The organism is Rhizobium sp. CF142, from assembly GCF_000281145.1.
Classification (GTDB): Bacteria; Pseudomonadota; Alphaproteobacteria; order Rhizobiales; family Rhizobiaceae; genus Rhizobium.
In genome coordinates, this window is record NZ_AJWE01000021.1 from 57,672 (window position 1) to 102,786 (window position 45,115).

Genomic DNA, 45,115 nt, shown 5'->3' on the forward strand with positions numbered 1-45,115 from the left:
CAACCTGTTTGCCGATTGTCTTGACCGGGTTCAGCGAGTTTCCGGGATCCTGCGGGATCAGGCTCACAACCGAGCCACGGATCGCGTCAAGGCGCTTTTGCGGCCAGCCGGAAATATCCGTTCCGTTGAGCCGGATCGTGCCGCTGATGATGCGGCCATTGTCAGCGAGCAGACCGATGATGGCCTGGGCCGAAGAGGTTTTCCCAGAGCCGGACTCACCGACCAGCGCGACCACTTCGCCGGCTGCCACGTTGAAATCGATCTCATCGACGGCCACACGGACCTGGTCACCATCTTGATACCCGATCGTCAGCCCCGATACGTCGAGGACAGGCTCCGGTCGGGCGCTGCCGTCGACAGGGTTGGAGAGAGGACGGTTCATCGAGATCCCTTTCCAATGGCTTGGCTGATGCGGTTTACCGATAACACCACGACGACAACGACGATCCCCGGGGCGGCCGTCAGCCACCAGGCGGTGGCGACATAGTTTCGTCCTTCGGCAATCAACAGGCCCCATTCCGGTGTCGGCGGCGGCGCGCCGTAGCCAAGGAAGCCGAGCGTCGACAATTGCAGGATCGCCCAACCGATCTGCAAGGCGGTGTAGGCAATGACGGACGTCAGGGAGTTCGGGAGGATGTGCCGCCGGAGCACTTTCAGGAAGCTTCCACCACTACCGAAGGCCGCCTCGACATAGTCGCTTCGCCTGACCGTGACGACTTCCGACCGAACCAGACGGGCAAAGCTCGCGATCGAAGTCACGCCGACTGCTATCGCAGCGTTTATCGTGCCGAAGCCCAGGAGAATGATGATGCTGAGTGACAACAGGAGCACGGGAACGGAGAGCAGGACATCGACGATCCGCATGACGATGGTTTCAACCCATCCACCCAGGGATCCGGCAAGAAGCCCAAATGTTGTTCCGACAACTAGCCCGATGCCGACTGCGGCAAGTGCACCCGACAACGAATGGACCGACCCGTAGACAAGCCTGGCATAGAGGTCACGACCCAGAGAATCGGTGCCAAGCAGATGGAGCGTACTTGGTGGCTTCAACTGCTGACGTGGAATTCCCTCGATCGGATTGTAGGACGTGAACAGGCCGGGCGCGATGGCCCAAAGCAGAACGATTGCGAGCACTATTGAGGCAAGCAACATGCCTGGTTCGATGGCAAGACGCCGCTTTCGGCTGATCGACCTTGTTTCGCCAAGATCATCCCCGCTCGCCGGTGCCGTCCAGTCGACAGGATCAGGGCTATCGATATTGAAATGACGTTCGGGCGCTTCGACGTGGCTCATCAGGCCTCTCCCAGCTTTGTTCTCAGGCGCGGATCGAAGACCGGATAGAGGAGGTCCACCGCCAGATTGATAGCGACGAAGGCTGCGGCGGAGATAACGACGATCGCCTGCAGGACAGCGACATCCTGGAAATTGACAGCCTGCTCTGCGAGGCTTCCGATGCCATTGCGACCAAATACGGTTTCCGTGATGACCGCTCCGGCAATCAACTCTCCGAACAGGAGGCCTGCCACGGTCATTACGGGAAGCAGGGCGTTTTTGGCCACATGCCGCCACAGGACCCAGACATGTGAAGCCCCCTTGGCGCGGGCGACTGGAACGAACGGGCGCGTGAGCATCTCATCGATGTTGCGCAGAAGGATCTGGGCGAGAGGCGCGGAAATTGGAACGGCGACGGTCAGAACAGGCAGGATCAAGCCCTGCCACGGACCTGGGTTGATGACCGGCACAAGCCGGAAGCGGAACGAAAAAATCTGGATCAGCATGATTCCGAGCCAGAAGGTCGGAACCGAGATGAAGAGAGAAGGGATCGAGTGCGCCAGCGATCGAAGCCATCTCAAGGGCGGCAGGTTTGCAAGTATCGCGATCAAGACTGACAGCAGGATGGCGCCAAGAAGGCCCAGTCCGGCGAGCCAAAGGGTTGGCGGAAGGTTGGTCGCGATTTGATCGCGCACCGCAACGCCAGCCTGCAGTGAATAGCCGAAGTTTCCGGTGAGAAAATTGCCGATGGCATGGAGATATTGCGAAAAGATCGTCCCGTCCGCCGCATAGGCAGCGCGGATGTCGGCAATCTGTTCGGGGCTTAGTCCGTAGTCCGGGTTCTGAAACTTGATCAGGACCGCGTCACCGGGCAAGGCTTGGAGCAGGACGAATGAAACGGTAAAGGCAGCCCATAAAACGAGCAATGCCTGTCCGATCCTCGAGAAAAAATATTTAGCCATGACGATCTCCAAAGCTGGCCCGGCCACACCGGGCCAGCTTGTGCTCCTCAGTGTTCGGCAAGCCAGGTACTGTAGAAGGAGGGTCGACCGACGGCTTCGAAGGCAACGCCGTTGACGTAGGGAGCACCCGCAAAGGCCTGCGGCTCCTCGAAGATCGGGATGGCATAGGCCTGGTCGAGGACGTAGTTCTGGATGTCGGCGGCGATGGCCAGGCGCTTGTCACGATTGGGTTCAGAGGAGAGGCCCTCCAACAGGTGGTTGAGCTTGTCGTCGACGAAGCTCTTCACCTTGTCGCTCTGACCGCCCTTCTGACGCAGAACGTCCCGGTTTTTCGGATAGTAGTTGCTCTTGATCACGTCCGGATCGGCGCGGCCGACCATTGCCGGTGCTACCGGGGTTTTTGCCGGATCGAGATCGTCCAAAGTCTTGCTGCCCGCGTCGCCAGCCAACACGTTCAACGTCACGCCAAGCTTTGCCCATTGCTGGGCGACCAGCTGAAGCGTCGCCTTGTTCTGTGGCTGCGGCAGCGATTCATAGGCGGTCAGGACGAGCTTCTGCCCATCCTTCCCGCGCTGCCCATCAGCGCCGAGCGTCCAACCGGCCTGATCCAAGAGCTTGGCGGCCTGCTCGGGATCGTAATTCAGCTTGGAAGAGAGATCGACATAGCCCTGAGCGGTCGAGGCGATGATCGATTTTGCCTGAGGGTAATGGTCTGAAAACAGCGTCGTTACGATTTCCTGCGCATTGGTTCCGTGAAGAAGGGCTTGGCGAACGTGAAGGTCCGCAACGAGCGGATTGTCAGGCCGGAACACGACGCTGTTGTTCACACCGCGTGTCGGGGCGGCATAGATCTTGTAACCTTGCGCTTCGACCTGCTCCTCGTCATAGGCCTGTACCTGGCGGATAAAGTCAGCTTGACCCGATAGAAGAGCTCCAATTCGCACACTGTCTTCACCAGTGACGATATATTTTATACCGTCGAGATACGCCCTGCCCTGGTGCTCCAGCTTGGCTGGTCCCCAGCTATAGTCGTCACGGGCTTTCAGCGATAATTCCTTGCCCAGGGTTTCGCTTTCGACGACGAACGGTCCGGAACCGATAATCTTGGTCGCATCGCCCAGTTGTTCAAATGGCAAGGAAAGCGTCTTCAGGGAGACCAGGCCGGAGCCAATGACCGATGTACCCTGCAGGAAGCCCGGCGATGGCCGCTTGAAGTAGAACTTCACCGTGTAGGGATCGACGACTTCGCTGTGATCATAATTATTGATCACTTCCGACACCGGAAGCTTGAGACCCTTGTCGCCCAGACCGTAGACGTCATAGTTCTTGGCAACCGCATTGGCGTCGAGCGGCGAACCGTCCGAGAATGTCACGCCCTGCCGGATCTTGAACGTATATTGCGTCGCATCGTCATTGACCGTCCAGGATTCAGCGATCCACGGCTCGATTTCGAGCGTCTTTGGGTTCTGGTAGGTCAGCTTATCCGTGATCTGGTTGAGAATACCGCCGTTCGGATAGAAGCCACCGGCCGGCGAATAGAGATTGGTGTGCGCCTGCTGCTCCAGATAGATCAGCGTCCCGCCCTTGACCGGCTGATCGGCAGAGAACGCGGTCGCAGTAAGTGACATCCATGCGCCCAGGAATGTTGCGGCAGTGAGTCTGGCTTTGATGCCCATTTTGAAAAGCCCCGAAATTGATACGGGGATCAAGCTAACCTTATCATCATTTAGTACATAGAATTTGTATTCTATTTTTAGCCTGAGGTGTGAAACGAACTCCCCGAGGATCGCGCAGCATTGCGCACGCGATTGCCGTGACCGACATCCGATGCGGAAGGGAGCGGCGTGTTCCAGCACACCCATCTCGATCCAGCCGTGATAGCGCCCGCTCGACCGTCAGATCGTCGTCATACTGCGCAGGCAAATCGCGCCCGCATGCGCCTGACCGGGCCATCCAGATCAACGCATCGACGACGCGACGATTGTTTAGAGCGTGACCCTCGCCGCCCCTAGCGCCCTGCGGGCACAAAAGGTCCGATCCGAGACCATTGGTCGGCGCTGACTGTGTCGATATCCATGACACGCCTCCAATGGCCAGTCTTGAATCCGATTTGCTTAAACCGCGAATTCCAAAACGTTAAATCGTCACTACGACCTAGTCCCCGACCCACACTTTTAGCTATATAAAGAGAAGGCGTAGCAATCGGCGCGCCAGCCGAAAGTTGCAATTTCCTGCGCGAAAAAGAGGTTTGAACATTTTTAATCCGTACTATCTAAATTAGATAATGCATACCTAAGTTGTGGCGGCTTTGAGTTGCGGTGATCGTTCTCAAGGAAACTCGACCATGGAGAGCTCAGACATGCGTAAAGTTCGTGCCACGCGCGCGACTCCTGAAGATAGACAGGAACATGCCCCGAGCCCGATCGATCGGCTCTTGTTCTTCGACCACGATTTCAATCCGATCAAAAACTTGCTGGGCGATGAACTGCCCGCTGCGCTTGCACCCGCAATGTCGCTATGGGAGCATTTTCCAGAACTGGACAAATTGGCGACCATGCAGGCACTCCGCTCAATGGGCGAAGGCGTCCAGTCCTTGCGATTGTCGGTCAATGTCAGGAAACCTGGTTCGCAAAGACTAACGATCTTTCAGATCGGAAATATGTACGCAGTTGTTCGATCCGGCGATCGCCTTGACGATGAACGAGCAACCCTATTGCATCTGGCAACCCACGATCCGTTGACGGGCTTGCCAAATCGACGCCAGTTTAGCGAGGATCTCGCTGTGTCGTTGACGGAAATAGCTGCCTCGGGCGAGACCTTGTCTCTGATGCAGCTTGACCTCGACGACTTCAAGCCTGTGAACGACACGTTGGGTCATCCGGCCGGAGACAAGCTTCTTCAACTTGCTGCTAGCCGCATTCAAGAATGCCTTGCAAAAGACGACAGGGCTTATCGCCTCGCGGGTGACGAATTCATGGTCATCTCCATGGGCCCGGGACATCCGGCCAAGGGTCACCAACTGGCGGAAGCCCTCGTTGCGGCATTCCAAAAGCCCTTCACGATCGACGGCATCGCGGTTTTTGTCGGTAGCAGCGTTGGCGTGTCAAGTGCGCCACCGGACGGCGCCAGTCCGGAGCAACTTATGAAGGCGTCTGACGTCGCACTCTACGCCGCGAAGAAGGAAGGTCGCCGTCGCGCAAAATCGTTTGATCCTTCAATGCTTGAATTGCTGGAGCAGCGCGAGCTACTGCGCCGGAGCCTTCGAATAGCCCTGGCAAACCACCAATTCTCAATGGAGTATCAACCGATCGCCGAGGTCGGTTCCATCGTCGGCTTCGAAGCGCTTCTGAGATGGCACCACCCCCTGCTCGGGAGTATTCCTGCAAGCACCTTCATTCCAATGGCCGAAGCAGATGGCTTGATGCCGGAAATAGGCGCATGGGTTTTGGAACAGGCATGTCGGGAAGCGATGACCTGGCCACAGAACTACATCGTCGCAGTCAATGTGTCGGCGGCTGAATTCCTGACAAACGGTCTTACCGATCGGATTTCGCAAACGCTGGATCTTGTGGGATTTCCATCGGATCGCCTGGAGCTTGAAATAACCGAAAGCGTGCTGCTCGAGCGGACTGTCAACAACATCGACACCCTCAATACTCTCAACGTACTGGGCATCAAAATCGCCCTCGACGACTTCGGGACAGAATATTCATCCCTCAGCTATCTGAAAACATTCCCTTTCGACACGATAAAAATCGATCGATATTTTATTACCGATCTCGAAAGCGATTTCAAAAGCCAGGCAATCGTGCGCTGTGTCATTGAGCTTGCACATGGCCTCCACATGCGCGTCACCGCCGAAGGGGTTGAGACGGCACAGCAGGCGAACTGGTTGCGCAAGGCGGGATGCGACAGGCTGCAAGGCTATTTGGTGAGCAGACCGCTCCCGATCGCGACGATTGGGGAATTTATCGATCGTGCGAACACATCCCAAGGCCGCGCCACGCAATTGTGAGTGCGAACGTTACAGGATGTTCTAAAGGATGGCATGCGCCACCCATGTACCAACGGAGGGTGTATTGGAAGAGATAGCAACCAGCATCGATCACCGTGCATTCACCCTCATGCTGTCGCTGGAAATGGATGTCGCATTGGTGAAATCCGAATGGAGATTTTGCGACAGGATTACCGAGTATCTCTCCGACATTCTTGGTCAAGGACACAGCGACCCCGCCCGATACTCGAATTTTCTTTCGGTCGCGGCGAACGAGCTCGTTGAACTTGCTTTCCGCTGGTCGGGTCAATCAGGTTTGATGAGTTTCAGTCTCCATCGAAACGCAACAACAAATCGCCTGACAATTGAACTCCCCTATCAGGACCTGTCCGGTGGTCGTCACACAAGTGCGAGCCTGATCGAGCTCCGGCCTCCCCTCGCGGGTGAGGCAGGAGACGGGAAGGCGTTCACGGCCGATACGACTGCGCTGCTCGGAGATTTGGCGACAATATTCCGCTCAACTATCCGGATTGAGACAGACGGTGTGCAGAGCACGAAGATCGTCGCGGATTTCCCCTTGGCCGAGGACTTTCAATGAGCCACGCTGCATCCTTCACAGTGCGTTTTGATCCGACAAACCAAGAGCTGGTTTTGTCCGGCAAGATACGGCCAAAAGGTGCCGCGGAAATTGCCGATGCCCTGTCGCTGATGCAGCAAAGCCTGGAAAGGTATAGCGGGGTTGTCTACCTCAATGTCAAACGCCTGACGCATATCAACATGACGGCCTTTTCCGCCCTTGCCGATATCCTCATGGAAAGCTGCCGGACGAGACCAGAGCGGAAGATCGTAATTGTGACCTCGAGCGTGATGGCGTGGTCGACTCCGGTTTTTGAAAAGCTGGCCAAACGCTACCCCAACCTGACGGTGGAAGCTTACGACTCGGCCTTTTATCCCGGGCAGAGCTTTGTGGAAGACGAGGCTTTCATTCCCATTCTCCGTACTCAGACTAAAATGACATGGAGGCACGAGAGAGAATTATTGCCTCGTCACGGTCTCCGTAGCGGTCTTGTCGTTGCGGACATCTGCTGCGGGATTGGTGATTTCGCAGCCTTGGTTCAACGGGAATTTAAGCCGTCCCGCCTTGTCGCCCTAGACCACTCGGTGCGCAGCCTGGACTACGCTCGTAGAGTGGCTGCGGACTTCGATTTGAAGGAAATCGAATACACCTATGGCGATGCGTCCCAGATGTTGCTTCGGGACAATCAATTCGACTTTGTGACGTGCCGGCATTCCCTCCAGATTTTCGACCGACCTGAGATGCTGCTGCGGGAGCTCTACCGTATCTGCAAGCCCGGCGGCCGGGTCTATATTACAAACGAGAAAAACTCGCATTGCCTGGGCGAGCCACATGCGGAAACGATCAAGTGGACCTATGAAGAAGTCGCCAAATTGTTCAGGCACTTCGACATGGACGTCGAGATGGGGCCGAAAAGCCGTCACCTGCTCGCCGACGCGGGCTTCGACGCGATCAAGGTCGATACTTTCATGGTAACAAACCTTGACGGCGATCCCCAGGACTTCGCCGACATCATCGAAGCCTGGGAAAACGTCTACGCGGGCCAGATGGCGGTCCGACGGGGGGACACGCCGGAGTTCATTCGCAGGTTCAGGCAGGGATTTAAAGATCACGTTTTCGCGGCCCTTCATCCGAAGGGTTACGCGGGCTGGCCGATCTGGGCGGCGTCCGGCCGAAAGCCGCTATGATGGACAGGATATCTTCGAAAAGACCGATCAAGCTGGGTTCATTCCGCGCAAAGTTCATTTTGGTTGTCGGCGGAGCAGTCCTCTTTGATCTGCTGGTGAGCGGAGGATTGGCACTCTGGAACGTCCAACGGCTGTCACGCGACGCGACGCTGGAGGTCGGGCAAGGCCTCGAGGCAGCAAGCCAGGAATACATCGGAACATATGCCGACTCCACCGCTGCCCAGGTCAGTTTGTTGTTACGGCAGGTTCACAACGATGTTGGTACGCTCGCAGGCGTGCTTCAGGCACAAATCGATGATCCCGAGCGCAATGTAAACGTCGGTGCGGCGATCGCTCGAACCTCTCCCGACAGCGTCCGCCTCGTTTATGACCAGAAGGGGAACTGGTCTCAAAACGCTCCGGGCTCTGTCTCCGTTGTGAGCGTTTGGGGTTACCTGCTGAAGCCTGACCATAGTCCAAGACCTGACGTCGAGGCCGACATCCAGACGAGCTCGGTTCTGGACATCGTCGCGCCGAGTTTGCTGCAACATGGTTCTTCCAAGCTCCAGATGTATTACATTGGCCCGAAGGAAAGGCCGATTTTCAGAACCGCACCGTACACGGATCAGGCTCAGACTTTCGACCGTCTTTATCCCGGTCACAACGATGCAAATTTCTGGGACTTCTTTTTTCCCGGGCTCTACGAGTCTTGGCAGAGCTGGGCCACAAATATGAATTCACGGCCGGTCGCAGAAGATATCACGCAGACAGCGCCATATACCGATGCGATTACCGGGAAGCTCATCGTGAGTTTCTTTCATCCCCTATGGACGGCCGACAGGAGGGACGTCGCCGGCGCGGCTGGCGCGGACATCACGCTCGACCAACTCGCCCAGACCGTTGAGAATGTGAAAGTGGCCCAATCCGGGTTTGGCTTCCTCGCAATGTCTGACGGAAACGTCGTCGCAATCAACCATACAGGCGAAGAGACTCTCGGCCTGCGGTCTGCGAGCGATACGAGCGGAACAGGCGTGACCGGACTGGAGCGGTCGTTGAAGGGAAGCTCCCAGCCCGAAATTGCGAAAATGGCGCTGGACCGCGAACAGGGCATCCAGCACCTGTTGTTGGAACGAGACGGACAAAAGGTCCCCTACATCGTGATCGTGAAGAAGCTGCCTGCGACCAATCTCTGGTCCGGCGGCCCGGTCCGTCAAGAGGCGATGTCCCTCGTACTGGCCGTACCCGAACGGGAAATCGATGCCTCCCTATACGCGGCACAAGCCAAAATTTCCGAAGCCACGAACCGCATCGTGCTCTATCAGATCCTAGCGATCGCGATGTCGCTGGCGATCGTGACCCTCGCCGTGCTTGCCGCCTCAAAGCGAATAACGAGTGGTATCAGTGCCCTCGCAAATGCCGCGAGACGGATCCAGACGAAGGATTACTCGGTACGGGTTGCCATCGCCAGCAAAGACGAAGTTGGCGAGGCAGGAGAAGCGTTCAACAGGATGGCGGAAGAGATCAGCTTCCACACGGAAAATCTCGAGCAACTCGTCGAAGAGCGAACGGCGCAGATCGAAGATGCAAAGGAAGAGATCTCAACGTTGAACGCGCAGCTTCAGCGAGAAAATCGACGACTTGGGACAGAACTGGCCGTCGCCGAGAGAATCCAGTTGATGGTGCTGCCATTGCATCAGGAACTTGACGAACTGCCGGCGCTGGAAATAGCGGCATACATGAGACCTGCCGAGGAGGTCGGTGGCGACTATTACGATGTTTTGAAAAGCGGCAATCGTTTGAAAATCGGCATTGGTGACGTCGCCGGACACGGGCTCGAAAGCGGAGTGTTGATGTTGATGGTTCAGTCGGTCGCCCGCGCATTGCAGGAGGCAGGCAATGTCGATGCGGTCAAATTTCTCACCGACCTGAATAGCGCCCTTTTCAAGAATATCGTGAGAACCAAGATCGACAAGCATCTCACTTTGGCATTCCTTGACTACGACGGCAAAGAAATGATCCTGTCTGGCCAGCACGAAGAGGTGATCGTAATACGGACGAACGGCGAGATCGAACGTATCGATACTATGGATTTGGGAATACCGATCGGACTGCAGGCCGATATTTCCTCGTTCATCAAGACCCGCAAGATAGCGTTCGAGAAGGGCGACCTCATTCTTCTCCACACAGATGGCGTGACGGAAGCCGAGAACGACGCTGGAGAACTGTTTGGCATCGACCGTCTGTGCCTCGAGGCACTTCGCCTCAAGAACGAAAGTGCCGACAAAATCGTCTACGAGATCGTTGCGGCATTGATGCATTTTATTGGGTCACAAAAGATCCATGACGACATCACACTTCTCGCAGTACGGCATAGGTGACGCATGACACCAACGTTATATGGGGTCGAATCTCTGGCAAATGAGAACCTGGATGCGAGCACGCGTCTGACATTGCGCGATGGACCGCTTCAACTCGGGTGGAAACATTCGGGCATGACTTCGGACTTCATCGCAGAAGTAATGGCCCTCCCGTATTCCCACTCAAAGAGAGACTACACGCAAGCGCATCACGACATCGGATATCTCAGCAATGAGCTGATCGAAAACGCCGTCAAATTTCGACAGCCCGGAGAAATCCTCATCGAGGCCGGGATATTGGACGGATGCTTTTTCATGAGGACAACGAACAGCATCGATAGCGCATCGTCATCTCGTCTTCAGCAGCTGCTGCACCGACTTCGGTCGAGGGAACCCGGCGAGCTTCTTCTCGAACGGATCGAAAGCAATGCAATATCGGAAGGGAGCGGATCCGGTTTGGGATTGCTCACCCTTCTAAGCGACTATGATGCAAAAATGGCGTGGGCATTCGAAGAAGCCGACGACGACCATGTCAAACTGACGACGACTGCATTGGTGGCGTTGCCGCCCTCCTCCAAGCTGTGAGCGAAAAATGGAAATCAGCGACGAAAATTTCCGCGTATGGGCAGAAAACACCGAGGTATATTTCGATGGTATATTTCGGCTGGCAGGACCCGACGCCTACGCGCCCATTCATTCGATGGTACTAGGGCTGCTCCATGAAGGACACAAACAAGTAACGTTCAATCTGACGGGTCTCGAGTTCCTCAACTCCTCCGGCATAAACCTGCTTGCCAAACTGACAATCGAGGCCAGGAAAATGGGCGAGCTCCAGCTCGTTGTGAAGGGCACCAACCAATATCCCTGGCAGGCAAAATCGCTTCCGAATCTGAAAAAATTGCATCCGCTGCTTGATTTGCGCCTAGCGTAACGGTTCGCTGCGAAGACAGGGACAAGGCCATCGCGACTTCTGATCACGAGATGCCTAGCACCTCCAGCGCAATGCAGCGGTGGCAACGGGCGAATCCCACAGAGAAAGCTCCTCGTCCGTCAGGAAGGCGAGCGTGATGGAAAGGCCCTGCATGTCGAGCGAAGTGGCATAGGTGCCAACAAGCGAGCGCTCAACCCGCAGGCCGTATTCCGACATGATGCGAAGGGCAGAGTTGTAGGCAAGATAGAGTTCAGCGGGCGGTGTGCCGCCAAGTCCGTTCACCAGGAGCAATGCTTTGTCTGTGCTTCGGCTGATATCGTTGAGGATAGTCTCGCTGAGATACCTGACGATAGTGTCAGCGTCGGAGAACCGCTCTCTCGAATGACCCGGCTCCCCATGAATGCCGACGCCCATTTCCACCTCCTTCGGCCCGAGCGCGAAGGTTGTGCGCTGGGTGTCTGGGACCGCGACACCGGTCAGGGCAACGCCCATCGACCGGATGCGTGAGGAGAGGCTGTCACCAAAGGCTTTTAGTTCCGAAAGGGAGCGACCCTGCTCCGCTGCCGCTCCAAGCAGCCTTTCTGTGATCAGCGTACCGGCAACCCCACGTCGCCCGCGACCGTCGCCGGCCCTCGTCGTTTCGATGTCGTCGCAGGCAAGGACCATTTCTATTCTATGCCGGTCCGACGCCATCTCCGACGCCATTTCGAAGTTCATGACGTCGCCATCATAGTTCTTGACGACGAGCAAACAACCGGCGCCGGTGTCTGCTTCCTCTATCGCGCTGACGATCTGGCTGGGCGTGGGCGATGTGAAGATATATCCGACGCAGGCAGCATCGAGCATGCCGCGACCGATGAAGCCGATATGCATTGGCTCATGGCCGGCCCCACCACCAGAAATGATGGCGACCTTGCCAGGAACCAGCTCACGGCGGCGTATACATTTACGGTCGGCGCCAAACACAACGAGTTCCTGATGGGCGCGCACAAAGCCTTCGATGCTTTCGGCGACCATAGTCTCCGCTGTGTTCATGAATTTCTTCATCAAGCCCCTCCCAAGGCGATGATCATGCCAATCCTTTTGCATGCGCCACAAGGGCTTACTTAATCCGACAACCCCGAAATTGCGGCAATCTTCTGCACCAGATCGGCAATCGCTTCCTCCAGCAGCCGGTTGCGTCTCTCGTCGCCGAAATCGGGCACCATCAGCGAAATGTGCCGCAGTTTCTCCGAGGCGCCAAGTTCCGGCAGCTTGCCTGGATGTGCAGCTTGATAAGCGTTCAGAAAGCGCTCCTGTTCAGCGGCACTGAAATGGCACACCCGGAAGATCGTCGCGAGATGCCGGGCAGGAAGCGGCGTCGTATAAGTCGGGCTTGTTATCTGCGTGACGAAACTCCGATGTTTGCCAAGTTCCGTCGCGAGCCGCTGGCGTGTTCCAGAAGGCCTGTTGTCGATGATTTGCGCCAGAATGGATTTGTAGGCGATAATGGCGTCTTCCGTGTCTTCGCGCGCCATCCTATTCTCCGGCTGCCGTTGTCCCATCTGCCTTCAGGCCGACGATTGCCGATCTTATCGCGGGAAGTTGAGCGGGTGTCACGGAAAAATGCCGTATGCCTGCGGCAAGCAGATCCGCGGTCAGGGACGGATCCCCGGCCATGTCGCCGCAGATGCTGACCGGTTTGCTTCCGGCCAGTCTTATGGCCTGGGTCAGCAGGCGCAGTACGGCCGGCACCGCCTTGGCCTGGTAAAGCGTAAAGTCGGCACCCTCGCGAGGCGAGGCGACGAGATATTGCGCAAGGTCGTTCGTCCCGAACGAAAAGAAGTCAGCGCTTTCGAACTCGTCCAGCATGAGCGCGGCGGCCGGGACCTCTACCATCATTCCGATGGGAGGCATGCGATGCGGCAGACCGCGTCGGGCGAGCGCGTCGGATTCTTCGCGATAGATCTGCCTGATATCATCGACGTCGGATGGAAACATCACCATCGGCAGCATGATGCGAAGGCTGCCGAAGACTGCCGCACGCAAAAGCGCGCGGGCTTGAACACGCGCGATCTCCGGCCGGGCAAGCAGAAGACGGATACCACGTAGCGAGGGTACGTCGGCAAGTCCGGCGAGCGGCTTGTCGCCGCCTATATCCAGCATGCGAATTGTCGTCGACCGGCCACCGGCCCAATCCAGCAGGTGGCGGTAGATTGCGAACTGCTTTTCCTCGTTTGCGGCATCCGCGAGCGACGTCACCGCGAATTCCGAGCGCATCAACCCGATGCCGGCGGTTGTCGCAACATCGATCGCATCGACTTCGTCGGGAGCGTTGACGTTGACGGCCAGCAGGACCTGCGAGCCGTCGGCCGTGTACAAAGTGCCGTTGTCGGCCGTCGATGCCATTCTTGTCGGGCGATGGTCGAGCGGAGCCGGCGTCGCCCTCTGCTTGGCTATCTGAAGCATGATGATACCTGAATCGCCATCAACCCCGATGTGTTGTCCCTTCTCCGTCGCGAAGGGACCGGCGCCGATGACCATCGGGACCGAGCGAGACCGGGCAAGCAGCGCCACATGGCCGACTGCGCTGCCCGCATAAAGAGCGATACCCCCACCGGCCGACCAGTCATGTGCGAGGAATCGACTGGGCTCCATGTCTTTTCCAACATAGATGGAGCCGGCCGGAAAGTCGTCGATCGGCGCCCCGGTCAGGATCGACAGGACGCGATTCTTGACGTCGAGAATGTCGACGGCACGCGCCCGCACTTGGTCTTCCTCGGCGCATTCCAGTTCGCGAATATAGCCATCGAGTGTCCCTACCCAGGCAAACACTATATTTTCGCCCGCATCGATCCGCGCGCCGGCCATTTCCATCAGCGTCGGGTCCTGGAGCACTTCAATCTGAAACTCGATGATTTCGCCACTCTCCAGGTCTGTCCCCGCCGCAAGGTCGCGTAGTTCGCCGATGGCCTTCTTAATGGCATCGCCGAGTTCGGCATGGCCGGAAAGACTTGATGGCGGCGACGCAGCAGCCGCCATCGGCTTTGCGACATAGGCCGGTCCGGTAGCAACGCCTGGCGATGCACCCGTGGCTTTCAGACTAGGCGGTGCGGCCATGCTTCTTTTCCTCATCGAAGTTGCGCTCAACGAGGCCCTTCAATGCGCGAATCGCTTCCTCGGCGAGGATCCCCTCGGCGCGAATCTTGAGCAACGATCCCTTGCGGATCCTGGCACCCATGATCTTGATGATGCTCTTGCCATTCAGCCAGACATCGCTGCCGTTGATCGCGACTTCGATCGAGCAGGGAAACGACTTTGCAAGCCGCGTGAATGTAACCGAGGGCCGAGCATGCAGTCCAACGCCATGCTTGACCTCGACCTCCGTCTGGCAGTTGGCATGCATCTGCTCGCCCTCATGGCCCCCCATGCGCAATCCGCCGCTCATCAGGGTGATAGCTCCTCTGCCGTCGCAATGACTTTGCTCAGCGATGCACCGCCGGAAGCCTCGGCGGCCGCGATAACGGCTCCCTCCACGACGGGTGCATTGCAGATCGATACCTGCTTCGACCGCGGCAGGCCGAGCATCTCAACCGCCATTTCGCTGTTGGTTTCAGCTCCACCAAGATCAACGAAGACGGCAACGCCTGCGTCCGACCAAGCCTCCTCGATGGCTTTGAGAATGCCGCGGGCATCCGTCCCGAGTTCGCCGTGACTGTTGCCGCCCGACCAGGCAAGCGGCACACTGTCGCCAACCATCTGCCGCACCATATCGGCAGTGCCACGCGCAACCAGCGGCGAGTGGGAAACAATCACGATCCCGACGTTAGGCCTCTTCCCATTCATACCGGTCGGTACTCCTCGAGGTAGCGGCAGATCGCATTTGTCAGCAGCGCACAACTTGAGGCGCCCGGATCGACATGGCCGATCGACCGGTCTCCGAGATATGAGGCGCGCCCGCGCATGGCCCTCATCGCAGCCGTCAGCTCGGCAGAAAGTTCGGCCTGTTGTGCGATGTCCGTCAGAGGCAATCGATGTGCGAGCGCGTCCTGAACGGGATAGAGAACATCAAGAAGCGTCTTGTCCCCGGCATGTGAGCGACCACGACGCGCGACGGCGTTGATCGCCTGTTTCAGTGCCGCCGAAAAATCTTTCTCCTCGTCCGAGGCACGGAGCTCGCGGCCCATCTCCATGAGCAGCGTTCCGTAAAGCGGGCCTGCCGCCCCACCGATGTTCATCACGAGCGTCAAGCCAATTTTCTCAAGCGCATCAGGCAAGGGAAGGGCTGAAACGGAGGCATCTTCGGCGCTCACCGCTTCGCAGCCACGTCGCATGTTCGTTCCGTGATCGCCATCACCAATGGCGCGATCAAGCGCACACAGGTGCTCGCTGTTTGCCGCGATCGCTGCACGGCAAGCTTCGATCAATCCCATGAGAAGAACCGGTTCAGCCTGCACCCGAAACCCTCCCGCCTCCAAAGCTCATACGAGCGCTGCCATTACCTCGAATACGCCTGCCACGGCCACGGCACCCGGATCGGGCACGCCTTCCAGATCCCTTTCGCCAACGTAGGAGGCACGACCGGCCTTTGCCTGTCGCATCGCTCTTGTCGACTGAGCACCTGTCGTCGCCGCTCTTGCCGCGGCCGCGACACCTTCCGATGAAAGGGCCGCAAGCGCAGGAGCCAGTGCGTCGACCATAGTGCGGTCGCCCACAACGGCACCTCCATAGAACGTCATCCGATCAAGCCCGGCAAGCAGGGCTGCGGCGATATCGTCCTTTTCGGCCATGGACTTGGATGCGGCCGTGAAGAAGATCGAGAGAAGGACGCCGCTGGAGCCGCCCATGCTCGTGCTCAGGATTTCGCCGATGGAAGCCATCGTCGCGGCAGGATCTTTCAGTGGAAGTGTGTCGATGCGGGCAAGAATGCTGCGGGCTCCGGTCGCGACGGTGGAGCCGGTATCGCCATCACCAACCAGGCCATCCAGGCGGTTGAGCTCGTTTTCGAGGGAAAGCAGATGCTCGCAAAGTGCGGTCAGGAGACGACGATTATCCCTATCGTCGCTGGCGGGTGCCGCATCGCTCTGTCGCGACGCCCGTTGAGGCGCGGGAAGGATAGCGATCTCGTGCCGTTCGGTCGCGGGCGGCCAGGCATGGGGTTCGACGGCGGCCCTCAGGGAGGCTTCACGGTCGGCATCCAGTCGAATGAGCGACAGGGAAAAGCCGTTCATGTTGAGAGCGGTCATCATCGGTGCCGGCCCAATGATCAGCCGAACACGGTTGGCGATCGGTGACGACAGCACAGCGTTGGCGATGACGCCCATTTCAAGCGGCGGCACGGCGCCGAGATTGTTGATCAGCAGCGCATGATCTCCCGCACCATCGAGCTTCGCCGCCAGCCGCTCGGTCATCGTCGCAACCAGATCGGCAATCGGCTGCAGGGAAATACGCTCGACCCCGGGCTCGCCGTGGATACCGAGGCCGAGCTCGCCTTCATTGGCGCCCAGTCGATCCTCGTGCGTTTGGCCGGGCACGCTGCAGGTTGAAAGCGACATGCCGAGCGAAACGATGCTGCCCGCTGCGGCATTCGCTAGTTCCGCCACCGTCTTGAGCTCAGCGCCGGCCTCGGCATGATAGCCGGCGATCTTGTGCACGAACAGCGTACCGGCAACGCCGCGGGGCTGGATGATGCCAGGGATCGCGATATCGTCGGCAACGATGACCATCTCGACATCGAAACCCTCGGCACGGGCCTTTTCGGCGGCGAGACCAAAATTGAGGCGATCGCCCGTATAGTTCTTGACGATCAGCAGGACGCCCTTGGGGCCGGTTACGGCGCGGATCGCCGTCAGCACCGCATCGACACTCGGCGAGGCAAAGATTTCGCCGGATACGGCTGCGGTAAGCATGCCCTTGCCGACAAAGCCTGCATGCGAGGGCTCATGCCCCGCCCCGCCGCCCGAGATAATGGCGACCTTCGACTTGTCCCAATCGGCACGCAGGATCACCTTGATCTCCGGAAACGCGTCGAGACGGGCAAGGCGACCGGCGCCGCTTGTCTGGAGCAGGCCGTCCAGGGCTTCTGTGACAATGGTTTCCCGGCGATTGAAGAAATGTTTCATGGAGACAGACCCGTCTTTTATGCCGTTTCGTTTGCTGCTTATCCAAGGCGCTGGCCGCTGGCGTCGAAATAGAGTGGATCGCGCAGCGTCAGGCTTATTCGATCACCCGGCCGGATTGCGAAATATGGATCGGCAAGCGTGACCAGCTTGTGGTCGCGCACCTTGATGTGAAGGTGGTTCTGGTCCCCCAGATGTTCGATCCAATCGATCTTCGCATCGGCGTTCTGATCGACGATGATATCAAGATGCTCGGTTCGCGCGCCGATCGTCTTCGTTCCCGGCGGCGGATTGGCACCGGGAAGAAGATCGGCCGGCAACAGGTTGATATGCGGCTGGCCAAGGCGCGCGGCGACATGAAGGCTGGCCGGATTGCCATAGATTTCGCGCGGCGTTCCGACTTGCAACAGTCGTCCTTCCGAGACAATGCCGATCCGATCCGCCATGGTCATCGCCTCGACCTGGTCGTGGGTTACATAGAGCAGGGTCGAGCCGAGTTCTTTCTGGATACGCTTCAGTTCCAGGCGCAGTTCTGCGCGCAGTTTCGCATCGAGCGACGAGAGCGGTTCGTCCATCAGATAAATGGCGGGTCGGCGCACGAGCGCCCTGCCGATCGCAACGCGCTGCATTTCGCCGCCCGACAGACGCGTCGAACGGTTCTCCAGCTTATGGTCGATCCTGACCATGCGCGCAATTTCGCGAACACGGCGGTCGATTTCTTCGCTTGGAAGTCGATGCGCCGGGGCTCGCAGCGGAAAGGCAAGGTTGTCGTAGACCGTCATATGCGGATACAACGAGTATTGTTGAAAGACGAAGGCGACATCCCGTTCCGCGGGAGCTTCGCCTGCGACATTGCGGCCGCCGATTTCGATACGCCCAGCGTCGGGGTGCTCCAGTCCCGCAATAAGACGCAACGTGGTCGTCTTGCCAGCACCTGTCGGCCCGAGCAGAACGACGAATTCACCGTCTCGGATCGACAGGTTGAGATCGGCCAGAGCCTGAGTGTCACCGAAACGCTTATTGAGCCCCTTGAGAACGACGTCAGCCATACTGAGCCTCCGAGTAGAGTGCCGAGGCAACAGCGCGGCCCGACTTGCAGTCGAATAGTGCGAGCTTTCCCGGATTGAGTTCAAGGCCAACAGTCTCGCCGATACGGAAATCGCGGTTCGCCGGAACGCGTGCCTTGATCACGCCGCTCGATGTCTCGATTGCCACGACCTGGTTGGTTCCGAGATATTCGCTGCCATAGACGGCTCCTCGCAAGGGTGACGCGTCGCTGAAGCGGATATGTTCGGGCCTGACGCCGAGCGCAAACTCCGCCTCGGCCATATCCTGGTGCACCTCGGGAATGCTGACGTCGACGCCGTTAAGCGATATCGACCGCGCTCCCGCCTTGAGACCCGACGTGAAGCGCATGAAATTCATCGGCGGCGAACCGATGAAATCTGCGACATACATGGTGGCCGGCTTGCTGTAGATTTCCTGCGGCGTGCCGAATTGCTCGATGACGCCATGGTTCATGACCGCGATCTTGTCGGCCATCGCCATCGCCTCATGCTGATCATGCGTCACGTAAACCGTCGTCGCGTGGATGCGGTTATGCAGTTCGCGCAACTCATGGACCATCACCTCGCGGAATTCGGCATCCAGCGTGCCAAGCGGTTCATCCATCAGGAAACACTTCGGACGGCGCACGATCGCGCGGCCGAGAGCCACGCGCTGGCGGTCGCCGCCCGCAAGTCCGGAGACGGACCGGTTCAAGATATGATCGATCTGCAGCAGCCGCGCGGTCTCCTCGACGCGCTGGCGGATCTCGGCCTTCGGCATGCCTTGCGACAGGAGTGGGAAGCCGATGTTCTTGCGCACATTCATATGGGGATAGAGCGCAAAAAGCTGGAAGACGAAGGCGATGTCGCGGGCGCTGGCGCGGTTGAAGGTGACATCCTCCCCATCAAGATAGATCTTGCCGCTGGTCGGCAATTCCAGGCCGGCGATCATACGAAGCGTCGTCGTCTTGCCGCAGCCAGAAGGGCCGAGCAGTGCCAGGAACTCGCCGTCATGAATGACGAAGCTCGAATCCTGCACCGCCACGAAGCCGCCGAACTGCTTACGGAGATTTTCTATTCTGATTTCCGCCATGACTCACTCCGGAAACTTCGAAACGATGATGAACATGGCGGTGCCTGCGAGCAGCGTCACCAACGAATAGGTATAGAGCACGAGAAGGAACGGCTGGAAGAGCATGAGGAAACCGATGGCGATCAAGGCGGTCGCGATGTTCTCCATAGGGCCCCGGCGCAAAAAGAACGGGCGCTTCGGGCGGGATGGGCGTGGGGTCTCGATGAGATGGGTCATTTGCGAACCGCTCCGAAAGTGATGCCGCGCAGGAGCTGCTTGCGCAGCAGAATGGTGAAGACGAGGATCGGGATCAGGAAGATCGTTGTTCCCGCAGCAACGGCAGGCCAGTCCTGGCCGCCTTCACCGATGATGGTCGGTATGAATGGCGGGGCCGTCTGAGCTTCACCCGAGGTCAGCAATGCGACAAAGGCATATTCGTTCCAGGCAAAGATCAGGCAGAAGATCGCAGTGGCGGCGATGCCTGTGGTGGCCTGCGGCAGGACGACCTTCCAGAATGCCTGCAGCCGGGTGTAGCCGTCGATCATCGCAGCCTCTTCATATTCGCGCGGGATCTCGTCGATGAAGCCTTTAAGCAGCCAGACGGCAAGCGAGACGTTGACTGCCGTGTAGAGCAGGATCATGCCCAGCGCCGTGTCGGAGAGGCCAAGCTCGCGGTACATGAGATAGATCGGTATGGCGACCGCGATGGGCGGCATCATGCGCGTCGACAGGATGAAGAACAGAAGGTCGTCGGCGAGCGGTATCCTGAAACGGGAAAAACCGTAGGCGGCAAGCGTTCCCAACGATACGGCCAGGAACGTCGAGCCGAAGGCAATCACCAGAGAATTGGCAAAGCGTGGCAGGAAATTCGAGGGACCGGCAATGACCATGTTTCGCTTGCGGGTCACCTCATCACAGGTGCCGGTCGGCGCAGGCAGGGAGGCGATGTATTCCGGCGTCTGGCGCGTTCTCGTCGTCAGCAGATTGCAGTAGCCTTCCAAGGTCGGCGCAAAGACGATCTTCGGAGGATAGCTGATGGAATCCGGCGGAGATTTGATGCTGGTCAGGAAGATCCAGACGAGCGGGATCATCGTGATCAAGGCGTAGAGGATCACGATAGCGCCGGCGATCCTCTTGCTGGTCGGGCTCGGCTCGACGACCGAATGGGCTGAGGTAACCGAGCTCATCGCTGCTTCACCTTGTTGAGTGCCTTGACGTAGATGTTTGCGAGACCGAACACGGCAACGAAGAGGACGATGGCAAAGGCCGACGCCCGTCCGGTTGCCCAGCTCTCGAAGGCGGCCCGCTTCAAGGTGATGGAGGCAACCTCGGTGGTCGAGCCCGGGCCACCACCTGTCAGCAGTGTCACCATGTCGAACATCTTGAAATTCTCGATGCCGCGAAACAGCACCGCAAGCATGATGAAGGGCAGCGCCATCGGCACGGTGATCGACCAGAATTGCCGCCAGGCGGAGGCGCGGTCCACCTCGGCCGCCTCATAGATATAGTCGGGGATGGAACGCAGGCCTGCCAGGCAGATCAGCATAACGTACGGCGTCCACATCCAGGTGTCGACGATAATGATCGCCCAGGGTGCAAGCGAAACGCTGCCGAGCATCTGGATGTCGGCTGTCGGGATGCCGGTGACCAGGGATACGGCATAGGCGAAGAGACCGATCTGCGGCTCGTAGAGGAAGCGCCAGAAGTTGCCTACGACGGCTGGAGACAGCATCATCGGGATCAGGATCAGCGTCGTCCAGAAGGCGTGGCCGCGAAACTTGCGGTCGATCAGATAGGCGAGCGTAAAGCCGATGACCGTCTGCAGCAGGATCGTCCAGAAGACGAAGTGCGCCGTCGTCTGCATCGCCTGCCAGATGTCGGGGTCGTTGAGCACCCGCTCGTAATTGCCCAATCCAACGTTCAGGACCGGCGCATTCGGACGGTTGGCGCGATAATTTGTGAACGACAGATAGATCGCCCAGATCAGCGGAAAGATGTTGATGGCGAGAAGCAGGATAATGGTGGGCGCGATAAATACCCAGGCGATTGCTCGATCGGATAGTCCGCGGACGCGGCGGGCAAGCGATGTCGGCGTCGCCCTTGCAGTTGCGTCTGCAGCCTTCTCGACCATAGAGGAAGAAGAAATGTTCAAGGTGTCACCTGGTCTTTGCGTATATGAGACACGTGGCGGCCCGGCAGTCTTGGCGATCCGGGCCGCCATTCTGACAAGAAGGTTGTGCGTCCAGCCGGACACTAGATCTTGCCATCGTCCTTGAAGACTTCGGTCCAGTCCTTCACCAAGCCATCAAGCGCCTCTTGCGCGGTACCGTTGCCGGCCACGACATAGTTATGAACGCGCTTCTGCATGTCCTGGAGGAGGGTTGCGTAGCTCGGCTCGGCCCAGAAATCCTTCACGATCGCCATCGAGTCCAGAAACGCCTGGGCATAGGGCTGGCTGGAAGCAAAGTCAGGAGCGTTCACCACCGATTTCAGGCAGGAATAGCCGCCGAGTTGCCACCATTTCGCCTGCACCTCGGGCTGGGCGAACCACTTGATATACTGGAGAGCAGCGTCCTTCTTGTCGGAATAGGAAACGACCGAGATGCCCTGTCCGCCGAGCTGAGCGAAGTGCTTCTTCTCAGCCGGATTAGGGAAGAAACCGATCTTGTCGCCGCCTACCTTCTCGTCCTTGTAGAGGCCAGGCCAGGTGAAGGCGAAATTCATCTGCATCGCCACCTGGCCGGATTTGAAGGCATCGGCCGACTCGACCATATAGACGTTGGAGCTGCCGGGCGGCGTGCAGCAATCATAGAGCGACTTGTAGAATTCCAGACCCTTCACCGCATCGGGAGAATTGACGAAGCCTTCCATTTCATACGGCTTTTCAGGGTTGTCGTACTGGAAACCCCAGTCATACAGCACGTTGGTCACGCCCATCGTGATGCCTTCGGAACCGCGCTCGGTGTAGATCGAAGCGCCGTAGACTGTCTTCCCGTCTATCTCACGCTTCTGGAAAAACTCGGCGATCTGCTTCAGCTCGTCATAGGTCTTGGGCGCGGCAAGATCGCGGCCATATTTTTCCTTGAATTCCTTCTGCAGTTCCGGCCGCTCGAACCAGTCCTTGCGATAGGTCCAGCCGACCACGTCGCCCATGGCAGGCAGCGCCCAGTAGTTCGGCGTATTCTTCGGCCATTCCGAGTAGCCAACCACCGTCGCCGGCACGAAGTCATCCATCTTGATGCCTTCCTTGTCAAAGAAGTCGTTGAGCTTGACGTAATGGCCGTTTTCGGCCGAGCCGCCGATCCACTGGCTGTCGCCGATGATCAGGTCGCAGAGCTTTCCATGAGAGTTCAGTTCATTGAGAAAGCGGTCGGCATAGCTGGTCCACGGCACGAACTCGAACTTCATTTCAGTGCCGGTTTTGGCGGTGAAATCTTTCGAGAGTTCGACAAGCGCGTTGGCCGGGTCCCAGGCCGCCCAGCAGAGTGTCAGTTGATCAGCTTTTGCGAGATTGGGCAGCGCCGACGACATGATGAATGCCGATGCCAGCCCGAGAAGGGCTTTCGATTTCTTTTGCATACGTTCCTCCCAGAACCAAAGCCGGCTCCCCGCCGACATGCAAGTCCACCAATTTCAGAGAATGCCTACATGAACTCCTCAACCCTCATGTTTAGCAATATGTTTAGTGATAGACGTTTTTATAAACATTGCAAGTAACAATCGTCACAGTCCAGTCATCCACCCAGTGATGATGCAGATTGCCGGCACGTCGAACAGTTCAAGACCCTGACGTGCCACGAGGTCAGAACGACGCTCTGGGCAGGAGGAAAGGCGCCCGGTATGATCAATCAATTGAAGGGAGATCGGCTGGTGTCTGCGCAGATGGATCGCGGCGGGGATGTGCAACAAACGCCAGCCGGGCTTTCGGACGTGCTCGGCTTGGGCCTGTCCGTCGTTTTCTGTGGCCTGAACCCTGCACTGTCAGCAGTCCGGGACGGCCATAATTTCTCGTCTCCCAGCAACCGCTTCTGGAGGGTGCTACACCTTTCTGGCTTTACGTCGCGCCTCTTGCGCGCCGACGAAGAGCAGGAGCTGCTCAACTATGGATGCGGCATCACGGCCGCCGTCTCGCGAGCCACGAAGAGCGCCAGCGAATTGCGGCTGGACGATTATAAAAAGGCAGCACCTCTGCTCGAAGCGAAGATAACCAAGTTCGCGCCGGCTAACCTCGCCTTTCTTGGCAAGGCTGCCTTCGCAGCGATTACCGCACGGGCCGACTGCGATTGGGGAAGGCAGAGCGAGCTATTCGCCGGCGCCAACACCTGGGTTCTGCCGAACCCCAGCGGGCTTAACAGAGCTTTTGCCCTCGATCGACTGACAGCGCATTACGGTGACTTGAGAGCCGAAATCTAGCCACGCGTCGGCCAAGTTCCAGCTGCGAGCCTACAGGCGAAGATACAGATCGAAGATGGCGCCGGGCTCGTCGACAATGGAAGGAGAAAGGGAGAGCGCTGCCCCGGTGCCGGGCGCTCCCCTCGGGGCAAGAGAGGCAAGCGCCTAGCTTACCCCATTGAGAACGACCATCTTGTCATCTGCCATCTCCTGCATCGTCCAAGGGATACCGCCGACGCCATAACCGGACTGGCGGCGACCTGCAAACGGCATCCAGTCCGTCCTAAACGCAGTGTGGTCGTTGATGAGAACGGTGGCTGCATCCAGACGCTTCGCCGCCCGGAGTGCAACGGCAATATCAGAGGAAAATACGCTCGACTGAAACGCATAAGGCAGCGAGTTGGCACTCTGAATTGCATCGTCGAGGTTTCGGTAACCGTAGACGCAGGTCAGCGGGCCGAAGACTTCGAGTTGCGACACCTTTGCGTCCGCCGGCGGATTGAGCAGCACCGACGGCAGCAGCGTCGTTTCCGAGAGGCGCCCGCCTCCAAGCTGTTTTGTTCCCGCATCAACTGCTTCCCGGATCCAGTTCGCTACCCGCTCCGTTTCGCGTGGCAGGATCAGTGGCCCCACCTCGGTTTGCTTGTGGGTTGGATCGCCGACCCGAAGAGCCGCGACCTTGGCGCCAAGGTTCTCGGTGAACGGCTCCAGGATATCTTCGTGCACGAATACCCGCTGGACCGACACACAGACCTGGCCTGCATGATAGTAGCCTCCTTTGACGATGGGACTGACGACTGCGGCCACATCTGCACTTCGATCAACGATAACAGGTGCAGCACCCCCATGTTCAAGCGCGCATCTCGTGCCTGGCGGCAGCTTGCTCTTGAGATACCAGCCGACTTTTGCAGATCCGATGAAGCTTAAAAACGCGACGCGGGGATCGGTCGCGAAGGATTCAGCAAGCGCGTTGTCATCGGTGACGAAGGTCTGGCACCAGCGTTCGTCCAAACCGGCTTCCCAAAGCAGCTTCACGATTTCGAGACACGAGATGGGTGTCGTTGCCGCAGGCTTTACGATGACTGGGCATCCGACGGCGATGGCCGGCGCAATTTGATGAACGATGAGGTTGAGAGGATGATTGAATGCCGAGATCGCCGCGACAACACCAATCGGCTCTTTCGTTGTAAACGCCAGGCGGTTCAAGCTCGCGGCAGTCAACCCCATCGGGATTTCCTTGCCGCCGAAGTTGCGGATTTCATCGGCGGCGTTGACCAACCCGTCGATTGCTCGTGTGACTTCGACGATGGCGTCCGCCAGCGGCTTGCCGCCTTCCCGCGCAATCGTCATCGCGAAACGGTCCCTGTTGTCGTGCAGCAGTTCTGACGTCTTTCTCAGGATCGCCATGCGCTGATACGCAGGCAACCACGCCTCGCGATCGGCAAAGGCTTTCGCGGCAGTATCCAGCTTGCGATCAAGTGCGGCGGCGTCATCGGTCGGTAACTCGGTGATGATCGCTCGATCAAACGCCTGATAAACCGTTAAGCTAAGCGACATCTCATGCCTCCAGAATTGCCGGCAGCCGTTCGCGCAGCTCTTTCACCAGCACACGTTCATTTTCCGAATAGTCGACGGGGACATTGACCAGATGCACGCCCCCGTCTTTGAACGCATCCTCGAGAACCTGCTCGAACTGGCCGATATCATCGACCCTCGTGCCTTTGGCACCGTAGGATTGCGCATATTTGACGAAGTCCGGATTGCCGAATGTCATGCCGAAGTCCGGAAATTCGTCGACGGCCTGCTTCCAACGGATCATTCCGTAGGCATCGTCTTCAATCACGAGAACAACAAGGTTCAGTTTCAGCCGGACGGCGGTCTCCAGTTCTTGCGAATTCATCATGAACCCGCCGTCGCCGCAGATCGCCATTACCCGTCGTTGCGGGTAGAGCATTGACGCGACCATTGCCGATGGAAGGCCAGCCCCCATCGTCGCAAGCGCGTTGTCGAGAAGCAGCGTGTTCGCCATTTTGGTGCGATAGTTGCGAGCAAACCATATCTTGTACATGCCATTGTCGAGAGCGAGAATGCCATCATGGGGCATGACCTCACGGATGTCGTGGACAAGCCTCTGCGGCGTAAACCGTTCTTCCGTCGCCCGGTCTGCAATGCGGTCCAGAATTCGCTCCCGCAGGTGAAGAAGCGCCTGCGCGTTCGGCAGCTTGCCTTCCAGGCGATCGGCGAGCGCCTTGAGTGACGGCCCCATATCACCGATGATCTCGGCCTGAGGAAAATAGACCTGCTCGACCGTCGCGGGCTGATATCCGACATGGACGACTTTGGGACCGCCCTTGCCCATGATGAACGGAGGCTTTTCGATCGTGTCATGGCCGATCGTGACGATCAGGTCTGCCTGCTCGATGGCCTCGTGGACGTAGTCACGCTCCGAGAGGGCCGCTGTGCCCATGTAGAGCTCTGTTCCCCCTGGCACCGTCCCCTTCCCCATCTGGGTCGTGAAATAAGGGATGCGCGTTCGAATAACGAACTGGGCGATGTCCGACGTGGATCGAGGACGCGAGGCTGCCGCTCCGAACATGAGCAATGGACGCTTCGCCGATGCAATCAGCGCAGCCGCACGATCGAGCGCAGCATCGCTTGCGGTCGGCAGTTCAAGCTGATGCGGCGCCACCAGGGCGATGTCTTCACACTCCTCTGCAGCGATGTCTTCAGGCAGTTCGAGATGAACTGGACCAGGCCGTTCCTCCTGCGCGATCCTGAACGCCTCCCTCACCAGGGTCGGGATCATCTGCGGCGAAACGATCTGACGCGTGAGCTTGGTCAGCGGCTTCATCGATGCGACGACATCAACGATCTGGAAACGAGCCTGCCGCGATGAAAGAATACCCTTCTGGCCGGTGATCATCACCATGGGCATTGCGCCGAGAAGAGCATAGGCCGCTCCCGTCGACAGGTTCAATGCTCCTGGCCCAAGCGTCGTCAGGCATACGCCAGGCTTACCCGTGAGCCGTCCGTAGGTCGCAGCCATGAACGCAGCTGCCTGCTCGTGTCGCGTGAGCACGAGCTCGATTGAGGATTTGCGGATGGATTCGACGACGTCGAGGTTTTCTTCGCCCGGAATGCCGAAGATACGCTCCACGCCTTCATTCTCAAGCGCCGCGATGAGGAGATCAGAGCCTTTGGTCATGGAAGGTGCCTGTGTGCTTTGACGCCGCGATCAAGGGCGACGCGATGAGAAACTTCAGACGGTGAACATAGGTCGATTTGCGGTCCGAACCAATCGCACCTTAGTGCAGATTTTGCATGCGAGATATGCTCGCAGAACCGCCCTCGGATTTGGAGCAGCCAGCAGATCAAAATCATTGATGGCGCGCGTTGCCTGCATGTGCCGAAGAATGCCGGCGAGGCGCCGGCAAGAGGCTTGGGATTTTTGCGCCCTCCCGTCGCCGTGCGAAACGACAGGCGAACGACGGGCAAACCACGACAGCAGATGCTTGAAATGGGGGTGGCAGGGATTGAGATCGGACTGGGTGGATAGGATGATCAACGGCTTGCCGGTTCAATCGCTGGTGTCTTGTTGGCTCTCACAGACATGCCGACATGCCTCCATCCACGTAAAGTATGTGGCCATTGACATAGCTTGAGGCGTCCGAAGCAAGAAAAATACAGGCGCCTGTCAGTTCCTCCAGTCTGCCCCAGCGGCCGGCCGGCGTGCGTCGCCCGATCCAGCTCGAAAACTCGGCATCGGCAACGAGCGCTGCGTTGAGCGGCGTATCGAAATATCCCGGGGCGATGGCATTGACTGCCAGCCCATGGCGGCCCCAGTCGGTCGCCATGCCTTTGGTGAGATTGCCGAGCGCGCCCTTGCTTGCGGTATAGGGCGCAATTCCCGGCCGGGCGAGCGCGGTCTGGATCGAAGCGATGTTGATGATCTTGCCGCGCCCGCGTGCGATCATGTGGCGTGCGACGGCCTGCCCGACGTTGAAGGCACCGGAGACATTCGTTCGCATCAGCAGTTCGAACATATCGGGCTCGAACTCCTCCAGCGGGGCGCGATGCTGCATGCCGGCATTGTTGACCAGAATATCGATCGGTCCTGTGGATCGCTCGAACGCGTCGATGGCTGCACGCACGGCCCTGGCGTTGGTCGTGTCGAATTGCAGCGTTTGCGGCGGCGTGCCGGCCGCGCTCAGGAGCTCGGCCGCGGTAGCGAGCTTTTCGGCATCACGGCCATTGAGCACGATTTCGGCACCCGCCGCGGCCAGGCCCTGAGCTAGGCTGAAGCCGATGCCTTGGCTGGATCCTGTGATCAGAGCGCATTTGCCGGACAGATCGAAGAGTTCAATACCCTTTTGCACGTCACGCCTCCCTCGCTCATGCTGAACACTGGCTGACCTCATGACAGCGGCTCCATCGCATCGAAATCGGGCAAGACGCCGCTCGCGTAGCCGACCGTCCCGAGCGAACCGATGGCGATCCGGCCGCCCCGGATCGCCAGGAGCGGCCCTTCGTCAACCCACTCGTAGAGATCGGGATGGGCCACGGCAAAACGCAACCTCTCCGCCTGCGGCGCGCCCTGCATGCCGGCGACATAGTGATGACCGTTGCGTTCGACATGGGACAGGCCGAGCAGAGAGACCAGCGCCAGATCCTGCTGCACCGCAAGTCCGGCCTGACAGGTCAGGTCCTCGCCCGAAAGGAACAGTCCCGGCACGGATCCCGTTTTGATGCGGATCGCCTTCACGAGCGAGCGGTAAATGCCCTTGCAGGTTTTCGAGGAGACGCCGGTATAGCCAAGCCGCCGAGCGCGGGCGAAGGCATCGTCGCCATCGTCGCTTTCATCGATCAGGAAGGGCAATTGCGCCGCCAGATTGCCCAGAGGCGTTTCCATCGTGATCGCGCGCGAGAACGGCTGTTCGACGAAAGCAATCGCCGCACGCAGCCTCGCCAGCCGAGGCGTCGCCTCAACCCGCGCCAGCAACGCGCCGAGCTGTTCGGCGGCGCCAAACTGTTCGTTGCCGTCGACCGTCACTCGGTAATCGGGCACGCGGTCCAGCACCGCGGCGATCCGCGTCAGGCGGTCAATATCAGCATCGAGCACGCCTGAAAGCTTGATCTTGAACCAATGGTTACCATAGTGCGCAATCACGGCCTCCAGACTCTGCGGCAGATCGTCGTCGACCGGATGGACTATATCGCCCTCGGTGATCGGGTCGAGTAGCCCGATCGTATGCCGGGCGGAGATCGAGCCGGCGGGGCGAAGACCGGCCAGCGTCGCCGACGCTGCATCCGCATCGATATCGCCGGGCAGCAGATGGCCGCCGATGCCGATGAGATTGCGGCGCACCGCATCAAAGACGGAAATGCTTGCAAGGCGGCAATAGGCATCGAGCGCGGCGCGGGCGATGAGCGAAGGGCCGAAACCGGCGGCCAACGGATTTGCGGGCAGGCGACTGACGGTCTCCATTTCGTTGACGCGGGCGGCGGTAAACAATGTCATCGGGGGAGACGGTTCGAGCGATGCAGCGGCAGCGACGCGGATCGAGGCGCGCAATTGGTCGACATTTTGCGCCGGCGTGAAGGCCGGGTTCTTGTCGAACCATTTCGGCACCATCATTTCCGCGGCGCCGCCGACGGCGCTTCGGCCCTCTTCATCCTCGACGCGGACCCTCAGGAAGGCCTGCGGTGCCCTTTCGAGGGTTGCCGCACCAAAGCGGAATGGCAGGCGCAGGCTGGTATCGCGCTCGAAGGCGTCGATCTCGATGATTTTCATGCGCGGCGCCGTCACGGAACCTCCAGTACTTCTGTCCATGGTCATGCCATCCGGTCGAGCATGGCGCGGGACACTTCGTGATGGAGCGGTTCCCGGCGAAGAAGCCGGCCAATCTCGTCCACCATGGCCTGCCCCTGGCTAAGATGCGCCTCTTCGGTGTGACCCGCAGCATGCGGCGAAATGGTCACGTTGGCTAGTGTGGGGTTACGGAAGGGACTGTCCGGAGGCAACGGCTCGTCGTCAAAGACGTCCAATGCTGCCTCGATACGGCCGGATCGGATCTCAGCCAGCAGAGCCGCCTCGTCAACCAGCTGCGAACGCGCGGTGTTGATGAACAGCGTGCCGGGGCGCAGCAATGCAAGTTCGCGGGTGCCGATCATGCGGCGCGTTTCGGGCAGAACAGGCGCATGCAGGGAAATCACATCGCTCTGAACGAGCATATCATTCAGCTCGGCGCTGATAACGCCGAGCGCAGCGGCCTCGCTGTCATCCAGAAACGGATCGACAACCAGCACGCGGCATCCGAATGGGACCAGCAGCTTCATGACCGCCCTGCCGACATATCCTGCACCGACGATACCGATCGTCCTGCCGCCAAGCAATCTTTGCGGCACGGCTGCGCGAACGTCGAGCCATTCACCGCCGCTGCGCAATCCGTGATGCAGCCGATGAATGCCGCGCATGGCAAGCAGTGCTTCGGCAACCACGAATTCGGCAACCGAGGCGGCAATTTTCGAGGCGGCATGGGTGACGCGAATGCCATCGTCGAACAGACGCGCCGGGACCAGCGTGCGGACGCTGCCTGCCGAATGGGCGACAAGGGCGAGTTGCGGATGGCGTTGACGCGCGGCAGGATCAAAGGCGGGCGTCCCCCACCCGGTGAGGCAGGCAACGGCACCCTGCAACAGGTGGTCGACATCGGTCGCGTCGATTGTGGCGCCGGACGGCCAACGCACCTCGCCAAGGGCGTTCAACTGGGCGATGGCGGCATCGTCCAGCATCATGCGACGGGTCTTTTCTGTCAGCAATACGGCGATAACGGGAGCCTGTTCGCTCATGGTTCTACTCTTTCGCTGCGGCGACCAGGCGCCGGAAATGGGCGAGATCGGCGCGGACCTTGTCGAGCGCCTGTTCCCGGGGAACCCGGTACTGGGAATGCATCGACAGCACACCGGCAAATCCGGTGACGACCAGATGCGGGACGATTTCGTTCCAGGGCACCATGCCTTCGTCGAGCCCCAACCAATCCGAATGCCACGCGCGCTGTCCGTGGGGTCCGTAAGCACCAGGAAACCAACCGCTGTTCTTAACGCCCATACAGCAGAACCACGGATCGAGAAGCTCGAGGGTCAGGCGCCAGTCCTCGCTCCCTTCCCGAATGATCTGATTGGCCGGATCGGCATAGGCACCGATCCTGGCGGGATCGCGCCCCGCCAGCAATTGCACCGCCAGGGCGCCGGAGCTGTGCAGGGTCCCGCCGTGAAGCTGAATGGTTAGCTTGACACCAAACCGTTCGGCAAGGCGCTCGAAGCCCTCAAGGTCGCGCCGTGCCCCATCAAGCTGGACCTTCCAGCGCCGCGACGGGTCGTAGCGCCAGAAGCCAAGCCGGATCTGCCCTATGCCGGCCTCGCCGCAACAACCCAGGAGCCGGGATGCGGCCTCGTCGGGCCGCGTGGAGTCGATGGTCGCCATCGGCGTGCGCACGCCGGCTGAAGCAAGCAGCTTGACGGCATTGGCGATCTCTTCAGGCCTGTCAGGAGAAACGGCGTGGCCGTCGCGAACGAGAAGATCGGCACAGTCGAACCCAAGATCCGCAGTAATCTCCGCCGCCTTCTCGAGCGGCAGCCCCTCCAAGGTCTTGGTGAAATAGGCAATATCCATGGTTCAGGTCCGGGACAGGAAGGCGTTATTCATGAGGGAGAGATACAAAGCTGGCTACGGCGGCCAAATGCATCGCAAGCACGGACCGCATAACGCACGCCTTCAGGCGGGGACATGTGCAGGAATGCCGTCGAGATTAGCGGGACGGAACTCACCTGTTCAAAGGTCTCGCCGTCGGTACTGATCAGGACATCGTAAAAAATGGCCGGCCGGGCATCGCCGGCAGCCCAGAACAGCATGCGTTCCTCGCGACCGCCAAGACCAAGATAGCGTTCGACGACAAGGCCGGTCGGCGCAGCCGGAGGCGTGCCGATGTCGGGAACGACAAGCACCTGGGTCAGTGAAGGCAACGGCAGATCCACGTCGACGCTGATCCGGCCTCCGTCGCATTCGAAAATGCTGATCGGGTGCAGCAAAGCAGGTTCCTGCGCGCGGCGCAGTTCGGCAAACTGCGCTTCCGTCGGCTCGGGCGGGGCGCCGACCGGCTCGAACAGCCCCCGCGGATTGCTTTCATCGCGTTGGGCTTCCCAGACCTCCATCGGATTGGTGAATTCCTCGTCGATGCGCAGGAGGCAAAGCGCATGGCGGCCGGGAACCAGCCCGCTCACCTCGAGACGCACGGCAGTCCGGCCCGAACGGTTGATTGCGTCGACGCTGTGGATGAGGCTAATGGAAGTGCCACCCCCGGCCAGCCGTGTCGGCAGGATCGCCAGGCCATCCGCGTCGGGAGCAAGCGGCGGCTCAGCCGTCACCTTGCAGACGGTATCGCCAAGCGTTGCCAGCAATTCCATGGATGTGAGGCCGGGTTTCTTGATGATGTCAAAGGGAGGCGCACGATCGATATCCGTGACCAACGTGTTCAGATCGGTCTTGTGCTCCCACTGCGCTTTGGTGAAGTTGCGAGGGCCGAAATAGGCAAAAGTCGTGCGCTGGCCCCAACCGCCGATAAAGGCGTGGTCATTGCTGAGGAAAGAGAAATTCGCCGCTTTTGGCGCTATGACGCGCCGGTCGTGCTGTTCGATGATGCGGGCGATGATACCGGCGTAATAGGCCTTGCCATGCCAGCTGTGATAATCGCTCCAGCCGAGCTGCGGATCACATTCATCATTGACGATCGGCAGGCCCGCGAGGCGCGGGTGATGCTCCCTCAGATAGTCGACGACGAGCAATGTGCGGTCGACGATGGCGCCCGTCTTCGGGATCAAGTCCTCCTTGCTGCCGTTGACGCCCTTCTCATGGATCGAGATGAAGTCGAGGCGCGGCGGACCGTTACCGGTCAGGCAGCTCGTGCCGCTGTCGCAATGTGCCATGAGGGCGCGAAAGATCGGTGAGAGCGTGCGTGCGGTGCCGGGTCCGCCCATGGGCAGGGCCGGGTCGATGGCATCGAGCCCCGCAACGCAAGCGTCGTAGTAGTTGGTATAGCCTTTGACCCCATAGGTCCACCAGCCGGAGTCGGCCTCATTCGTCGTTTCAAAGTACCACGTGCGCAATTCGTCCATGCCGTAACGCGCGCCATAACGGTCTGCCGTTGCCGTCACGAGGTCCCGCCAGCGCTTGACCTGATCCATGTCCTCGTAATCGGTGAAGAGACCCGACGGGTTGCCCATCAGCTCGAAGAACGGCTTCAGGCGGTGTTCGATCATCACGTCGAGCGCGCGGTCCAGCAGGGACCAGTCATAACCGGCCCCACCCGCGCCGCCCGTCGCGCTTAGAAGATTGTAGAGATAGTGCACACGCAGGAACTTGATGCCTTCGTTCGGCAGGCCGCCGATATAGGCCAGCATCTGGCGCATTTCAGGCTCGAGCAGCAGCTCGGCAGGCGAAAAGCCGGTGCCGCGCCAGAACCGGTCGAACGGGCGCACGGCTTCACTGGCATCAACGTTTATTCGCGTACGTTCACGCATGGGTCGTCTCTCCTTCAGCGGAAGTTTGGCGGTGAGCGGCATTGCCGGCGCATGAGGCCAGGAGCCGGGTTATTTGAATTTGGCGCGCATCGCATCGATGCCGGGGATGGTTTTGGTCAGATGCTGATGAGCGGGATCGAAGCGCTGGATCAGCCCCCGGCGATGCTTGCCGACAAGGATGGTGAAGATATATCCCCGGTGCCCCGGGGAGGTGACTGTCGGGTGGTAACCTCGGTCAAGCAGAAAGGTGTCGCCGTGGCGGGTCATCAGGATCTTGACCGGACCATCGTCATCATAAGTGATCTGGCTGCCGAAGCCGGTCTCCGGCTGGAAGCGGTAGTGATACAGTTCTTCGTGCCGGGTCTCGACGTCGCCATCTTCCGTATCATGCTTATGGGGGGGATAACCGGACCAGCACCCCTCACCGGCATAGAGTTCACTCACGAGCAGGTTGCCGCAGCGTCCGTTCTGTCTCTGGCCGAGCAGGTGGACGATCCGCCTCTGGCTATGCGTGTCCGACGAGCCGACATTGACCGCGTCGACCTCATCAGGCGTCACGCGAAACGGCGCGTAGCGTGTGTCGCAGAGGCCGCCGGCGATGGCGACTTCCGCCGGACCGCCGTGAGCCGATATCCGGACATTGGCGCCGACGGGCGCGTAAACCGAGTCCGCATCGCCTCCCCAGATATCGGCTCGCCGGCCCACGGCTTCGAACATGATGTCGTCCACCTCGATATCCACCCGGCCAGACAGCACGACGTAGAGGCTTTCGTGCGCAGCCAGCCGGCGAATGTCCTGCTCATTGGAGGCAAGCGAGACGAGATCGAAGTAGATGAGATCGAGCGTCGCGGAAGAGGTATCCACGATGGGACGCTGCTCGGAGCGTGGAATGAATTCAGGCATCAGTTGAACTCCGGAACGGTACGGTCGGCGAAGGGATTAAGCGTCAGGGATTCGGCGTGATGGCAGGCCGCTGCGTGTCCATCGGCCGTGACGGTGCGAAGCGCCGGCACCTCCTGCTTGCAAAGCTCGGTGGCGTAGCGACAGCGCGGATGAAATGCGCAGCCGGGAGGCGGATGCGCGGGATCGGCAACCTCGCCCGCCAGCCGGATGCGCTGGCCATAGCGGCGCAGCCTCGGATCGGCAATCGGCACAGCGGAGAGTAGCGCTTCGGTATAGGGGTGGAGCGGGCGCGAAAAGATCTGCTCCGTCGGAGCCTTTTCGACGACCCGGCCGACATACATGACGGCAATGTTGTCCGAGATGTGCCGGACGACCGACAGATCGTGGGCGACGAAGAGATAGGTCAGACCGAACTGTTCCTGCAGGTCCTGCATGAGGTTGATGGTCTGTGCCTGAACGCTGACATCGAGCGCCGACACAGCTTCATCGGCGATCACCAGGCGAGGATTGGACGCCAGCGCCCGGGCGATGCCGATGCGCTGGCGTTCGCCGCCGGAGAAAGCATGCGGATAGCGGCGCATATATTCGGGCCGCAAGCCGACGCTCCGCATCAGTTCGGCTACCCGGTGCTCAAGTTCTCTGCCCTTGACGATACCGTTGACACTCAGCACCTCGCCGATGATGTCGATGACGGGAAGGCGCGGGTTGAGCGAGGATTGCGGGTCCTGAAACACGATGCGCAGGTCGCGATGGATTTCGTCCAGGGCGGAACCGGACAAGGCCGCAAGATCGACCGTATCGCCGCTGCGGTCGCGATAGCGGATTTCGCCGCCTGTGGGCTGATAGATGCGCAGAACGGTGCGGGCAAGCGTGGACTTGCCACAACCGGATTCCCCGACAATGCCAAGTGTTTCGCCGTCCTCGACACGAAGCGAAACGCCGTCAACCGCCTTGACGTGCCCGACCACATGCCGGAATGCGCCCTTGCGAATGGGGAAATACATCCTGAGATCGTCAAGTTCGAGCAGGGGCGCTCGTGGGGTAACGGAACCGGCCATCATTGTTCTCCCTCGCAAAGCAGGCAGCTGGCGACGTGCCTGTCGCCGATGACGACGGGTTTTGGATCCCTCTGGTTGCAAAGACCTGCCTTCGCCTCCTTGCATCGGGGATGAAAGCTGCAGCCCTCGGGTCTGGCAAAACGCGAGGGCACCATGCCGTCGATGGTCGCGAGCCGTTCGGTGGGCGCGCCGTGCATGCGCGGCACCGATTGCAGCAAGGCCTTGGTGTAGGGATGGGCCGGTGCATGGAAGATCGTATCGACATCGCCCGCCTCCACGATCCGACCGACATACATGACGACCACCTCGTCGGCGATTTCTGCCACCACACCGAGATCATGGGTGACGAACAGCACGGAGAGCCCGAAATCGGCCTGCAGCGAGGCGAGCAGATCGAGGATGTTGGCCTGCGTCGTCACATCGAGCGCCGTCGTCGGCTCGTCAGCGATCAGCAGCTTGGGGCGACAAGCCAGCGCCAAAGCAATGCAGACGCGCTGGCGCATGCCGCCGGAAAACTGGAAGGCATAACCTTCCATGCGTTCGGCCGGCCGGGGGATGCCGACCAGAGCCAGCGTCTCGATCGCATGTTCGCGTGCCTCCTTCTTTCCCATCTTGAGATGCAGGCGGATCACCTCCACCATCTGGTTGCCGATCGTATGAACGGGGGAAAGCGCCGCCATCGGCTCCTGGCTGATCAGCCCGATCTGGGCGCCGCGGATAGCCCGCATGTCGAGGCCGCGCGGATCGAGCGCCGCCAGATCGATGGCCGGTGCTGCAGGATCGGGGCGATAGCGGATCGCGCCTGAGACGATCCGCCCGCCGCGCGGAACCTGATTGAGGATCGAGCGGCCGGTAATGCTCTTGCCTGAACCGGATTCGCCGACGACGCAGACGGTCTTGCCGCGCGGGATGCTAAAGGAGACACCGTCGACCGCCTTGATCGTGCCTGCACCCCCGAAGAAGTGTGTCCTGAGGTCATCGACTTCGATCAGGGGATCGGGACCCTGCCGCTGCCCGCCGGTGGCCGTGAAATTGGGATCAGTATTCATAGGGATCTGCAGCATCGCGTAATCCATCGCCTAGGAAATTGAGGGCCAGCACCGTGACGATCACCGCCAGGCCGGGAAGAAACAGCCAGGGAGCGTTCGACACTGCGAGAATGTTCTGCGCTTCCTGGAGCAACACGCCCCAGCTCACCACCGGCGGGCGCAGGCCGATGCCGAGGAAGGAGAGCGCGGTTTCGGCCAGGATCATTGTCGGGATAGCAAGCGTCACCGAGGCGATGATATGGCTCATGAAGGAAGGCACCATGTGCCGCCAGATGATGCGCATCCGGGAGCAGCCGTCGAGACGGGCGGCGATCACGAAGTCTTCCGTCTTGAGCGACAGAAAGCGCCCGCGCACCACTCGCGCCAGATCAGTCCAGCCGATCAGCGACAGGATGATCGTGATCCAGAGATAGACCAGGAGCGGATCGGCGCTGATCGGAACGGCGGCCGCAAGGCCCATCCACAGCGGGATGGTCGGGATCGAGTTGATGAGTTCGATACAACGTTGGATGACATCGTCCACCCAGCCGCCGTAGAGCCCCGAGATGCCGCCGAGGATAATGCCGAGGATGAGGCTGATGGTGACCCCGATCAGCCCGACGGACATAGAAACGCGGGTGCCATGCACTGTCCGGCTGAAGACATCGCGACCCAGCCGGTCGGCGCCGAACAGGTAGAATGGTTTGCCCATCTCGACCGGGCCGATAAGGTGCCGGTCCAAATTGAACAGTCCCCAGAGCCGATAGGGTTCGCCTTTCACGAAGAAGCCGACAGGAATGACGATGGCCGGATCGGTCTGGTAATTGCGGCTAAGGGCGATCGGGTCGATCTTGACCGAATAGCCGTTGACGTAGAGCGGATGAAATTGACCCGCTGCGTCGTAGCCGGCGAACCTGATTTTTTGGGGCGGCGCATAGGTGTAGCGGGAATCGTAGGTCTGCGATGAAACCGGGGCAAGAACCTCGGCAAACAGGGCGACCAGGTAGATCAGGAGAATGACGACGCCTGCCGCGAGAGCCAGCCGGTGGCGACAGAAGCGCCACCAGATGAGCTTCCACTGGCCGGCGACGGCGTCGGAATTCCGGATCACTTCAGGCGATAGCGCGATGGCTTGATCGGTCATTGGGTTGTTGTCCTTCAGCCGTTGCGAATGCGTGGATCGAGCCAGGCGAGCAGCAGGTCGGAAATCAGCGTGCCGATGAGCGTCAGCATGCTCATCAGCAGGATGAAGGTGCCGGCCAGATACATGTCCTGGGCAAACAGCGCGTTGAGCAGAAGCGGCCCGGTTATCGGCAGGCTGAGGACGATGGAGACCACCACCGAGCCGGAGACGAGGTGAGGCAGCACCCAGCCGACGGTGGAGACGAACGGGTTGAGCGCCACGCGCACCGGGTACTTCAGCAGCAGGTGGATTTCGCTCAAGCCGCGGGCGCGGGCCATGTCGACATAGGGCTTGTTGAGTTCGTCGAGCAGGTTGGCGCGCATGATGCGGATCAGCGCCGCCGTGGCGCCGGTGCCGAGCACCACGACCGGTATCCACATATGCGAGATGAGATCGCCGAGCTTCGCCCAGCTCCAGGCGGCATTGATATAGGTGGGGGAAAATAGCCCGCCGACGCTTTGGCCGAAATACTGCGACGAGACATACATCAGCACGAGGGCCAGCAGGAAGTTCGGAATGGCGAGGCCGAGAAAGCCGAAGAAGGTGGCGAAGTAATCGCCCACCGAATATTGCCGCACCGCCGAATAGATGCCGATCGGAAAGGCCACCGCCCAGACGAAGAGCAGCGTGGTAACCGAGACCACCATCGTGAGGCCCATGCGAGCCCAGATAAGCTCGCTGACCGGCTTGTTCCAATCGAGGGACTGGCCGAAATCGCCGCGCAGCAGGATGCCGCTGATCCATTTCCAGTATTGGACCGCCCAGGGTTGATCGAGGCCATAACGTTCGCGCAGGCCGGCGATGACGCCGGGATCGATCGTTTCGTTCTGGGAGGCAAGACGCGCCGTCATCGCAGTCAGGAAATCGCCGGGCGGCAGTTGAATGATGATGAAGGTCACGACCGAGATCGCGAACATCATCGGGATCATGTAAAGCAGACGTCTGATGATGAAGCCGGCCATGTTCAAGCTCCCTCAATCGGCGATCGCCGATCGGTTTGAATGATTGGGACTGGTCTGGTGTTGGTGGGATGGCGCCCGCAGACGCCATCTCTGCCGGTCGTGTGCCGTTACTTCTGGTAGTAGAAGGTCTCCGGCTTGGCCGGTCCCGGCGTCATGTAGAACGATGTGCTCGGAATGATCTTGGGCACGTTGCGCATATTGGTCTTGACGATGCCGACGCGGTCCGGCTCCAGGTTCGTGCCGATGACGTAGAATTCGTCACGGGTAATCGCCAGCAGTTCCTTCATCGCGGCCAGCTGCTTTTCGAGCGTTGGGGCTTCCTGCACCTGCCGGTAGAGATCCATCTGCTTCTTGGCAGCCGGGCTCGGCTCCTCCGCGTTCGGATCCTTGGGGTTCTGGTAGTAGAGACCCCAGGCCGTCGCGAAGCTCGACTCGTATTCGTGCGGGAAATACCATTTGGGATCGAGCAGGCCGAGGAAGTCATAACCGCCGCCGCCAACCCATCCAAGGCCGTCATTCTCATTGTTCTGCAGGCGGGAGAAGATGAGCGAACGTTCGGCCGGGCGGGGCTGCATGTCGATACCGACGGCCCGCCAGTAGCGCTGGATCATCTCGAGGGCGTCGATCTGGATCGGGCTTCCGGTCAAGGCGTCGATCGCAAAAGTGATCCGCTTGCCGTCCTGGCCGAGGCGATAGCCTTCGGCGTCATGTTTGGTCAGGCCCGCCTTATCGAGATATTGATTGGCGAGATCGACATTATATTCCAGATACTGCGTTGCCATCTTCTCGTCGTAGAGCGCAGTGCCTTCACGTGGTGCTGCCTGATAAGGTTTGGCCTGTCCGGCGTAGATGAGCTGGTTGAGCTCTTCGCGATTGATGGCGTAGCTGAGGCCGATGCGGAAATCCTTGTTGGAAAAGACCGCGCGCAAGGCCGGGTTCTTGTGGGTCTGGTTGAGAGTGATCAGCAGCGCGTTCGACCAAGCCGGCCGGGCGACAAACAGCCCGTAACCGGCCTTCTCCTGGTTCTGCACGATGACAGGACGGGCATCCGTCGTCTCGATGAAGCGGTTCTGCATGTCGATTTCACCGCTGATCGCCTTCAGGATGATTGCCTGGGTATCCTGCATCACATCGATGGTGATGCGATCGAAGTAGGGCAGCTGGTTTCCTGCGGTATCCACCTTGGCGTAATATGGATTGCGTTCGGCGACGACCTGGGTGGTGCCGTTATAGGGCGCGGTCAGCACCCAGGCATCGAGTGTCGGGCGGCCGAGATCGCGCCAACGACCGGGAAAGCCGATCTTGTTGTTGAAGAGCTGGACCCAGTCGGTTGCGCCAGCCGCCTTCACCAGGGCGTCGATGCCATCGGGATTGAAATCCTTGTGGAACTGCTTGAGGTAATGCGCCGGTGCGGCGGCCAGAATATCGGAGCCGCGCACGGTCGCCATATTCATCAGGAACAGGCCGTTCGGCGCGGCAAATTTGAAGACGACCTTGTCGTCGGCGAGCTTTTCGACCTTTACGGTCTGCCCGCCCGCGGTCAGCCAGTCGGGCGCCGCAGGCGTGATCTTGGTATTGCGCAGCACGTTCTCGTTCCACCATACCAGATCGTCGGCGGTAAAGGGTTCGCCGTCTGACCAGCGCGTGCCTTCGCGCAAGGTGAAGGTATATTCGGTGGCATTGTCATTGACCTCGACGCTCTTGGCGATATCGGGGATCACCTCGGTCCATTCCGGATTCCAGCGGACCAGTCGCGTATAGCCGATCGAACGCTCGATCTCGCTGTCGCCACCGCCGAAGGTGGCCGTGCGCCAGGTGCCGCCGTAGGTACCGACCGAGTCAAGCGGCGTGAGCACCAGCGGCTCCTTGGGCAACCGCTTTTCGACCGGCGGCAGCTTGCCGGCATCGACCAGCGCCTTCAGGTCCGGCGACTCCTCAAAGCCGAATGCGGCGCCGGCCCAGCCGGTACTGACGAGGATCGCCGCGGCAACGGTCGAAACAACCTGCCGCCGTAGAATTCTGAGGTGTTGCATTCTTTCCTCCCAATATTCTGCTTAGGTTATCGTTAACGTATTCTCCTCTTTTTAGAACGTTATCGTTATCGTTAAATCTTGTCAAAAGGATTCTTTTCACCTTATTACAAGCCGAACAAGCCTTGGCTTTACGGGAAATTGTGCTAGTTATCGTTATCGTAAATTTCTGCAACTTCTAAAGAGACAATCCTGTTGAGCCGCCCTAAAGAGCCAGAATCCAAAATAACCATTGCCGATGTCGCCCGCGCCGCAGGCGTGTCGCCGATGACGGTGTCGCGCGTGCTCAATGACCAGGGCGGCGCCAGCGCGGAGACCACCCAACGCATTCTTCTGGCGGCGAACGAACTCAACTACCGGCCCAATCCCTTCGCACGCGGATTGCGATCCGATCGGTCGAAGACCATCGGCCTTCTCGTTCCCGACATCACCAACCCGTTCTTTCCCGAAGTCATCCGGGGTGCCGAGGACGCAGCAAGTGCCGCCGGCTACAATCTGCTGCTCTCCAATGTCGTCGAAAACAGCAAGCGGGAGGAAGAACTCATCGAGACGCTGCTGCTGCATCGGGTCGACGGGATCATCGTTTGCAGCGCGCGACTGCCCGATGCCGCGCTTCATAAGGCGCTTGCGCCTCACCGAGCCGTGGTGCTCATCAACCGCGAGGCGCCCAACGCAGTCGCCGGAACCATCGTTACGGATTACGAGACCGGAGCGTCCCATGCCATCGACCACCTGGTCGAGCGCGGGCGCCGCAGGATCGCGATCATCGCGGGGCCGCGAAGTTCGTTTGGCGGCAAGAGCCGTCTCGTCGGCTTTCGCAAGACGCTCGCGGCCCACGGGCTGAAGGCACAGGGCATCGTCTATTGCGATCCCACCGCGGCCGGCGGACAGGCGGCCGCTGCGCAATTACTGGCGGAAGCGCCCGAGATCGATGCCCTTGTCTGCTACAACGACCTCAATGCGATCGGCGCCATGAAGGCCTGCCGAGCCGCCGGGATTTCGATCCCCGGGCAAATCGCCCTGATCGGTTTCGACGACATTCCGACTGCCGAGTTGCTGTCTCCGGCGCTGACCACCCTGCGAGTGCAAAAGCGGGAGATGGGAGAGGAAGCCGTGCGTTTGCTGCTCAGCCGCATCGCAACGAAAAACCGCCAGCACGGCATCGTCATTGTCCCCGAACTCATCGTCCGCGAAACGACCTGAACGCCACCAGAGCATGATGCCGAAAAGTGTGAGCGGTTTCGGACGACATCATGCTCCAACTCTTAAAGTTTGGAACAGGAGGAGCATTCCATGGATGCCGACAATCTGCAGTCACTGGCCTTGCCCGAGGACAAGAAGGCCTGGTTCGTTCACAACCGCTTCGGCATGTTCGTGCATTGGGGGCTCTATGCCCTGCCTGCGCGCCATGAATGGGTCAAGAGCCGCGAAGAACTAACCGACGCCGACTACCAGAAATATTTCGATCATTTCGATCCCGATCTCTACGATCCCAGAGAATGGGCAAGACGCGCGAAAGCCGCCGGCATGAAATATGTGGTGCTGACGACCAAGCACCATGAAGGCTTCTGCCTCTGGGATACCAAGGCCACCAATTTCAAGGTGACCAACACGCCTTACGGGCGGGATCTGCTGGGGCCGTTCGTCGACGCCTTCCGCGCGGAGGGCCTGAGGATCGGTTTCTACTATTCGCTGATCGACTGGCATCATCCCGATTTTACGGTCGATCCGCGCCACCCGCAGCGCAATCATCCCGATGCGCTAAAGATCAACGAAGGCAGGGACATGCAGCGCTATGCCGCCTTCATGCGCGAGCAGGTACGCGAACTGCTGACCGGGTTCGGGCGGATCGACATCCTGTGGTTCGACTTCAGCTATCCGCAATGGAAGCTTAACGAACTGGTCGGAAAGGGCCACCGGGATTGGGAAAGCGAGAAACTCGTCCGTCTCGTACGCGAGCTTGCGCCCGATATCATCATCAACAACCGGCTCGACCTTGCCGGCCTGCAGCCCGACATCGTCACGCCGGAGCAATATATGCCGCGCGCCCGGCCGCTCCGCGACGGCAAGCGCGTCGTCTGGGAAGCTTGCCACACGCTCAGCGGTTCCTGGGGTTATCACCGTGACGAGGACACCTGGAAAAGCGGGGAACAATTGGTGCAGATGCTGGTTGGCACCGTTGCCATGGGCGGCAATCTCCTGATGAATGTCGGGCCGACGGCACGCGGCACGCTCGACCACCGCGCGACCGCAGCCCTTGCCGCTTATGAGGAGTGGATGGCGCTGCACGAGCGCAGCATCGTCGGCTGCACCCAGTCCGATTTCGCCGCGCCGCTCGATTGCCGGCTGACCCAGAATGGCGATCGCCTCTACATCCACCTCTTCAACTGGCCCTATCGCCATCTGCATTTCGATGCGCTGGCGGGCAAGATCGAATATGCGCAGTTCCTGCATGACGGCAGCGAAGTCACCTGGCTGCAGCCATCCGGCAATACCTTATGGACGAATACCCAATTCCCCGTCGCCGACGATCAATTGACATTCGTCCTGCCGGTGCGCCGACCGAAGGTCGTGGTCCCCGTCATCGAGGTCAAACTCAAGCCGGGAAGCGCCACCGCCATTCAGGATTGAAGGGATCATCACGCGTGACAGCTTTCCTGGGCCGGGAACCACCCGACCCAGGAAAACAGGTTTCCGACACATCAAGCTCTGCGGCGCTTCTCTGCAGCTCGGCATTCCGCAGTCGAAAGTGCGGGCGCAAACGCGGCTACCCGGGCGACGGCTCACGCCGACAAGGGATCGAAACTTTGGTCGACGGTACCCAAGCCTTCGTGGAGCGTGAGCGCTGTGTCGCTGCACTAAACGCCAGACAGCTTTCATGCTAGATTGGCGTCCCGGAAATCCACCACGTCGAGCGAAACAGCCATGGCCGCAGCAAACAAATCGTCCCAAGCCGGAGCGCCACAGAAACGTCGCCACAAATTCCATCCCAAGCGAGACCCGAAGCCACAGGTACTCGCCCAGGCCAATCGCACAGTTTTACGGATGCTTTCCGTGGTGGTGGTTGCTTTTCTCGTCGTCATCGCCGTCCAGGCGCTGTGGTAGAGCGAATGACGCTGGCCCGGAGCGGCCATGGTCAACGGAAATTTCCTGGTCTCCGAGCCTCCCGATATCTCCGTAAGGTAGGCGCCTGCGACGACATGGCGTCGAGTTTGGTTCGCACGGGCTGCTGAGAGGGAGTAGGCAGCGATGTATTACGAGTGGAGCGAGGCGAAGGCACGCAGGCAGTACCTGATCAAGTTCGCGTCAGTATGGTTGGCTGCTATTGCGCTGGGATTTCTCCCGGTTTGGTGGTTGGTGCAGGAGACCACGTTCTAAGCCGCTAGCGATATAAAGGTGGCGCTATATCCTGAATGGCACGTTCAGCGACCAGACCCGCCCGTCCCGCGGTGCTATCGGACGGGCTGGCAACAGGCTTCCATTGCGAGCCACTATGGTCACTCACCATACGTGCAAGCTGCTAGCTATGCTCCCGGTCAGGGCTGCAGGGACTCGGCCCGACGCCTGATCCTGATCTCGATGCGGCGACGTTCCTTGACGTCTCCCGCCTGCCCGCTGGTGAGCGCATCACCCGGAATAACCAGCTGGGCAGCTGACATCGGCAACACGGTCACGTCCTTCAGCTTCGGATTTTCCTTCAGAATATTCGCAACCGCGATTGCCCGCGCGAGTCCAAGCCCGGCATTATCGGCAGGCTGGAGGGCATCGACAGGTAACTGGCCGTCGATGACGCCGATCGACGCATCGTCGAGATTGGATGTGCTTCTGGCAACGCGCTGCTCGTCCGTGTGCCCGATCACCTCGACCACGTCGACCTGGTAACGCTCGAGGTTGTCGGCAATCTGGTCCGCGATCGAGGTCTCAAGCTTATCCTCGAATTCCCGCGTCAACGCGGCGCTGCCTGACGTGAAGTAATATCCGCCGGCTTCGGAGAGGCTAATGATAGGCGGCCATTCATGGGGTTTGATGTCCCCGTGCAGCAGTTGCTCGAGCTGGTCTGGAGCTTTGTCGAGTGGGATGTTGTTCGCTGCCAGTACCTTTGCGACCGCCGCCAGCTTGGCCAGATCAGCGGGGCTGGCGTCGTTCATTTTCAACCTGTCGATGATCTGCCGCGCAGAGACCAGCTCGCGCCATTCGCTCTCGAATTTCGCGCGATCGGTCGCCGACATGTTCGAGCCGAGTTTGGACTGCGCCTCGACAAGCAGGGCGGATAGTTCCTTATTCTGCTGTTCCAGTTGCGCGAGCCGCTGCTCGGCGTCCATCCGTTGTTTCCGCTCGGCCGTGATCATGGCGGCGGCAACCAGCAGCAGGCAGAACACCAGCAGAAGCATGGATTCCGCCATCGTCAGCCCGAGGATGAGGCCGCGGTTATAGCCCTTGTGCTCCAGCTTTGGGCTTCCGCTTGCCTGGGTCACCATCTGAACAACCGCCGTTTCGGCTCGTCT

At 59.6% G+C, this 45,115-nt stretch carries 41 protein-coding genes (1 of these 41 running past the window's edge); 9 read left to right on the forward strand and 32 right to left on the reverse strand.

The window, feature by feature from the left end:
* The 4 genes in view from PMI11_RS06585 to PMI11_RS06600 are tightly spaced (at most 47 nt apart) and all read right to left on the reverse strand, a layout consistent with a single transcriptional unit that may run on beyond the window.
* Positions 1 to 382: the beginning of a dipeptide ABC transporter ATP-binding protein gene (locus tag PMI11_RS06585; protein WP_007814721.1), read on the reverse strand. The gene continues 1,307 nt to the left of window position 1, outside the view; 382 of the gene's 1,689 nt are visible here — the first part of the coding sequence; its start codon is at positions 380 to 382; its stop codon lies beyond the left edge, outside the window.
* A complete protein-coding gene (locus tag PMI11_RS06590; RefSeq protein WP_007814722.1) occupies positions 379 to 1,296 on the reverse strand; it encodes an ABC transporter permease in 918 nt (305 codons plus the stop codon). Before PMI11_RS06590 ends, PMI11_RS06585 begins: the two co-directional genes overlap by 4 nt.
* On the reverse strand, positions 1,296 to 2,237 hold the full coding sequence (locus PMI11_RS06595; RefSeq protein ID WP_007814723.1) for an ABC transporter permease: 942 nt from the start codon (positions 2,235 to 2,237) through the stop codon (positions 1,296 to 1,298). Before PMI11_RS06595 ends, PMI11_RS06590 begins: the two co-directional genes overlap by 1 nt.
* Before the next feature lie 47 nt (positions 2,238 to 2,284).
* Entirely contained in the window at positions 2,285 to 3,865 is a 1,581-nt protein-coding gene (locus tag PMI11_RS06600; RefSeq protein WP_244430540.1) for a TIGR04028 family ABC transporter substrate-binding protein, read from the reverse strand.
* Positions 3,866 to 4,596: 731 nt separating this feature from the next.
* Between PMI11_RS06600 and PMI11_RS06605 the strand changes: the two genes are divergently transcribed.
* From PMI11_RS06605 to PMI11_RS06630, 6 genes are all read left to right on the forward strand, one after another.
* Positions 4,597 to 6,252 carry a putative bifunctional diguanylate cyclase/phosphodiesterase gene (locus PMI11_RS06605; protein WP_007814726.1) on the forward strand — a complete coding sequence of 552 codons (1,656 nt, stop codon included), beginning with the start codon at positions 4,597 to 4,599 and terminating at the stop codon, positions 6,250 to 6,252.
* Positions 6,253 to 6,361: 109 nt separating this feature from the next.
* Positions 6,362 to 6,829 carry a hypothetical protein gene (locus tag PMI11_RS06610; protein ID WP_085990527.1) on the forward strand — a complete coding sequence of 156 codons (468 nt, stop codon included), beginning with the start codon at positions 6,362 to 6,364 and terminating at the stop codon, positions 6,827 to 6,829.
* Entirely contained in the window at positions 6,826 to 7,995 is a 1,170-nt protein-coding gene (locus PMI11_RS06615; RefSeq protein WP_007814730.1) for a class I SAM-dependent methyltransferase, read from the forward strand. The genes PMI11_RS06610 and PMI11_RS06615 overlap by 4 nt, the downstream gene beginning before the upstream one ends.
* Positions 7,992 to 10,352 (forward strand): SpoIIE family protein phosphatase, encoded by a 2,361-nt coding sequence (locus PMI11_RS06620; RefSeq protein ID WP_007814733.1) that lies wholly within the window; start codon positions 7,992 to 7,994, stop codon positions 10,350 to 10,352. The genes PMI11_RS06615 and PMI11_RS06620 overlap by 4 nt, the downstream gene beginning before the upstream one ends.
* Positions 10,353 to 10,355: 3 nt before the next feature.
* Positions 10,356 to 10,916 carry a slr1658 superfamily regulator gene (locus PMI11_RS06625; RefSeq protein ID WP_007814736.1) on the forward strand — a complete coding sequence of 187 codons (561 nt, stop codon included), beginning with the start codon at positions 10,356 to 10,358 and terminating at the stop codon, positions 10,914 to 10,916.
* Between the two features lie 7 nt (positions 10,917 to 10,923).
* Entirely contained in the window at positions 10,924 to 11,262 is a 339-nt protein-coding gene (locus PMI11_RS06630; RefSeq protein ID WP_007814738.1) for a slr1659 superfamily regulator, read from the forward strand.
* A 54-nt stretch (positions 11,263 to 11,316) separates the two neighbouring features.
* On the opposite strand, the gene PMI11_RS06635 is transcribed toward PMI11_RS06630, so the two are convergent.
* The 13 genes from PMI11_RS06635 to PMI11_RS06695 form a co-directional block, all read right to left on the reverse strand.
* Positions 11,317 to 12,309 carry a dihydroxyacetone kinase subunit DhaK gene (locus tag PMI11_RS06635; RefSeq protein WP_007814741.1) on the reverse strand — a complete coding sequence of 331 codons (993 nt, stop codon included), beginning with the start codon at positions 12,307 to 12,309 and terminating at the stop codon, positions 11,317 to 11,319.
* A gap of 59 nt (positions 12,310 to 12,368) precedes the next feature.
* The gene (locus PMI11_RS06640; RefSeq protein ID WP_007814744.1) at positions 12,369 to 12,779 is read right to left on the reverse strand and encodes a hypothetical protein; all 411 of its coding nucleotides are present in this window, start codon (positions 12,777 to 12,779) and stop codon (positions 12,369 to 12,371) included.
* A gap of 1 nt (position 12,780) precedes the next feature.
* Complete coding sequence (locus PMI11_RS06645) at positions 12,781 to 14,361, reverse strand: putative PEP-binding protein (RefSeq protein WP_007814746.1); 1,581 nt, start codon at positions 14,359 to 14,361, stop codon at positions 12,781 to 12,783.
* A complete protein-coding gene (locus PMI11_RS06650) occupies positions 14,345 to 14,689 on the reverse strand; it encodes an HPr family phosphocarrier protein (RefSeq protein ID WP_007814747.1) in 345 nt (114 codons plus the stop codon). The genes PMI11_RS06645 and PMI11_RS06650 overlap by 17 nt, the downstream gene beginning before the upstream one ends.
* A complete protein-coding gene (gene dhaM, locus PMI11_RS06655) occupies positions 14,689 to 15,087 on the reverse strand; it encodes a dihydroxyacetone kinase phosphoryl donor subunit DhaM (protein WP_007814748.1) in 399 nt (132 codons plus the stop codon). The genes PMI11_RS06650 and dhaM overlap by 1 nt, the downstream gene beginning before the upstream one ends.
* The gene (dhaL, locus tag PMI11_RS06660; RefSeq protein WP_037070823.1) at positions 15,084 to 15,674 is read right to left on the reverse strand and encodes a dihydroxyacetone kinase subunit DhaL; all 591 of its coding nucleotides are present in this window, start codon (positions 15,672 to 15,674) and stop codon (positions 15,084 to 15,086) included. The genes dhaM and dhaL overlap by 4 nt, the downstream gene beginning before the upstream one ends.
* A gap of 48 nt (positions 15,675 to 15,722) precedes the next feature.
* On the reverse strand, positions 15,723 to 17,363 hold the full coding sequence (locus PMI11_RS06665; RefSeq protein WP_007814750.1) for a dihydroxyacetone kinase subunit DhaK: 1,641 nt from the start codon (positions 17,361 to 17,363) through the stop codon (positions 15,723 to 15,725).
* Between the two features lie 38 nt (positions 17,364 to 17,401).
* Positions 17,402 to 18,409 carry an ABC transporter ATP-binding protein gene (locus tag PMI11_RS06670; RefSeq protein ID WP_007814751.1) on the reverse strand — a complete coding sequence of 336 codons (1,008 nt, stop codon included), beginning with the start codon at positions 18,407 to 18,409 and terminating at the stop codon, positions 17,402 to 17,404.
* Positions 18,402 to 19,499 carry an ABC transporter ATP-binding protein gene (locus tag PMI11_RS06675; protein WP_007814752.1) on the reverse strand — a complete coding sequence of 366 codons (1,098 nt, stop codon included), beginning with the start codon at positions 19,497 to 19,499 and terminating at the stop codon, positions 18,402 to 18,404. Before PMI11_RS06675 ends, PMI11_RS06670 begins: the two co-directional genes overlap by 8 nt.
* A 3-nt stretch (positions 19,500 to 19,502) precedes the next feature.
* Positions 19,503 to 19,715, reverse strand: a complete 213-nt coding sequence (locus tag PMI11_RS06680) for a hypothetical protein (protein ID WP_007814759.1) — start codon at positions 19,713 to 19,715, stop codon at positions 19,503 to 19,505.
* Complete coding sequence (locus PMI11_RS06685; RefSeq protein ID WP_007814762.1) at positions 19,712 to 20,665, reverse strand: carbohydrate ABC transporter permease; 954 nt, start codon at positions 20,663 to 20,665, stop codon at positions 19,712 to 19,714. The genes PMI11_RS06680 and PMI11_RS06685 overlap by 4 nt, the downstream gene beginning before the upstream one ends.
* Complete coding sequence (locus PMI11_RS06690) at positions 20,662 to 21,630, reverse strand: carbohydrate ABC transporter permease (protein ID WP_183800803.1); 969 nt, start codon at positions 21,628 to 21,630, stop codon at positions 20,662 to 20,664. Before PMI11_RS06690 ends, PMI11_RS06685 begins: the two co-directional genes overlap by 4 nt.
* Before the next feature lie 101 nt (positions 21,631 to 21,731).
* Positions 21,732 to 23,057 (reverse strand): ABC transporter substrate-binding protein, encoded by a 1,326-nt coding sequence (locus PMI11_RS06695; protein WP_007814768.1) that lies wholly within the window; start codon positions 23,055 to 23,057, stop codon positions 21,732 to 21,734.
* Positions 23,058 to 23,360: 303 nt separating this feature from the next.
* Here PMI11_RS06695 and mug point away from each other — a divergent pair, with 303 nt between their 5' ends.
* Complete coding sequence (mug, locus tag PMI11_RS06700) at positions 23,361 to 23,891, forward strand: G/U mismatch-specific DNA glycosylase (RefSeq protein ID WP_051034536.1); 531 nt, start codon at positions 23,361 to 23,363, stop codon at positions 23,889 to 23,891.
* Between the two features lie 144 nt (positions 23,892 to 24,035).
* Here the strand turns inward: mug and PMI11_RS06705 are convergent, their stop codons facing one another.
* The 13 genes from PMI11_RS06705 to PMI11_RS06765 form a co-directional block, all read right to left on the reverse strand.
* Positions 24,036 to 25,427: an aldehyde dehydrogenase family protein gene (locus PMI11_RS06705; protein ID WP_007814773.1), complete on the reverse strand. Its 1,392-nt coding sequence runs from the start codon at positions 25,425 to 25,427 to the stop codon at positions 24,036 to 24,038.
* Position 25,428: 1 nt separating this feature from the next.
* The gene (locus tag PMI11_RS06710; RefSeq protein ID WP_007814775.1) at positions 25,429 to 27,075 is read right to left on the reverse strand and encodes an acetolactate synthase large subunit; all 1,647 of its coding nucleotides are present in this window, start codon (positions 27,073 to 27,075) and stop codon (positions 25,429 to 25,431) included.
* Between the two features lie 397 nt (positions 27,076 to 27,472).
* The gene (locus tag PMI11_RS06715; RefSeq protein ID WP_051034535.1) at positions 27,473 to 28,288 is read right to left on the reverse strand and encodes an SDR family oxidoreductase; all 816 of its coding nucleotides are present in this window, start codon (positions 28,286 to 28,288) and stop codon (positions 27,473 to 27,475) included.
* Positions 28,285 to 29,706 (reverse strand): mandelate racemase, encoded by a 1,422-nt coding sequence (locus tag PMI11_RS06720; RefSeq protein ID WP_037070812.1) that lies wholly within the window; start codon positions 29,704 to 29,706, stop codon positions 28,285 to 28,287. Before PMI11_RS06720 ends, PMI11_RS06715 begins: the two co-directional genes overlap by 4 nt.
* Positions 29,703 to 30,719, reverse strand: coding sequence for a hydroxyacid dehydrogenase (locus tag PMI11_RS06725; protein ID WP_007814782.1), 1,017 nt, complete (start codon positions 30,717 to 30,719; stop codon positions 29,703 to 29,705). The genes PMI11_RS06720 and PMI11_RS06725 overlap by 4 nt, the downstream gene beginning before the upstream one ends.
* A 4-nt stretch (positions 30,720 to 30,723) precedes the next feature.
* Entirely contained in the window at positions 30,724 to 31,542 is an 819-nt protein-coding gene (locus PMI11_RS06730) for a sugar phosphate isomerase/epimerase family protein (RefSeq protein WP_007814784.1), read from the reverse strand.
* 29 nt (positions 31,543 to 31,571) lie between these two features.
* On the reverse strand, positions 31,572 to 33,446 hold the full coding sequence (locus PMI11_RS06735) for a GH39 family glycosyl hydrolase (RefSeq protein WP_007814786.1): 1,875 nt from the start codon (positions 33,444 to 33,446) through the stop codon (positions 31,572 to 31,574).
* A 69-nt stretch (positions 33,447 to 33,515) separates the two neighbouring features.
* Positions 33,516 to 34,349, reverse strand: a complete 834-nt coding sequence (locus tag PMI11_RS06740; RefSeq protein WP_007814789.1) for a 5-deoxy-glucuronate isomerase — start codon at positions 34,347 to 34,349, stop codon at positions 33,516 to 33,518.
* Positions 34,349 to 35,407: an ABC transporter ATP-binding protein gene (locus tag PMI11_RS06745; protein ID WP_085990526.1), complete on the reverse strand. Its 1,059-nt coding sequence runs from the start codon at positions 35,405 to 35,407 to the stop codon at positions 34,349 to 34,351. Before PMI11_RS06745 ends, PMI11_RS06740 begins: the two co-directional genes overlap by 1 nt.
* On the reverse strand, positions 35,407 to 36,456 hold the full coding sequence (locus tag PMI11_RS06750; RefSeq protein WP_037070814.1) for an ABC transporter ATP-binding protein: 1,050 nt from the start codon (positions 36,454 to 36,456) through the stop codon (positions 35,407 to 35,409). The genes PMI11_RS06745 and PMI11_RS06750 overlap by 1 nt, the downstream gene beginning before the upstream one ends.
* A complete protein-coding gene (locus tag PMI11_RS06755; protein ID WP_007814795.1) occupies positions 36,446 to 37,579 on the reverse strand; it encodes an ABC transporter permease in 1,134 nt (377 codons plus the stop codon). The genes PMI11_RS06750 and PMI11_RS06755 overlap by 11 nt, the downstream gene beginning before the upstream one ends.
* Before the next feature lie 14 nt (positions 37,580 to 37,593).
* On the reverse strand, positions 37,594 to 38,580 hold the full coding sequence (locus PMI11_RS06760) for an ABC transporter permease (RefSeq protein ID WP_007814796.1): 987 nt from the start codon (positions 38,578 to 38,580) through the stop codon (positions 37,594 to 37,596).
* Positions 38,581 to 38,687: 107 nt separating this feature from the next.
* A complete protein-coding gene (locus PMI11_RS06765; RefSeq protein ID WP_007814799.1) occupies positions 38,688 to 40,613 on the reverse strand; it encodes an ABC transporter substrate-binding protein in 1,926 nt (641 codons plus the stop codon).
* Between the two features lie 192 nt (positions 40,614 to 40,805).
* Between PMI11_RS06765 and PMI11_RS06770 the strand changes: the two genes are divergently transcribed.
* Both PMI11_RS06770 and PMI11_RS06775 read left to right on the forward strand, forming a co-directional pair.
* The gene (locus PMI11_RS06770) at positions 40,806 to 41,813 is read left to right on the forward strand and encodes a LacI family DNA-binding transcriptional regulator (protein ID WP_081493218.1); all 1,008 of its coding nucleotides are present in this window, start codon (positions 40,806 to 40,808) and stop codon (positions 41,811 to 41,813) included.
* 90 nt (positions 41,814 to 41,903) lie between these two features.
* Positions 41,904 to 43,241, forward strand: coding sequence for an alpha-L-fucosidase (locus PMI11_RS06775; RefSeq protein ID WP_007814803.1), 1,338 nt, complete (start codon positions 41,904 to 41,906; stop codon positions 43,239 to 43,241).
* Between the two features lie 245 nt (positions 43,242 to 43,486).
* On the opposite strand, the gene PMI11_RS37240 is transcribed toward PMI11_RS06775, so the two are convergent.
* On the reverse strand, positions 43,487 to 43,750 hold the full coding sequence (locus tag PMI11_RS37240; protein WP_157179598.1) for a hypothetical protein: 264 nt from the start codon (positions 43,748 to 43,750) through the stop codon (positions 43,487 to 43,489).
* 396 nt (positions 43,751 to 44,146) lie between these two features.
* Positions 44,147 to 45,088: an OmpA family protein gene (locus PMI11_RS06785; RefSeq protein WP_037070816.1), complete on the reverse strand. Its 942-nt coding sequence runs from the start codon at positions 45,086 to 45,088 to the stop codon at positions 44,147 to 44,149.
* Between the last annotated feature and the right edge of the window lie 27 nt (positions 45,089 to 45,115).

Coding starts and splice junctions, on each gene's coding strand:
- PMI11_RS06670 (WP_007814751.1), bottom strand. CDS start 18,409: ATGGCTGACGTCGTTCTCAAGGGGCTCAATAAGCGTTTCGGTGACACT.
- PMI11_RS06705 (WP_007814773.1), bottom strand. CDS start 25,427: ATGTCGCTTAGCTTAACGGTTTATCAGGCGTTTGATCGAGCGATCATC.
- PMI11_RS06760 (WP_007814796.1), bottom strand. CDS start 38,580: ATGGCCGGCTTCATCATCAGACGTCTGCTTTACATGATCCCGATGATG.
- PMI11_RS06710 (WP_007814775.1), bottom strand. CDS start 27,075: ATGACCAAAGGCTCTGATCTCCTCATCGCGGCGCTTGAGAATGAAGGC.
- mug (WP_051034536.1), top strand. CDS start 23,361: ATGGATCGCGGCGGGGATGTGCAACAAACGCCAGCCGGGCTTTCGGAC.
- PMI11_RS06785 (WP_037070816.1), bottom strand. CDS start 45,088: ATGGTGACCCAGGCAAGCGGAAGCCCAAAGCTGGAGCACAAGGGCTAT.
- PMI11_RS06775 (WP_007814803.1), top strand. CDS start 41,904: ATGGATGCCGACAATCTGCAGTCACTGGCCTTGCCCGAGGACAAGAAG.
- PMI11_RS06750 (WP_037070814.1), bottom strand. CDS start 36,456: ATGAATACTGATCCCAATTTCACGGCCACCGGCGGGCAGCGGCAGGGT.
- PMI11_RS06725 (WP_007814782.1), bottom strand. CDS start 30,719: ATGAGCGAACAGGCTCCCGTTATCGCCGTATTGCTGACAGAAAAGACC.
- PMI11_RS06755 (WP_007814795.1), bottom strand. CDS start 37,579: ATGACCGATCAAGCCATCGCGCTATCGCCTGAAGTGATCCGGAATTCC.
- PMI11_RS06650 (WP_007814747.1), bottom strand. CDS start 14,689: ATGAGCGGCGGATTGCGCATGGGGGGCCATGAGGGCGAGCAGATGCAT.
- PMI11_RS06620 (WP_007814733.1), top strand. CDS start 7,992: ATGATGGACAGGATATCTTCGAAAAGACCGATCAAGCTGGGTTCATTC.
- dhaL (WP_037070823.1), bottom strand. CDS start 15,674: ATGGGATTGATCGAAGCTTGCCGTGCAGCGATCGCGGCAAACAGCGAG.
- PMI11_RS06605 (WP_007814726.1), top strand. CDS start 4,597: ATGCGTAAAGTTCGTGCCACGCGCGCGACTCCTGAAGATAGACAGGAA.
- PMI11_RS06590 (WP_007814722.1), bottom strand. CDS start 1,296: ATGAGCCACGTCGAAGCGCCCGAACGTCATTTCAATATCGATAGCCCT.
- PMI11_RS06665 (WP_007814750.1), bottom strand. CDS start 17,363: ATGAAACATTTCTTCAATCGCCGGGAAACCATTGTCACAGAAGCCCTG.
- PMI11_RS06635 (WP_007814741.1), bottom strand. CDS start 12,309: ATGAAGAAATTCATGAACACAGCGGAGACTATGGTCGCCGAAAGCATC.
- PMI11_RS06640 (WP_007814744.1), bottom strand. CDS start 12,779: ATGGCGCGCGAAGACACGGAAGACGCCATTATCGCCTACAAATCCATT.
- PMI11_RS06765 (WP_007814799.1), bottom strand. CDS start 40,613: ATGCAACACCTCAGAATTCTACGGCGGCAGGTTGTTTCGACCGTTGCC.
- PMI11_RS06615 (WP_007814730.1), top strand. CDS start 6,826: ATGAGCCACGCTGCATCCTTCACAGTGCGTTTTGATCCGACAAACCAA.
- PMI11_RS06715 (WP_051034535.1), bottom strand. CDS start 28,288: ATGAGGTCAGCCAGTGTTCAGCATGAGCGAGGGAGGCGTGACGTGCAA.
- PMI11_RS06680 (WP_007814759.1), bottom strand. CDS start 19,715: ATGACCCATCTCATCGAGACCCCACGCCCATCCCGCCCGAAGCGCCCG.
- PMI11_RS06740 (WP_007814789.1), bottom strand. CDS start 34,349: ATGCCTGAATTCATTCCACGCTCCGAGCAGCGTCCCATCGTGGATACC.
- PMI11_RS06730 (WP_007814784.1), bottom strand. CDS start 31,542: ATGGATATTGCCTATTTCACCAAGACCTTGGAGGGGCTGCCGCTCGAG.
- PMI11_RS06720 (WP_037070812.1), bottom strand. CDS start 29,706: ATGACCATGGACAGAAGTACTGGAGGTTCCGTGACGGCGCCGCGCATG.
- PMI11_RS06600 (WP_244430540.1), bottom strand. CDS start 3,865: ATGTCACTTACTGCGACCGCGTTCTCTGCCGATCAGCCGGTCAAGGGC.
- PMI11_RS06695 (WP_007814768.1), bottom strand. CDS start 23,057: ATGCAAAAGAAATCGAAAGCCCTTCTCGGGCTGGCATCGGCATTCATC.
- PMI11_RS06595 (WP_007814723.1), bottom strand. CDS start 2,237: ATGGCTAAATATTTTTTCTCGAGGATCGGACAGGCATTGCTCGTTTTA.
- PMI11_RS06675 (WP_007814752.1), bottom strand. CDS start 19,499: ATGGCGGAAATCAGAATAGAAAATCTCCGTAAGCAGTTCGGCGGCTTC.
- PMI11_RS06645 (WP_007814746.1), bottom strand. CDS start 14,361: ATGGCCGCACCGCCTAGTCTGAAAGCCACGGGTGCATCGCCAGGCGTT.
- PMI11_RS06630 (WP_007814738.1), top strand. CDS start 10,924: ATGGAAATCAGCGACGAAAATTTCCGCGTATGGGCAGAAAACACCGAG.
- PMI11_RS06685 (WP_007814762.1), bottom strand. CDS start 20,665: ATGAGCTCGGTTACCTCAGCCCATTCGGTCGTCGAGCCGAGCCCGACC.
- PMI11_RS06735 (WP_007814786.1), bottom strand. CDS start 33,446: ATGCGTGAACGTACGCGAATAAACGTTGATGCCAGTGAAGCCGTGCGC.
- PMI11_RS06610 (WP_085990527.1), top strand. CDS start 6,362: ATGCTGTCGCTGGAAATGGATGTCGCATTGGTGAAATCCGAATGGAGA.
- PMI11_RS06625 (WP_007814736.1), top strand. CDS start 10,356: ATGACACCAACGTTATATGGGGTCGAATCTCTGGCAAATGAGAACCTG.
- dhaM (WP_007814748.1), bottom strand. CDS start 15,087: ATGAATGGGAAGAGGCCTAACGTCGGGATCGTGATTGTTTCCCACTCG.
- PMI11_RS06745 (WP_085990526.1), bottom strand. CDS start 35,407: ATGGCCGGTTCCGTTACCCCACGAGCGCCCCTGCTCGAACTTGACGAT.